Here is a 56574-nt window from a genome sequence, read left to right as displayed (position 1 = left end):
GAGCTGACAGACCCCTCCGACGACCGACTCGCCGACTATCGCGACCTCACCGATGTGGCGCTGCGGCGGCTGCTCGAGCCCGCCGGCGGCCTCTACATGGCCGAGTCGGCCAAAGTGATCGGGCGCGCTCTGGCGGCGGGGCATCAGCCGCGTTCGGTGCTCGTGCAGCAGCAGTGGGTCGCCGAGATCACGGCACTGCTGGATGCCGCGGGGGGCGCGGCATCCGTGCCCGTGTACGTCGTCGCACCCGACGTCGCCGAGACGCTGACCGGGTACGCCGTGCACCGCGGTGCACTGGCGGCGATGCACCGCCCGCCCGACCGCCCCCTCGCCGAGGTGCTCGCCGATGCCCGCACCGTGCTCGTGCTCGAGGATCTCGTCGACCACACGAACGTGGGTGCGGCGTTCCGTGCCGCCGCGGGGCTCGGCGCCGACGCGGTGCTCGTGAGCGAGCGGTGCGCCGACCCGCTCTACCGGCGCAGCGTGCGGGTGAGCATGGGCACGGTGTTCCAGGTGCCGTGGACCCGCCTGCCGGCTTGGCCGGAGGCGCGGGACGCCCTCCACGCTGCAGGCGTCACGATCGCCGCGCTCGCTCTCGCCGACGACGCCGTCGGCCTCGACGTGTTCGCCGCAACGCGCGCGGAGCGGGTCGCTCTCGTCATGGGTGCGGAGGGCGACGGCCTCTCGCGTCGGGCCCTGGCCGCCGCAGACACGGTGGTCACCATCCCGATGGCGGGTGGAGTCGACTCGCTGAATGTCGCGTCGGCCGCGGCCGTCGCCCTGTGGGCCCTGCGGCATCCGCCACGCTAGGGATCAGTGCTCGGATGCCGCGGCATCCGACTCGATGCGGTGCACGCGGCTCGGCTCCGGGCGCTTGGCGGTGACGTCGTCGCCCGACGACTGATGGCGCAGGCGCCGCAGCACCCACGGCACGAGGAACTCCCGAGCCCACACCAGATCGCCGGAGCGCGCCTCCCGCCACGTGCGGAAGGGGATCGGCGAGGGCTGCATCGGCTCGAGGTCGTTCGGCACGTTGAGCGCGCGCAGCACCATGCGGGCCACCTCGTGGTGGCCGAGCGCGTTCATGTGCAGCCGGTCGCCGTCGAAGAAGCGCGCATCCTGGATCTCCTTCAGCGCCCACTGGTCGGCGACGATGCAGTCGTATTTCTCGGCGATCGCGCGCAGGTTCTCGTTGTAGATGGCGACCTTGCCGCGGATCGGCCGGAACACCGGGGTGAAGTTGGTGTCGATGCCGGTGAAGACGACGATCGTGGCACCCTGGGACGACAGTCGGATGATGGCGTCCTCGAAGATCGTGGCGACCTCATCGGGATCGCTGCCCGGGCGGATGACGTCGTTGCCCCCGGCGCAGAAGGTGATGAGGTCGGGGGAGAGGGCGAGTGCGGGCTCGATCTGCTCGTCGACGATCTGCTGGATGAGCCGGCCACGCACGGCCAGGTTGGCGTAGGCGAAGTCGTCGACGGATGCCGCGAGCACCTCGGCCATGCGATCGGCCCAGCCGCGGTTGCCGCCGGGGCTCGCCGGGTCGGGGTCGCCGATCCCCTCGGTGAACGAGTCGCCGATGGCGACGAACCGACGCCACGGGTGCGTCTGCTCGTTGGACACGAAGGGGGAGCGGGTAGGGGATGACATCGCGGTGGCCTCCTCCGCCGAAGCCTACCCGCGGCACGACGGGGCCTGGCGTCCGTGGCGTCGTCTATCGTGGAACCTCGCCGCCCGCCCGCGGCGGAGGGAGCTGGGATGACGGAGGACGAGGGACTCGCTCCCGAGGCTCCGGCGCACCAGTTCGGCAGCTTCGCCGCCGAGCACCTGTCGCCTTCGTTCCCCCAGCGCGCCCCCTGGGGCACCGCGCAGCGGCTACGGGCCTGGCAGGCAGAGGCCCTCGACGCCTACTTCGCCCTCGACGGGCCGGACGGCGTCGGCAAGGGACCGCGCGACTATCTCGCCGCCGCGACGCCCGGCGCCGGCAAGACGACGTTCGCGCTGCGCCTCGCGAGCGAGCTCCTGCGTCGCGGAGTCGTGCGCCGCATCGTCGTCGTGGCACCGACGGAGCATCTGAAGACCCAGTGGGCGGATGCCGCCGCGCGCGTCGGCATCCGCCTCGACCCCGCCTTCAGCAACCGACACGCCCGGCCCGCCCGGCACTACCAGGGCGTCGCAGTGACGTACGCCCAGGTGGCCGTGAAGGCGAGCGTCCACGAGACCCTCATCCTCGACGCGCCCACCCTCGTCATCCTCGACGAGGTGCATCACGGCGGCGACGCGCTCAGCTGGGGCGACGCGCTGCGCACCGCGTACGGCCGCGCGACGCGGCGTCTCCTGCTGTCGGGGACGCCGTTCCGCAGCGACACGGCGCCCATCCCGTTCGTGGAGTACCACCCCGATGCGAAGGGCATCCGCGTCTCCCGCACCGACTTCGCCTACGGCTACCGCCGCGCGCTCGAGGACGGCGTCGTGCGGCCCGTGCTCTTCCTCGTCTACGCCGGTCACATGCGCTGGCGCACCAAGGCGGGCGAGGAGATGGAGGCCTACCTCGGGCAGGACAACACGAAGGATGTCACCGCGCAGGCCTGGCGCACCGCGCTGAACCCCGAGGGCGAGTGGATCCCGGCCGTGCTGCGTTCCGCCGATCGCCGTCTGAGCGAGGTGCGCGAACAGGTGCCCGATGCGGGCGGGCTCGTCATCGCGACCGACCAGACCGCGGCCCGCGCGTATGCGGCGATCCTCGAGGCCGTCAGCGGCGAGGCGCCGACCGTCGTGCTGTCGGACGAGGCCGAGGCATCCGCGCGCATCGAGCAGTTCGCCCAGTCCACGTCCCGCTGGCTCGTCGCGGTGCGCATGGTCTCCGAGGGCGTCGACGTGCCGCGCCTCAGCGTCGGTGTCTACGCGACGAGCGCGTCGACGCCGCTCTTCTTCGCGCAGGCGATCGGACGCTTCGTGCGGGCGCGACGCCGCGGCGAGACGGCGAGCGTGTTCCTGCCGAACGTGCCCCAGCTGCTCGCGCTCGCACAGGAGCTCGAGGCGCAGCGCGACCACGCGCTCGACCGCGAGGCGACCGGTGACGAATGGGACGCCGAAGAAGCGCTGATGGATGCCGCGGAGCGGCCGGATGCGGCATCCGACGCCCTCACCGAGGAGTTCGCGTTCCTGCCACTCGATGCACAGGCTCATTTCGACCGGGTGCTCTTCGACGGCAAGGAGTTCGGTCAGCTCGCCGTGCCGGGCACCCCGGAGGAGGAGGAGTTCCTGGGGCTGCCGGGCATCCTCGAGCCCGAGCACGTGCACGAGCTGCTGCAGCAGCGTCAGGCGCGGCAGACCCGCCACCGCAAGGCGCGCGAGGCCCGCGAGGCGAGCGCGGACGAGGACGCCCCGATCGACCCGCTCCTCCCCGGGGCGCTGCACCGCACGCTCAAGGAGCAGCGGCAGCTGCTCAACAGTCTCGTCGGTCTCTACGCGCGGCAGTCCGGGGAGCCTCACGCGATGGTGCACGCCGAACTGCGGCGCCTGTGCGGGGGGCCGGCGGTCTCGCACGCGACCGTCGCGCAGCTGCAGGCGCGCATCGACCTGCTGCGCCGCCGGGTGCACGCGTGAGCAGTCGCTACGACTTCGTCTCGGTCTGGCGCATCCCCGCCGACCCCGCCCGCTGCTGGCGCGCGATCGAGGGGATGCTGCGCCCCGCCGCCGGTGCCCCGTCGCCCTGGCCGGCGGTCGAGGTGACAGGCCCTCCCGTAGCGCTCGAACCGGGCGCGCACGTCGGCCTGACGGTGCGCAGCCCGTTCGGTTACCGCCTCGTGCTCGACGCCGTGCTCACCCGCGTCGAACCGGGAGTCGTGCTCGCCGCGCGCAGCGACGGCGATCTGTTGGGCGAAGGCGAGGTGGCGCTGTTCGCCGCGGCATCCGGCACCCTGGTGCGCGTGCGCTGGGTGGTGCGCACCGAACGGGCGTGGATGAACCGCACTGCCTGGCTCCTGCGCCCCGTGTTCGTGCTCGCGCACACCGCGGTCATGGCTTCGGGGCGCCGAATGATGCGGCGCGCCGTGCGCGGCTAGCCTGGTGGCCCCGCCCCCCCCTGATCGAGGAGCTGCCCGTGGCATCCGATTCCGCTCCGGCGACTGCCCGCGACCGCGCCCGCTGGGCGCACTACCTTGCAAACGAACGGGCCGAGGCGGCCGTCTACCGTCACCTCGCCGCGCGCCGCGAGGGGGAGGAGCGGGACATCCTGCTCGCACTCGCCGACGCCGAGGGACGCCATGAGGCGCACTGGCTGGCGCTGCTCGGCGGCGAGCCGGAGCGACTGCCGCGCGCATCGGCATCGACGCGGCTGCTCGGCTGGATGGCGCGACGGTTCGGGTCGATCTTCGTGCTCGCCCTTGCTCAGCAGGCCGAGACGCGCTCGCCCTACGACGACGACCCCCACGCGACCCCGGCGATGCGCGCCGACGAGAAGATCCACAGCGAGGTCGTGCGGGGGCTCGCCGCGGCGGGACGTCGCAGGCTGTCGGGAACCTTCCGTGCCGCGGTGTTCGGGGCGAACGACGGTCTCGTGTCGAACCTCGCGCTCGTCATGGGCATCGGGGCGACCGGCGTCGACGCGCGCATCGTGCTGTTCAGCGGCATCGCGGGCCTGCTCGCCGGAGCCCTGTCGATGGGCGCGGGGGAGTTCGTCTCGGTGCGCTCGCAGCGCGAGCTGCTCGAGGCCACCGAGCCCAACAACTTCGGCGACGACGTGCTGCCCGATCTCGACCTCGACCAGAACGAGCTCGCCCTGATCTACCGCGCGCGGGGACTCGGTGACGCCGAGGCGACCGCGCGGGCACGTCTGGTGATCGAGACGGCGCGCACGGCGGACCGTGCGGTGCCCTACCGCCGGCCGCCGGAGGGCGCGGACACGCACGAGGTCGTGGGCAGCGCGTTCAGCGCGGCGCTCTCGAGCTTCCTGTTCTTCGCGTCGGGGGCGATCATCCCGGTGCTGCCGTGGCTGTTCGGGCTGCAGGGTCTTGCGGCCGTGCTCGTCGCGCTCGCGCTCGTCGGGGTGGCGCTGCTCGGCACCGGCGCCGCGGTGGGTCTCCTCTCGGGGGCGCCGCCGCTGCGCCGCGGTCTCCGACAGCTGGGCATCGGCTTCGGGGCCGCCGCGGTCACGTACGTCCTCGGGCTCCTGTTCGGGGTGGCGGGAATCTGAACCTTCGTTACTTTCAGATATGCTGAAGGTAACGAAAGGGGAGAGATGTCTCGGATGTCTCAGCGCGCCGTCTTCATCGCGGCGAGCGTCTATCTGGTGCTCGGACTCGCAGGCGGTGTGTACTTCCGTGAGATGACCAAGGGAACGCCGTTCGAATCGGGGGAGGGCACCCAGCTCGCCGTGCTCCACACGCATCTGCTGACCCTCGGCTTCCTCGCCATGCTCATCGTGCTCGTGCTCGACAAGGTGTACCGCCTCGGCCACAGCCGCTTCTTCGCGTGGTTCTTCTGGGTCTACAACGCGGGGCTCGTGCTGACTGTCGCCATCATGACCGTGCACGGCACGATGCAGGTGCTCGGCGTCCCGGCGAGCGCGGCGATCTCCGGAATCGCGGGCCTCGGGCACATCACGCTCGGAGCCGGTCTCGTGCTGCTGCTGTTCGCGATCAACGACGGCCTGCGCGGCCGGACCGCGCCCGCCACCACGATCGACTGACCCGTGCGCCGCGCTACCGGTCGATGCGAGGAGTGCGCCCGACAGCGCACCACGCCACCGCGTCGATGACGCCGCTCGGACCCGGCAGGAGTGCTCCGCAGCGGACGCGCAGCTCTGCTCGGGCGGCCGCGTCGAGGGTCGCGACGAAAGCGCCCGCGGGCCCGACGCCGAGTTCGTAGGGTCCCCACCAGTCGTCGACGCCCGTGTACGGAACGTGCACCTCGAGCTCGTGCTCGACCACCTCGACGAGTCCGTTCGACCGGAAGAGGTCGGCGATCTGGCCCCGACCTGTGCCGACGCCGCCCGTCTCGTCGTCGACGGTCGGGTCCATCTCGCGCGCCGCGTGCCAGAACAGCGACAGGGGCGCCCGCCCGCCGCCGAAGTCCCAGACCGATGCCGCGATCACGCCGCCCGGACGGGTGACCCGTGCCATCTCCCGAATGGCGGCGTGCGGGTCGCGCAGGAAGTTGACCACCAGCTGCGCGATGACGAGATCGAAGGCGTCATCGGCGAACGGGAGCGATTCGGCGTCTGCGACACGTGCATCGCAGCCGGGAAGCCGTTCGCGCAGCGCCTCGACGAAGGACGGGGAGGGGTCGACCGCGGCCACCGGCGTGACCCCCGGAGTCGCGGTGAGTGCCGCAGCGATCGCCCCGGGACCCGCACCGACATCGAGCGCTCGCACACCATCGAGCTCGCCCACGACGTCCAGCGTGCGCTGGGCGAGCGGCTCCGAGTAGCGTCCCATGAACCGCTGATAAGCCTCGGCCGGCACATCGAACGTCATCGCCCTTCCCTCCGTCGCGGCCCCGTCGCAGCAGGCTCGATGGGGCTCATCCTGCCTCTCCGCGGTCGTGGGCGCGACCCCTGGCGAGATCCGCAGCAACGGATGCGCCAACGACGAAGGCCCCCGTCTCCGGGGGCCTTCGTCGTGATGATGCTGAGGCATCCTGTGTGCGCGAGGGGGGACTTGAACCCCCACGCCCTATACGGGCACTAGCACCTCAAGCTAGCGCGTCTACCTATTCCGCCACCCGCGCATTGGGTGATGTGTGGTCTTGCAACCGAGGGTCGAGCCTAGCATGCTCCACGCGGCGTCACGAACCGGGCGGGCCCTCGCCGAGCGGGTAGCCTGGGGCGCATGACTGCAGCCGAGCCGGGGGAGCTGCCGGAGGTCATCCGGCTCGCCCGCGATCTGATCCGCATCGACACCACCAACTGGGGTGGCGGACGCAGCGAAGGCGAGCGCGAGGCGGCCGAGTTCGTCGGCGCGTACCTCGAGGAACTCGGACTCGAGACCCGCTACTTCGAGCCGATCGCGCGCCGCACGAACGTGTCGGCGCGAGTACCGGGTCGTGATCGGTCGAAGCCTGCCCTCGTCGTGCACGGGCACCTCGATGTCGTCCCGGCGATGGTCGACGACTGGAGCGTCGACCCGTTCGCCGGTGAGATTCGCGACGGATACCTCTGGGGTCGCGGTGCCGTCGACATGAAGAACATGGACGCCATGATCCTCACGTCCGTCGCCGACATCCTGCGCGCCGGAGAACAGCCCGAGCGCGACCTGATCGTGACGTTCTTCGCCGACGAGGAGAACGGTGGCGTCGAGGGCTCGGCGCTCGTCGTGCGAGACCGCCCCGAGTGGTTCAGCGGTGCGACCGAGGCGATCAGCGAGGTCGGCGGGTTCTCCATCGATGTCGCCGGACGCCGGGCGTACCTGCTGCAGGTGGGGGAGAAGGCGCTGCTGTGGGTGCGGCTGGTGGCGCGCGGCGCCGCCGGACACGGCAGCCGGTGGCATCCGGACAACGCCGTCACCCGGCTCGCCGAGGCCGTCGCGGCGCTGGGGCGCGCCCCGTGGGAGGTGCGCCTCACCGAGACGACCGCGGCGCTTCTCGCGGCGGTCGCCGACCTCACCGGAGCAGACGTCGATGACCCGGATGCCGCGGCCGACCTGTTCGGTCCGGCCGCAGCGTTCATCCGGCCGAGCCTGCGCACAACGGCGAACCCGACAGGACTCGCCGGCGGTTACAAGCACAATGTGATCCCTGATCGTGCGGAGGCGACCGTCGACATCCGGGTCCTGCCCGGAACCGAGGACGAGGTGCTCGCCGAGGTGCAGCGGATCGTCGGGGATGACATCGCCATCGAGATCGTCGTGCGCGACATCGGTCTGGAGACCCCCTTCTCCGGCTCGCTCGTCGACGCGATGGTCGCGAGTCTTCAGGATGCCGATCCGGGTGTTCCCGTCGTCCCCTACCTGCTCGGCGCGGGCACCGACAACAAGGCGCTCTCCCGCCTCGGGATCGCCGGCTACGGCTTCGCGCCGCTGAGGTTGCCGAGCGGGTTCGATTTCACCGGTATGTTCCATGGTGTCGACGAACGCGTGCCGCTTGATGCGCTGACGTTCGGTCAGGATGTGCTGACCCGCCTGCTGCGCACCTACTGATCCACCGCGCCGCCTCCCGCCCCACCCCCAACGGAAGACGACCATGAGCCACTTGTTCGAAGCGATCATCCTCGGCCTCGTCCAGGGGCTCACCGAGTTCCTGCCGGTTTCCTCCAGTGCGCACCTGCGCATCCTGGGAGCGTTCCTCCCCGGCACCGAGGACCCGGGCGCCGCCTTCACCGCCATCACGCAGATCGGCACCGAGGCGGCCGTCGTGCTGTTCTTCTGGCGCGACATCGTAAGGATCGTCAGCCGGTGGGCGCTCTCCATCGTCGGGCGCGCGCCGCGCAACGATCCCGATGCGCGCATGGGCTGGCTCATCATCCTGGGGTCGATTCCGATCGTCGTGCTGGGCATCCTGTTCCAGAACCAGATCGAGACCGTGTTCCGCTCCCTCTGGCTGGTCGCCGGCATGCTCATCCTGTTCGGCGTGCTCCTCGGCATCGCGGACGCGATCGGCGCACGCCGGCGACGTCTGGATCAGCTCACCGTCGGCCACGGCGTGATCTACGGCCTGGCCCAGGCTCTCGCCCTCATCCCCGGTGTCTCCCGCTCGGGCGGGACGATCACGGCCGGTCTGCTGATGGGCTACGAGCGCGCCGCGGCGGCTCGCTACGCCTTCCTTCTCGCGATCCCGGCGGTGTTCGGCTCGGGCTTCTATCAGCTGTACAAGGTCGTGAAGGAGCCGGAGGTGAACCCGCCGTTCACCCTGCTCGAGACGGGCCTCGCGACGGTGATCGCGTTCGTCGTCGCCCTCGTGGTCATCAAGTACTTCATGGCGTTCATCTCGAAGCGCAGCTTCCTGCCCTTCGTCATCTACCGCGTGGCGCTCGGCGCCTTCGTGATGGTCATGCTCGCGACGGGCGTCATCGCCGCCTGAGCGGCATCGGGCGCTCTCAGCGCTGCGGCCCGCCGCGGCCGGGCCGGTCGTCGCCGCGCTTGCGCAGGTACTGCTCGAACTCACGGGCGATCGCATCGCCGGACGCCTCCGGGGAGTCCCACGCGTCGCGGGTGCGCTCGAGGCCGCGGATATACTCCGTCATCTCCTCGTCGTCGGCCGCGGCCGCGTCGATGGACGCCTCCCACGCGGCGGACTGCGTCGCCAGGTCACCGCGGTCGATCTTCGCCCCGGTGAGGTCCTCGAGGCGGTCGAGAAGTGCGAGGGTCGCCTTGGGCGACGGCGAGTGACCGGCGACGTAGTGCGGCACGCTCGCCCAGAGCGAGGCTGTCGGGATGCCGGCGGTGTCGGCGGCCTGACCGAGGACGCTGAGGATGCCGACCGGCCCCTCATAGGTCGTGCGGTCGAGGTCGAGAGTATGACGCAGCTGCTCGTTCTCGCTGCCCGCGAAGATCGAGATCGGACGGGAGTGGGGGACATCCGCCATCATCGAGCCGAGCGCGACCATGCCGGTGATGTCCTCACGCAGCGCGACGTCGATCAGCTCACCGGCGAACGCCTGCCAGGCCCGCGCCGGCTCGACGCCCGTGAGCAGCCAGAGCTGCGTGCCGCGCGTGGTCTGCGCGGGGCGCAGCAGCGTCGTCTCGGGCCAGGAGATGCGGCGCACACCGTCTTCGTCGGCGGCGATGCTCGGCCGGGTGTACTGGTAGTCGAAGTACAGCTCCGGGTCGACCGAGTAGACAGGTTCGTAGCCGCCGGTCTCGCGCAGACGGCTGACGGCCGCCGATGCCGCCTCGCCGGCGTCGTTCCATCCGTCGAAGGCGACGACCAGCACGCGTCGACCGAGTCCGTCCACCGGGCCCCTCTCGTTGCCTCCACGGCGCCAGGACGGCGCTCGCGGTCACACCAGGATAGGCGTCTCGGGCCCGTGACGGGCCGTGGCCGCGCGCGCCGCGCCGGTAGCATGGCCGGGTGAATCACCCCGCACCCGCCGCCGTGCTCTGGGACATGGACGGCACCCTCGTCGACACCGAGCCGTACTGGATGGCCGCAGAGACCCCGCTGGTCGAGAGCTACGGCGGCAGCTGGTCGCACGAGCAGGCGCTGCAGCTGGTCGGCCTCGGGCTCGACCAGTCGGCTCGGATCCTCCAGGACGCCGGGGTGCGCATGAACGAGGGCGCGATCATCGACCACCTGACCGAAACCGTGATGGGCGACCTGCGCACGACCGGTGTGCCGTTCCGTCCCGGTGCCCGTGAGCTCCTGTCGGAGCTGCGCGCGGCCGGGGTGAAGACGGGCCTCGTGACGATGTCGCTGCGGCGGATGGCGACTCACGTCGTCGAGTTGATCGACTTCGACGCATTCGACGTCATCGTCGCCGGCGACGATGCGACCCGCCCGAAGCCGCATCCCGACCCCTATCTGCAGGCGTGCGAGCTGCTCGATGTCGCCCCCGAGGACGTGGTGGCGATCGAGGACTCGCCGAACGGGCTGCGCTCCGCTATCGCCGCCCGCACGACGACGGTCGGCGTCCCGCTGATGGTCTCGCTCGCGGGCGTCGGCGCTCACGTCCTCTGGCCCTCCCTCGAGGGGCGGGGCCTCGCCGACCTGGCCGAGGTCCACGCCGCACGCCGCGCCCGCGAGGTGCGCGCGTGAGCCTCGGTCGCGGTCCGTTCGCGTACGGAGATCGCGTGCAGCTCACCGGCCCGAAGGGGCGCCTGTCGACGGTGACCCTCCGCGAGGGGGGCGAACTCCATTCCCATCACGGCGTGCTGCGCCACGCCGACATCGTCGGCCAGCCCGACGGTTCGGTGCTCGTCAACAGCCACGGCTCCGAATACCTGGCGCTGCGACCCTTGCTGCGGGACTTCGTGATGTCGATGCCGCGCGGTGCCGCGATCGTCTACCCGAAGGACGCCGCGCAGATCCTCGCTCAGGCCGACGTGTTCCCCGGATGCGTCGTGGTCGAGGCGGGCGTCGGCTCCGGCGCGCTCTCGCTGTGGCTGCTGCGGGCGATCGGTCCGACCGGGCGTCTCGTCTCTTTCGAGAGGCGTGGGGAGTTCGCCGACGTCGCGCGGGCGAACGTCGAGACCTTCCTCGGGGAGTCGCCGGCTTCATGGCAGATCGTCGAAGGCGACCTCGCCGAGGAGCTCCCGCGCGCGGTGGAGCAGGCATCTGTCGACCGTGTCGTGCTCGACATGCTCGCGCCGTGGGAGTGCATCGACGTCGCGGCCGACGCGCTCGTTCCCGGGGGCGTGCTCGTCTGCTACGTCGCCACGGCGACGCAGCTCAGCCGTGTGGCGGAGTACCTGCGCGCGACGGGTGCGTTCACCGACCCGGAGTCGAGCGAGACGATGGTGCGCGGCTGGCACGTCGAGGGTCTCGCGGTACGCCCCGACCACCGGATGGTGGCGCACACCGGATTCCTGATCTCCGCGCGGCGCCTCGCTCCGGGTGCGGTGCCGCCGGACGTGCGGCGGCGCGCCCTCAAGAAGCCCTCCTATGCGGACGAGGACGTCGAGGTCTGGACCCCGGGTGCGGTCGGCGACCGGGAGATCACGGACAAGAATCTGCGCAAGCGCGTGCGGGAGGCGCAGCGCGCCGCCGACGCCAAGCTGCGCGAGGCGGGCGCGTCGGAGAGCGACCAGTCGCCCGCATAGACTGATCCGGTGCGCAGAACCCTCGCCGCGGCCGCCGCTTTCGGCCTCGCCGCCCTCGCCCTGACCGGATGTGCGACCGCGTCCGCGCCGACGTGCGCCCGCACGACGAACCCGGGCAACCTCGCGTCCCTGGTGCAGGTCTCCGGTGACTTCGCGAAGAAGCCGACCGTCGACATCTCGTCGCCGCTCAGCCCCGGGGACGGCCAGTTCGTCGACCTCACGACGGGCACGGGAACCGAGATCGTGAGCGACGACCAGCTCGTCGGTCTCGCCGTCGACCTGTTCAGCGCGAAGACCGGCAAAGAGATCGTGACCGCGGGCTACGGGTCGACAGGTCCCACGATCACCCCGGTGTCCACATGGGTCCAGACCGTTCCCGGGTTCGAGGCGGCGCTGAAGTGCGCAGGCGAGGGAACGCGCATGATCGTGGGTCTGACCCCGACTGAGCTCGGTTCGTCGACGGCCTCGCTCGGCCTCGCCGCCGACGAGTCGGCGATCGCGGTCATCGACGTGCAGAAGGTGTATCTCTCGCGTGCCGACGGCACGCCCGTCTTCAACGACGGCCACAACCTCCCCGTCGTCGTGCTCGCCCCCTCCGGGCAGCCCGGCGTGACGATCCCCAAGACCGACCCGCCGACCTCGCTGGTCGTGCAGACGCTCCAGAAGGGCACCGGCGCGACCGTCGGCGACAAGGACACGGTGCGGGTCGCTTACACCGGACTCACCTGGGCCGACGGAAAGGTCTTCGACTCCTCGTGGGGATCGACCCCGGCCTCGCTCTCCATGACCGGAATCGTCCCGGGCCTGGCGACGGCGCTGAAGGGTGCGACCGTCGGCTCGCAGATCCTCGCGGTGATTCCGCCGTCCGACGGGTACGGATCGACCGCGACGGGCCAGATACCGGCGAACTCGACGCTCGTGTTCGTGGTCGACATCCTCGGGATCGACGCCACGCAGTGAGCCGCGGCCACGGGGACATCCTGCGACCATAGGATGTCCTCGTGCCGAACACAGGATCGAAAGTCGCGCCCGAGGAGCGGCTCGTGAACCTGGTCGTGGCGCTGCTTGCGACCGACCAGGGGCTCACGAAGGACACGATCCTGGGCTCGGTCTCGGGGTATCGCGAGCAGTCCGAGGCGGGAGCGTCGAAGGATGCGCTCGAGAAGATGTTCGAGCGTGACAAGGAGAGCCTGCGCTCGCTCGGCGTGCCGATCGAGACGCTCGGCGACTACGCCGATCCCGATGATCTCCGCGAGGCCCGGTACCGCATCGCCACCGACGACTACGCGCTGCCCGACGAGGTATCGCTGACGGCGGCGGAGGCGGCCCTCCTCGACCTCGCGGGCACGGTGTGGCACGAGACATCCCTCTCGGTCGACGCCCGCGCAGGCTTGCGCAAGATCCGCGCCCTCGGCATCCCCACGACGGAGCCGTTGGGGGCCTACGCGCCCCGGATCAGCGTTCGGGATGCCGCGTTCGCGCCGTTGCAGCGCGCGATCGAGACCGCGCGCGTCGTGGCGTTCGACTACCTCAAGCCCGGTGAGCATGCCCCCCGGGCTCGTCGCGCGCGCCCCCTGGCGCTGCTGGAGTACGAGGCGCGCTGGCATCTCCACGCCCATGACCTCGACGCGGATGCGCCTCGCACCTTTCTGCTCTCGCGCATCGTCGGCGAGGTCGCGGTGACGCGGGTCTCGTTCGATCCCGGTCTGCGCGCCGGTGCGGGGGAGCGGGCGCGCGCTCTGCTGGACGAGCTCGCCGCGTCGCAGAGCGCCCTCGTCGAGGTGCACCCGGGCACCGAGGCCGCGTTGCGGCTCGCCCGGCGCGCCTCGCCGGCGGCCCAGGGGCTGCGCATCCCGTTCGTCGATGCGCACGTGCTCGCGGACGAACTCGCCTCCTACGGTCCCGAGGTGCGCGTCGTCGAGCCCGCCGAACTGCGCCGCCTCGTGGTCTCGCGACTTCGCGCGGCGCTCGCCCGCAGCGGAGGTTCCGCATGACCGACGCCCGTCCGCCGCTCGTCGCCACCGACCGCGCCGCGCTCATCCTGCAGCTCGTGCCCTACTTGATCGAGCACGGCGAGGTGAGCGTCGCCGAGGCCGCCGCCGACTTCGACGTGTCCGAGACGCAGATGCGTCAGATCGTGGAGAAGCTCACCGTCATCGGCCGCCCGGGTGACGGCGGCTACTGGCAGCTGCCCCACGACCTGTTCGACATCGACTGGGATCTGCTCGACGAGCAGGACCGCATCGCGATCACCCACACCGTGGGACTCGAACGCGCCCCGAAGCTGACCGCGCGGGAAGCGGCGGCGCTCCTCGCCGGGCTCCAGGTCGTCGCCGCCGTCCCGGGAGTGGGGGAGGGCGACCTCATGCGGGGACTGCTCGCCAAGCTCGCGCGCGGGGCGGCGACCGCCCCCGCCGAGCTCGTGCTCACCCCGGCACCCGTCGACGCGGTGCGGCGCTCGATCGATGATGCGCTGACGCGGGGAGTCGCGGCATCCTTCACGTACAAGACCCCCGAGGGTGCACCGACGGTGCGCACGGTCGACCCCGTCAAGGTGCACATCACCGGCGGTGAGTGGTATCTGCAGGGCTGGTGTCACCTGCGCCGGGCGATGCGCACGTTCAATCTCGACCGGGTGAGCGATGTCGCGCTCACCGACATCCCGATCACCCACTCGGGCGAGCCGGTCCCCCCGCTGTTCGAGCCCGGCGGCGATGATGCGACCGCGACGATCCGCTTCGCGGAGCGACTCACGCCGCTGCTCGGCGAATACCTCTCGTACGCCGACGTCGCGTGCGTCGACGGTGTCTGCACCGCGACGATGCGCATCGGCGATCCGCGCAGCCTGCGTCGCCTGGTCACCCGCCGCGGCGGCGACGTCGAGATCCTTGCGCCCGAGAGCGCGCGTCGCGCGGCCCGCGACTGGGCGGCGGCGGCGCTCGCGCAATACGATCCCGCCTGAGTCGATCGTTCACAGGATTCGCAGAGACGAATCCGGGGCGTCACGGCGTCGCCGGGTGCACGCGAGGCTAGACTCGGGGAAACACGCCTGCGGTGAGGAGAATCATGGGCATCTTCGGTAACGCATTCGGGTGGCCCCACCTGCTGATCCTGGTGCTGATCATCGTCCTGCTGTTCGGCGCCGCCAAGCTTCCCGCTCTCGCGAAGAGCCTCGGCCAGTCGGCCCGCGTCTTCCGCGGCGAGATGAAGGCACTCAAGGACGACGAGAAGAAGGATGCCGCGGCATCCGCGACCTCGGAGTCCACCGAGGCGCCCGGTTCGACCCCGGCCTCGCCGTCGAGCACGAACTCGTCCTCGACGACCTCCTGAACCGGTGACCGCGGCCGACCTGCCGCGCATCGGCGAGCCCGGCGGCCCGAAGCGCGACAAGCGCATGTCGCTGGGTCAGCACTTGCGCGAGCTGCGCAAGCGCATCGTCTTCGCGCTGATCGGGCTCGTGGCCGGCATGGTGATCGCGGCGTTCCTCACCGATCCGATCATCGCGCTGCTGACCCACCCGATCGCCGTCGTGGCCGAGTCCCGCGGCAATGACCTCGCGGCCCTCAACTTCAACTCGATCACGGCGGGCTTCGATCTGCGACTGCGCATCGCCTTCGCCGTCGGCATCATCCTGTCGGCGCCGGTCTGGATCTGGCAGGTGTGGGCGTTCATCATGCCCGGCCTCACCCGCAAGGAGATGCAGTACACGATCGGCTTCATGCTGGCGGCGATCCCGCTCTTCTTCGGCGGATGCGCGGTCGGGTGGCTGATCATGCCGCACATCATCGAACTGATGTCGGGGCTCGTGCCCGAGCAGGGGGCGCTGTTCCTGCAGTACGACTACTACTACGACTTCGTGTTCAAGCTGCTGCTGGTCGTGGGCATCGCGTTCGTGCTGCCGGTGTTCCTCGTGGCGCTGAACCTGTCGGGCATCGTCAGCGGTCGCGCGATCTTCAAGGGCTGGCGCATCGCCGTGCTCGTGGCCGCCGTGTTCGCGGCGGTCGCGACCCCCGCCGCCGACATCACCTCGATGCTGCTGCTCGCGGGCATCCTCATCGTGCTGTACATCGCCGCCGCGTCGGTGTCGGTGCTGTTCGACTGGCGCAAGGCCCGGCGCGTCCGGCTCGATCTCGCCGGGCCGGAGGCGTGAGCGCCCCCGACGCGGGGCACGCGTCGCGCCGGGACGGCGAGTCGGGGCATCCGGTCACCGACGAGTTCGCGGCGATGCAGCGGTTCCGGCTCGATCCGTTCCAGCTCGAGGGATGCCGCGCCCTCGAAGAGGGTCGCAGCGTGCTGGTCGCCGCGCCGACCGGTGCTGGCAAGACGATCGTCGGCGAGTTCGCGGTGCACCTCGCGATGCGGGAGCCGTCGGACAAGGCGTTCTACACGACCCCGATGAAGGCGCTGTCGAACCAGAAGTTCCGAGAGCTGCAGGACGTCTACGGCCCCGAGAACGTCGGCCTGCTCACCGGTGACACGAACATCAACGGGAATGCCCGCGTCGTGGTGATGACGACCGAGGTGCTGCGCAACATGCTCTACGCCGACTCGCCCGCGCTGCGCGACCTGCGCTACGTCGTGATGGACGAGGTGCACTTCCTCGCCGACCGCTTCCGCGGCGCGGTGTGGGAGGAGGTCATCATCCACCTGCCGCGCCGAGTGCGGCTCGTGTCACTGTCGGCGACGGTCTCCAACGCGGAGGAGTTCGGCGATTGGCTCGACACTGTGCGCGGTGAGACGGACATCATCGTGTCGGAGAACCGGCCCGTGCCGCTCGAGCAGCACGTGCTCGTGCGCGGCGATCTGCTGCCGCTGTTCGACGATCGTGCGGGCGTCGCCGCCGCGCAGGTGAATCGCGAACTGCTGCGGATGCGGTCGGGCTCTGGCGTCGCGCAGGAGAACAATCGCCGCCTGCAGGCGCACCGACAGGGTGGGAACGGCGGCCGAGGCGCGCGCTTCGTGCACCACGGCAACCCGCGCCGCGCCGAGCGCATCGATCGCCCGCACGTCGTGGACCTGCTCGAGAGGGCCACGCTGCTGCCGGCGATCTTCTTCATCTTCAGCCGGGTGGGCTGCGACGCCGCCGTGCAGCAGGTGCGTCGCTCGGGGCTGCGGTTGACGACCGCCGAGGAGCGTGCGGAGATCCGCCGGGTCGTCGACGAGCGCACCCGCCTGCTCGCCGACGAGGATCTCGCCGTGCTCGGAGTGTGGGAATGGCGCGAGAACCTGGAACGCGGCATCGCCGCGCACCACGCCGGTCTCCTGCCGGCGTTCAAAGAGGTCGTCGAGGAGCTCTTCCAGCGCAAGCTCGTGAAGGTGGTGTTCGCGACCGAGACCCTCGCGCTCGGCATCAACATGCCGGCGCGCACCGTCGTGCTCGAGAAGCTCGAGAAGTTCAACGGCGAGGCGCGGGTGGCGATCACGTCGGGGGAGTACACACAGCTCACCGGGCGCGCCGGACGCCGGGGCATCGACGTCGAGGGGCACGCCGTCGTGCAGTGGACGGAAGGGATGGACCCGCAGGCCGTCGCGGCCCTGGCCTCCCGTCGCACCTACCCGTTGAACTCCAGCTTCCGCCCGACGTACAACATGGCGGTCAATCTCATCGACCAGTTCGGTCGTCCGCGTGCGAGGGAGATCCTCGAGTCGTCGTTCGCGCAGTTCCAGGCCGACCGATCCGTCGTCGGCGTCGCCCGGCAGGTCAAGGAGGCCGAGGCGTCGCTGGAGGGCTACCGCGAGGCGATGACCTGCGACCGCGGCGACTACGTCGCGTACTCGTCGATCCGTCGGGAGCTCAGCGACCTCGAGAAGATCAACCGACGGGATGCCACGGCTCCCCGCTCCCTGCGCGATCAGCGTCAGAAGCAGATCCAGCGGCTGCGCACGTCGATGCAGCGGCATCCGTGCCATTCGTGCCCCGAGCGCGAGGATCACGCCCGCTGGGCGGAGCGCTACTGGAAGCTGCGCCGCGACACGGACCGCCAGCGTCGCCAGATCGAGTCGCGCACGGGCACCGTCGCGCGGGTGTTCGACCGGGTCGTCGATGTGCTCGAGGCCCTCGACTACGTGCGGGCGGGCGAGGACGGCACCGCGACGCTGACCGACGCAGGTCGCACGATGAGGCGCATCTACGGTGAGCGCGACCTCCTGGTCGCGGAAGCGCTGCGCACCCGCATCTGGGAAGGTCTGGATGCCGCGGCCCTCGCGGCGCTCGTGTGCGCCTTGGTGTACGAGCCGCGGCGTGACGAACGCGGCGCGGGGGAGGCGGGCCTGCCCCGCGGACGCTTCCGCGAGGCGCTCAGTGCCACGGAGACGCTGTGGCAGCGTCTCGACGATCTGGAGCAGGATCACCATCTGCCGGGCTCGGAGCCGCCCGCCCTCGGCCTCAGTCAGGCGATGCACTCGTGGGCCCGGGGCGCCCTGCTCGATCGCGTGCTCACCGAGGCCGACATGGCGGCAGGCGACTTCGTGCGGTGGGCCAAGCAGACGATCGATCTGCTCGACCAGCTCTCCCTCGTCGCCGACGGCGAGCTCGCTCGCACCGCCCGCGCGGCGTTGGATGCGGTGCGTCGCGGAATCGTCGCCTACGCCTCGGTCTGACGATGGGGCTCAGCGTGCGCGCGGGGATCGCCGCCTACAGTGATCGAGTGCCCGCGTCCCCGCCTCGCCTGTTCCCGCTGTGGCTCGCATCGCTGCTCTCGGTGGTCGCCGGCCTCGCACTTACGACGGCGTTCCCGTCGCTCGCATGGTGGCCGATGGCATTTCCCGCCGTCGTGCTGGCTCTCGCGACGCTCGTCGGTCGCGGCGTGTGGGGGAGCGTGCTGTGCGGGCTCCTCTTCGGGCTCTCGTTCTTCCTCGTGAACGTGTCGTTCACGGGTCGATACCTCGGACCGATCCCGTGGATCGCCCTGTCGGTGCTGGAGGCGGCGCTCGTCGCGATCGCGTCGATCCCGATCTCGCTCGCGTATCGGTGGATGCCGCGGCTCCTTCCCGGCCCGTGGGGCCGTACCCTCGTGCTCGCCCTGGTCGTCGCCGGTCTCTGGACCGCTCGCGAGGTGCTCGTCGGCACCTTCCCCTACGGCGGGTTCCCGTGGGCCCGCCTCGGCATGACCCAGGCCGACAGCCCCCTCGCGCGCGTCGCCTCGTGGACGGGGATCAGCGGGCTGACCTTTCTGATGGTGTTCGTGTGCGCGGCCGCGCTCGAGGTGATCCGGCTGCGACGGCGCGCCGTGTGGGCAGCGATCCCGGCGGCCGTCGTCGCGGTCGTGCTGTTCGCGCTGCCCGCCTTCCCGACGACGGCGAACGGCACGCTGCGGGTGGGCTGGGTGCAGGGCAACGGTCCCGCCGGGTACTTCGACTCCCGCACCGCCGACGCCGTTCTCGACGCGCAGCTGAAGGCGACGGCTCCCATCGCCAACGAGCGCATGGATGTCCTCCTCTGGCCCGAAGGCGGCGTCGACTCCGACCCCACCCACAACTCCGCCACGGCCGCCGTGCTCGATGCGGTGTCCGCCCAGGTGCAGGCGCCGCTGCTCATGAACGCGGCGACCGAGCGGGGCGCCGACGTCTTCAACAGCTCCATGATGTGGCTGGACGGGGCGGGGGCCACACAGACGTACGACAAGCGGCATCCCGTGCCGTTCGGCGAGTACGTGCCCGATCGCGACTTCTTCTACGCGCTCGCACCCGATCTCGTCGGACTCATCCAGCGCGGCTACACGCCGGGAACCGCCGCGCCGGTCATGTCGGTGGCAGGCACCACCGTCGGGCTCGCGATCTGCTTCGACGTGATCTACGACGACGTCGTCCACGATGCGGCGCGGGACGGGGCATCCGTCTACCTGCTGCAGACGAACAACGCAGACTTCCGCGGCACCGACGAAAACCTGCAGCAGCTGGCCTTCGCCCGCATGCGCGCCATCGAGACCGGGCGCGCCGTCGTCAACCTGTCGACCGTCGGCACGAGCCAGGTCATCGCCCCGGACGGCTCGGTGATCGCGGGCCTCGCGGCCGACGAGCCCGGGGCGGCGGTGACGGATGTCCCGCTGCGCACCGGGCTGACACCCGCCGTCGTCATCGGCGACGGCGTACAGGTCGTGCTCGTCGCCGGGTCGCTCGTCGCCCTCGTGGGGGCCGGTGGCGCGCTGCTGTGGCGCCGACGGAGGTACGCCAAGACGCCGGCTCCCGCAGGGGGAACCGGCGTCGACGTGGAGCGCGGTTAGGCGCTCTTCTTCGCGGTGCTCTCCGAGCCGCGGCGCTCGCGCAGGTACGCCAGGCGCTCCTCGAGGATCTCCTCGAGCTCGGGGATGGTGCGGCGTTCCAGGAGCATGTCCCAGTGGGTGCGGGGCGCCTTGTCGTCGCTGTGATCGATCGTCACGGTGCCCTCGCCCACGCGAAGCACGGCCTCACCGCCGCATGAGCGGCACTCCCAGGTCTCGGGAGCTTCGGCATCGGCCGCGAACGTCAGGGTGGTGTCCTTGCCGCAGACGCTGCAGACGTAGGTACGCTGCATGCGCTCATGGAGAATGACGCCCTCTTCGCTCTGTAGGCTCTGGGCGCCGAGTCGGATTCCGCGGAGGCTGCGATCTGCCATTGTGTGGTCCTCTCGTCGCTGTCGCTTGACTGGTATAACGCCATGACCTGGACGGATCATCCACGGCGCCCCAGCGGGGCCTGAACTCCCAGTGGTTCTCCAGGCCCGGTCACGACCGGGCGCGTCGCAGCAGGTGCAGTGCGGCGTCGGCCCGATCGGTCACGATCCCGTCGACGCCCAGCGTGACGAGGCGCGTCATCTCGCCCGGGTCGTTGATCGTCCATACGTGCACCTCGACGCTGTGCGCGTGGGCATCGTCGATCAGTCGACGGGTGACGACGGGCACCGGTCCCTGACGCACGGGAACCTGCAGCGCGTCGACCCCCGCGACCGCACGCCCGAACGCCCGGCGGAGCCGCACGGCGCTCGCTCCGACGGCACGCGCGACGACAGAGCTTCCCGCGGAGGTCGCGGGCTCTCCGCCCGCCGCCTCCGCCGCGGCGAGCGCCCGCCGCCGACGGGCATCGTCGAAGCTGGTCACCAGCACTCGCGCCGCGTGCGGAGCGACGAGGCGGCCCACAGGCTCGGCCGCGGCATCCGCCTTCACATCGAGGTTGAACCGCACGGTGGGGAACGCGTCGAGCGTGTCGGCGAGCACCGCGAGACCGCCGCGCTCCCGCATGAGCGCCTCGAGCTCGACGGTGGTCACCTCGGAGAGGCGCCGCGGGTCGCCCGTGACCCGGGAGAGGTCGCTGTCGTGGAAGAGCACGACGGTGCCGTCGGCGGTGAGGTGACAATCGGACTCGACGATGTCGGCACCGACAGCGTGGGCCGCCGCAATCGCGGCGAGGCTGTTCTCGGCGATGCCGGATGCGGCCGCCTCTGCCGTCACCAGGCCGCGGTGGGCCAACACGCGGGGGAGCGGCCCCGCGAGGAAGGGGTGCGTCACGCGGTCGGCTCTCCGGGCTTCGGCGCGGATGCCGCGGCGCGCCCGGCGGCGCCCGAGAACCCGCCCGCGATCTGGGAGAGGGCGTCGGTCAGCTCGCTCGGGATGATCCAGAGCTTGCTCGACGGGCTCTCGCTGATCTTCGGGAGCGTCTGCAGGTACTGGTAGGCCAGCAGCTTCTCGTCGGGGTTGCCCGCGTGGATCGCGTCGAACACGGCCTGGATGGCCTGCGCCTCGCCCTCGGCGCGCAGGATCTGCGCCTGCTTGTCACCCTCGGCCTTGAGGATCTCGGCCTGCCGGCGCCCCTCGGCCTCGAGGATCTGCGACTGCTTCGACCCCTCCGCCGTGAGGATCGCGGCGCGGCGGTCGCGCTCCGCGCGCATCTGCTTCTCCATCGAGTCCTGGATGGACACGGGCGGGTCGATGGCCTTCAACTCGACGCGCGAGACGCGGATGCCCCACTTGCCCGTGGCTTCGTCGAGCACGACGCGCAGCTGGCCGTTGATCTCGTCTCGGCTGGTGAGCGCCTCCTCGAGGTTGAGCCCGCCGACGACGTTGCGCAGGGTGGTGGTCGTGAGCTGCTCGACGGCGCCGAGGTAGTTCGCGATCTCGTAGGTCGCGGCCCGGGCGTCGGTCACCTGGAAGTACACGACGGTGTCGATCGAGACGACCAGGTTGTCCTCGGTGATCACCGGCTGCGGCGGGAACGACACGACCTGCTCGCGCATGTCGATGAGGGGGCGCAGCCGGTCGATGAACGGCACCAGCAGGTTCAGACCCGGGGCGAGGGTCTTGTGGTAGCGCCCGAGCCTCTCGACGACGCCTGCGGTCGCCTGCGGGATGATGCGCACGGCGCGGGAGAGCACCACGAGCACGAAGATGACGATCGCGATCGCGAGTCCCCAGCCGATCGCGACGGGGATGATGGAGTCGGGGTTCATACCGGGAGCCCTTCGGTGCGGCGGATGACATGGACGTGCGCCCCGGCGACGCGGTCGACGCTGACCTCGGTGCCGGGTTCGAGAACGGATGCCGCGTCGGCCCGCGCGCTCCAGATCTCGCCGTTCGCGAGCCGCACCTGGCCGCCGGTGGCGTCGATCGTGGCGACGACGCGTCCGGACATCCCGATGAGGGCGGCGACGTTGGTCGGCGTGGGGTCCTCGCCGCGCCGCAGGCGTCGCAGCAGCGGCGGCCGGATCAGCAGCAGCAGGAGCACGGCGACAACCGCGACGATCACGACCTGGAGCCAGAGCGGCGCGCCGGTGAGGGCTGAGACAAGGCCCGCGAGCGAGGCGATGCCGAACATCAGGAAGAGGAAGTCGAGGGTGAGCATCTCGACGACGAGAAAGACGGCGGCGAGCGCGATCCAGACGATCCAGGCGAACTGCGTGATCGCGGTGACGATGTCCATACGGGCCTCCTCGCTGTCTCGAGCCTAACAGCGGGAGGGCGTGCGCGAGCCGTTATCACCAGGCCGGATGACGGGTGGTTGGTAGGGTCGAAGGCGGCCCGCGGCATCCTCATCCGCGGCATTCGACACGTCATCCCAGGAGTCCTCCGTGACCGAGCACCTCGTTCCCCTTGCCCCCGGCAGCCTCGCCGGAAAGACCGCCCTCGTCACCGGGTCGTCGCGGGGGATCGGCGCCGACACCGTGCGCTACTTCGCCCAGGCGGGCGCCAACGTCGTCATCAACTTCCGCAACAAGGCCCCGCGGGCCGAGAAGCTCGCCGCCGAGCTGCGCGAGCTGGGCGTCGGCGCGCTCGTCGTCGGCGCCGACCTCACCGACCCGGCGTCCGTCGCGGCCATGTTCGAGGCGGCCGCGGCGGAGTTCGGCGGGCTCGACATCCTCGTGCTCAACGCCTCCGGCGGCATGGAGTCGGGCATGGCGCCCGACTACGCGCTGCAGCTGAACCGCGACGCCCAGGTCAGCGTGCTCACCACGGCGCTCCCGCACCTGAACGCCGAGGCGCGGATCGTGTTCGTCACGAGCCACCAGGCGCACTTCATCCGTACGACGCCCACCATGGCCGAGTACGAGCCGGTGGCGCTCTCGAAGCGCGCGGGCGAGGATGCGCTGCGCGCCTTCATCCCGACACTCGACGAGAAGGGGATCGGCTTCACCGTCGTCTCCGGCGACATGATCGAGGGCACGATCACCGCGACCCTGCTCGAGCGCGCGAACCCCGGCGCGATCGCCGCACGGCGTGACGACGCCGGCAAGCTCTACAACGTCGCCGAGTTCGCCGCCGAGGTCGCCCTCGCCGCCGTCGACCCGGTTCCGGCCGACAACACCCGACTCGTCGGAGACACGAGCTCATTCCTGGGGGAGTGACCATGCGTGCCGCAGACATCGAGAAGCTCGTCTCCGTCTCCCGGCCAGCCGTCGCTCCCGACGGTTCGTTCGCGGTCTACGCGACCTCGCGACCCGACGTCGCGGCCAACCGTGCCGTCGGGCAGCTGTGGCGTATCGACCTGCCCGGTGGCGCGCCGCGACGTCTCACCCGGGGCATCGCCGACCGTGCGCCGCGGCTGTCGCCCGACGGCACCGTGGTCGCGTTCCTGCGCGGGGACGCGAAGGGCTCGGCGCAGATCCACGTCGTGCCCGCACTCGGCGGCGAGCCCGTGCAGGTCACCGACGCACCGCTCGGCGTCAGCTCGTTCGTCTTCTCACCCGACGGCGGCACGTTCGCCTACCTCGCGCTCGTGCCCGAGAAGGGGCGGTACGGCACGGTCGACGGGCTGGGTGCGGCATCCGAGTCGCCCCGGCGCGTGACGGGCCTGCGCTGGCACGCCAACGGACTCGGGTACACGCTCGACCGCCCGTCGCACGTCTTCGTCGTGCCGGTGCCGGATGCCGCGGGCGAGCCGTTCTACGCCCCGGCCCCGCGCGTCGTGGCGGAGGGGGAGGAGCCGCCGACACCGCGGGTCGTGCCCGCGGAGGCCACGGCGCTGACCTCGGGGGCGGTGTGGCACGACCTGCTCGCGTTCACCCCGGACGGCACCGAGGTGATCACCTCGCCGTCGCCGATCGTCGACGAGCGCATCGACCTGCGCTCGCGGCTCGTCGCTGTGCGGGTCGACGGGGGAGGGGAGCGCGAGGTGCTCGGCCTCGACGCCGGCTACGCGATCGACGAGGTCGTCGCGTCACCCGACGGCGCGCTGTTCGTGCTCGGCCACACGCTCGGCGACTCCCACGTCGACTTCATCGCGCCGGGCGTCGCGCTCGGACTCGTCGACGAGGGATCGGTGCGGCTGCTCACCGACCCCGACGCGCTCGACCTCGGAGAGCCGGGCAGCGCGATCACCCTCGCCGGCGACGACGTGCTGGTGCAGAACCGCACCCGCGGGCGCGTCGAGCTGGTACGCGTCACCCGCGCGGGCGTGACGAGCGTGCTGCTGGCGGACGCCGAGGTCACGGGCGTCGGGGCGGATGCCGCGGGCGCCCGCGTGATCGCCGCGATCGCCGCCCCCGACACCTTCGGCGCTCTGGTCGAGATCGACGGCGACGGCGACCCCCGGCGCATCGTCGACCTCGGCGGCGAGCTGCGGGCGAGCGGCGTTGTGACCCCGGTCGAGACGCAGATCGCCGCCCGCGACGGCTACCCGGTGCACGGGTGGGTGGCGGTTCCCGAGGGTGACGGACCCTTCCCGGTGATCCTGCAGATCCACGGCGGACCGTTCGCCCAGTACGGCGTGCACGTGTTCGACGAGACCCAGGTGCTGGTGGACTCGGGCTACGCCGTCGTCTACTGCAACCCGCGCGGGTCGGCCGGCTACGGACGGGCGCACGGGCGCAGCATCCGTCAGGCGATGGGCACCGTCGACTTCACCGACGTGATCGACTTCCTCGAGGCGGCACTGGCGGCCGACGCGCGCCTCGACGGCACCCGCCTCGGCGTGCAGGGCGGCTCGTACGGCGGCTACCTCACGGCGTGGGTCATCGCGCACGACCACCGGTTCGCCGGCGCGATCGTCGAGCGCGGCTTCCTCGACCCGGAGGCGTTCGTCGGCACGAGCGACATCGGATCGTTCTTCGGGCAGGAGTACGTCGGCACGGATCCGGCGCTCGTCGCCTCGCAGAGCCCTGCCGCCGTGGCGCATCAGGTGCGTACGCCGACGCTCGTGCTGCACTCCGAGCTGGACTTCCGCTGCCCGCTCGAGCAGGCGACGCGGTACTACCTGTCGCTGCGCACGGCCGGCGTCGACGCCGAGATGCTCATCTTCCCCGGAGAGAACCACGAGCTCACGCGCGCGGGCCAGCCGCGTCATCGCGTGGAGCGCTTCGACGCGGTGCTCGACTGGTGGCGCCGGGTGCTGCCGACCGACTGAGCGGTCGCCGCACCCGGCGCCTCAGATCACGCGGACTTGCCGAAGGTGAAGGCGCGGATGATCTGCACGATGCCGAGCACGAGCAGTGACGCGCCGACGAAGATCCAGAGGAACGCCGCCCCGATCGCGGGGGAGAAGAGCAGCGTGATGCCGGCCAGCAGGCTGACGATCGCGTAGAAGATCGTCCAGCCGCGGCCCGACGAGCCGTCGAGCGTGGTGAGCGCGACGACGCCCTCGACGATCCAGGTGATGCCGACGAACACGCCGACGAACACCGCGAGGAAGATGGTCGCGCTCGTGAGGTTCGAGAACGCGACGATGCCGGCGGCGATGAACACGATGCCGAGCAGGATGTGGCCGATGCGCGACCAGAGCCCGCGCACCTTCGAGAAGATGCCGAGTCCGAGGTAGACGAGACCGGAGACGATCGCGTAGATCGCGATGATGACGGTGCCCACCGAGGCGGTCTTCAACGGCCAGACGAGGATCAGGATGCCGACGATCAGGGCGACGACGCCGCCGATGCCGAGGGCGGTGCGAATGCCGTTGACGGCGGTGTCGGCCGGAGTGGGAGCAGTAGTCATGATGCGTGCTTTCTGTGAGAAACCTGGGGACCCGTGGGCTCACTGTATCGCTCGCGCCGAACGCGGGGGAGAACGTGAAGAGCGGATGTCGCGACGTGACGCCGCGGCATCCGCTCTACACGGTGCGACGGTCAGCGACGCGGGACGCGGTTCTCCGAGCTGACGAGCCACGCGAGCTGTTCGAGACGCTCGAGGATCGCGTGCAAGATGTCGGCGCTCGTCGGATCTTCACCGTCGACGTCGTCGTGCACGCCGCGCACTGTGGCGGTGACCGCATCGATGCGCTCGGTGATGAGGTCGACGACCTCCGAGGTGGACACCTCGCCCTGCGGGAACTCGGGGAGAGTCGTGGTCTCGGCGACGGTGTCGCTGCGGCCGTCGGGAAGGGCGTGGAGTGCGCGCAGCCGCTCAGCCACGGTGTCGGAGAACTCCCGGGCGGCGTCAATGATCTCGTCGAGCTGCAGGTGCGTATCGCGGAAGTTCGTGCCCACGACGTTCCAGTGCGCCTGCTTGCCCTGCAGCGAGAGCTCGATCAGGTCGACGAGCACACGCTGGAGGTTGTCGGCGAGCTGGGCGGACGCGGTGAACCCGGACTCCGCGTTCTGCTCATCGGTCAGCTCGGCGCCGCGCGCGGCTCGTCGGTTGTTCTTGGTGGGAGTGAGGGTGGTGGACATGCGTCCTCCTTCGTCGGGGCCGGATGCCCCCACGCTACGCGCGTGAGGTGACAGCGGGGCCGGAAGGCGGTGTGTTACGCCGCAGGCGCAGGGTCGGCCGTCCGCGGCCGGGAGGCCGGGGCATCCTCGCGGGTGAAGATCGAGGGCTCCGGTTCCGGATGCCGTCTGGTCTGCACGACGAACAGAACGAGACCTGCAACGACAGCGAGCATCGAGGTCCACGAGTTCGCCGGGATGCCGAACAGGCCGTCGCTGGTCGGATCGATGCGGATGAGCTCGAGGAACGTGCGCGCGAACCCGTACCACATGAGGTAGATCGCGAGGACGCGCCCCCATTGCAGGCGCACGCGACGCTCGAGCAGCAGGATCACGGCAACCCCGATGAGGTTCCACACCAGTTCGTACAGGAAGAGGGGCTGGAAGAGGGTTCCGGGTGGCAGGTTCGCCGGGAACTTCGGGTTGGTCGACTCGATCTGAAGCCCCCAGGGGAGGGTCGTCGGAAGGCCGAACAGTTCATGGTTGAACCAGTTGCCGAGACGGCCGATCGCCTGCGCGGCGAGGAGCCCCGGAGCCATGGCATCGGCGAACGAGAGGAAACGGATACCGGCGCGGCGGCAGCCGATCCACACACCGAGCGCGCCGCCGAGCAGCGAGCCGTAGATCGCGTTGCCGCCGTCCCAGATCGCGAACACGTTCCAGAGGTTCGCACCCGGGTAGAAGTAGTCACCCACGTGCGTGAACACGTGATAGAACCGCGCCGCGATGATCCCGAGCGGCACGGCCCACAGGGCGATGTCGATCACCGTCCACGGTGCGACGCCGCGGCGCCGCAGACGCCACTCGGTGAGGAGGACGGCCACCACGATGCCCGCGATGATGCAGAGCGCGTACGTGTGGATTGTCACGGGGCCGATCGAGAACTGCGCCCACGCGGGAGGCGGGCTGGGGATGCTGAGATGCGACATGTGCGAGGCGGCGGGGGTAGGACGCCGTCGGGAACTTTACACCGGCGGGATTTCGATCAGCGGCACGTGCACGCGCGATGGGTAGCCTGGACAGGCGGGCACGCGACGGCGATGCCCGAGATCGACGGGGGAACGTCATGGGGGAGCGGTACATGCGTGGGATGTCGCACGGTCGGGCCGTCGGTGGAGTCATCGCGGCGGTGGTCATCGGCGCACTGACCGGGTGCGCTGCGAACGGCGGCACGCTCGGGGCATCCGGATCGTCCGGGGCGACGGCGTCTCCGTCGGCGACGGATACCCCGGTGGTCACCTCTGTCGGGGCGCCGTTGAGCGGTGTCGGCACGAACCCGCCGACGCCGACCGACGATGCACGTCTCGCGGTGCCGGAGGGCGCACACACCGTCACGTTGTCGTTCTCGTGCGTCGGAACCGGCACCTACACCGTCGACATTCCCGACGCGACGCCCGATCGCCAGGCCGGGCTTGTCGGCGCCTGCGGGTCGACGGCGACGTGGACCTGGACGGTTCGTCCGACGTCATCGCCGAACGTGTCCGTGGTCGTTCCGGACGGCGCCACGTGGACGGCGACGCCGACCTATTCGAGCGCGGTGTTCACGAGCGACTCGTCGCTGTCGGCGGTGTGTGCGGGATTCGGTGCCGCGCAGAGCGCCGTCATGAACGCCATCGAGGGCTACAGCACCGCCCATGCCTTCGGGCTCGAGCAATGGAAGAGCCGTCTCGATGCCGCGGCCGCTCAGTTCACGCAGCTTGCAGCGACCGCGCCCGCGAACGACGCCACGGAGCTCAACGGCTATGCCGCGGCCGTCTCTGCACCGCAGCGCACGCCGGAGGCTCTGCGCCAGGCGTTCTTCACCAACCACCTGTTCCCGGCGTCGACCGGACTGCGCGATGCGTGCGCGGCGAATCAGACTCCGGTGCAGCTCACCGCCGAGTTCGGCGGCTGAGTCCCCGTATAAGCATTATCCGATAATGCGCATTATGTCAGAATAAAGGAGTAGGCCCCGTCCCCACTCCATGCCTGAGGAGCGCTGCGGCCCCCGGCTATGCGATGAAGCCGCGGCATCCGCTCACTTCGTCGGGATCGCGAGGCGGTGTTCGAATCGGCCGAGCCGCCACACGATGACCGCGATCAGCCAGGTCGCGAGCAACGTTCCCACGATCGCGAATCCGAGGACGTCGAGGTTGGTGAACCAGCCGATCGCCGGGATGTCCCAGCCGAGATTGGTGGCCAGCACCGAGGCGAGCTCGAATCCGCCGATCACGAGGGCGATGAACACGCTCATCGCGGTGATGACGACGTTGTAATACACCTTGCGCGCCGCGCCGAGGAACGCCCATCCGTAGGCGAAGTTCATCAGCACGCCGTCGACGGTGTCGAACAGGCACATACCCGCGGCGAACAGGATCGGGAGGGACAGGATCGCCCACCATGGCAGTCCCGCAGCCGCCGCGGTGCCGGAGATCACCAGAAGCGCCACCTCGGTCGCCGTGTCGAATCCGAGGCCGAACAGCACCCCGAGCGGGTAGATCTTCCACGACGCGTCGATGCGGTCGGCCATGCGGCCGAACACACGGTTGAGGAGGCCGCGCTTCGCGAGCTCCTCCTCGAACGCGGCTTCGTCGAACTCCCCCGTGCGCATCCTGCGGAACACGCGCACCATCCCGACTGTCACGAGGGTGTTGATGACGGCGATGATCACGAGGAACGAACCGGACACGGTGGGCCCGATGATCCCCGTGATCGTGTGCAGCAGTGACGCATCGTCGGTGACCTGCCCGGCGACCCAGCCCATTCCCGCGGCGAGCAGCACCGCGAGGGCGAACACGACCGATGAGTGCCCGAGCGAGAAGAAGAATCCGACAGCGAGTGGTCGCTTGCCGTCGGCGGCGAGCTTGCGCGTGGTGTTGTCGATTGCCGCGATGTGGTCGGCGTCGAACGCATGCCTCATGCCGAGGGTCAACGCGAGGATGCCGGTGGCCCAGCCGAAGACCGAGCCGCTCCCGCCCGCGCCCTCCCCCGTGATAGCGACATGCATTCCCGTCGCGGCGGCGACCAGCGCGATCCCCACCGCGAACAGTGTGAGGATGACCGCGCCCATCAGTGCGACCCGACGCCACCCACCCGCATCCAGCCGATAACTCGGTGCCGAGCCGGAGGCGGGGGCGTCGAGCAGCGACATGGCGGTCCTCCGGAGGGTCAGCGTCGGCGTCGTCGCCGCGTGGGGGCGACGCTACGCCCGCTCCCCCGCGTCCGCCCCCGGGCGGGCCGTGAGAAAGCGCCTCGTCAGGCGGATGCCCCGCCGGCGCCGTGGATCGCCGACCCCGCCTTCACCCGATCCGACGCCGTCGTGATGATGTCGATGAGCAGGTCAAGATCGATGTCGGCAAGGCTCTTGAGGTAGAGGCATCCCTTCCCCGCCCGGTACGCGCCGAGGCGCGCGAGCGCGTCCGCGTGCGCGTCGAGACCGTCGGGCACGTAGACGACGAGCGTCGACGCGCGGGCGGCGAAGCCTGCGGCCGGTGCATCCCCTTCGCGTCCGCTCGCGTAGCGGTAGTGGTAGCTGCCGAACGCGATGATGCTGCTCCCCCAGACCGTGGCGGGCTCCCCCGTCGCGCGGGCGAACCTCTCCAGGAGGAGGCGCGCATCGGCTCGGCGTGTCGCGACGGGGATCGCGGCGATGAGATCGTCGGGACTGAGGGCGCTCATGACGAGAGTCTGGCGCAGGGCGCGTGTGGCCGTCGAGCCAGGGTCGCGCTCACGACGACGGTGAGACCAGCACCCAGGTGCCGGCCTTCGCGACGCGGCCGTCGCCCGACGACGTGCCGGTGAGGCGGCGCTTCACCCATGGCACGACGTGGGCGCGGTAGTACGCCCAGCCGCCGGGGCCGGAGGGGGCCGCGGCATCCGGAAGCGACCACCACTCCCGCGGCGCCTCGAGCCCGACGCTCTCGATGACCCGCGCGGCGACACGGTGATGACCCCGCGCGTTCATGTGCAGGCGGTCGTCGGACCAGTAGTCGGGCCCGGCGAGTTCGCGGTCCGGCCAGTTGTAGGCCCGGATGATGTCCGGGCGGTCCGCGACGATCTCCTCGACCGCGCGCGACAGCTCGTCGCCGCGCCGTTGGATGAGACTCGACATCGGCAGCCTCGCCGACGGGTTCGCCCCCGACAGCAGGATCAGCTGCACGCCCTCCTCGTCGCACCGCCGGATGACGTGGCGGAACGCGTCGACGATCGAGGGGATGCCGGTGCGCGGTCTCAGCATGTCGTTGCCGCCGCCGTTGAACGACAGGTGCGTGGGGCGCAGAGCGAGCGCGGGCTCGAGCTGCTGCTCGACGATCGGCCAGACGAGCTTCCCGCGTATGGCGAGGTTGGCATATTCGATCGGCTCCCCCGCCGCATGCGCCCAGCCGGCGGCCGTGAGGTCCGCCCAGCCGCGCACCGACCCGTCGTCGAGCTCATCGCCCACGCCTTCGGTGAACGAGTCCCCGATCGCCACATATCGCACGGATGCCACGCGCTCACCCTACGCCGCCGCGGAAGGCGCGCGGACTACGCTGGGACGAGTGAACCCCCTCGCCCCCGTCGCCCCGAGCTGGCGGGCGTGGCTCATCTGGGGAGTCGGCGTCGCGGCCTATCTGCTGTCGGTCACCAACCGCACCTCGCTCGCCGCGGTCGGCGTCGACACGGCGGCGCGGTTCCACGCCGACGCGTCGACCCTCGCGATGTTCGCGGTGCTGCAATTGGGCGTCTACGGCGGCATGCAGGTGCCGATCGGCGTGCTGCTCGACCGCTTCGGCGCGCGCCCCATCATCGCGATCGGGATGCTCCTCATGGCCGCCGGGCAGCTGGTGATGGCGTTCTCCCCCAACGTCGGCATCGCAATCGCCGCCCGCATGCTCATCGGCGCCGGCGACGCGGCCATCTTCCCGAGCATCCTGCGCGTGGTCGCCGTATGGTTCCCGGCACAACGAGCCCCCGTGATGATGCAGCTCACCGGCATCGTCGGACAGGCCGGTCAGCTGCTGGCGATCCTCCCCCTCGCGGCGCTGCTGCACGCGACCTCCTGGACGATCGCGTTCTCGAGCCTCGCCTCCCTCTGCGTGCTCTTCGCGATCCTCACCTGGGTGATCATCCGCAATCGACCGCCGGGGCGTACCGCTGACGTCTCGGTCGACACCCGAACGGGCACGATCGCGGCGATCACCTCGACGATCGACAACCGTGTCGGCGTCCGGGCAGCGTGGTCGCACCCCGGCACACGTCTCGCGTTCTGGTCCCACTTCACGACCCCGTTCGCAGGAACCGCGTTCGTCATGCTGTGGGGAATCCCGTTCCTGACCTCAGGCGAGGGCCTCAGCACAGCGGGAGCCAGTGGCATCACGACGGTATATGTCGTGATCGGCATGGCGCTCGGGCCGATCATGGGGACACTCTCGGCCCGTCTGCCGATGCGCCGGTCCCACCTGCTCGTGCTGCCGAGCGTGGCCTTTCAGTTCGTGGCATGGATGGCGGTCATCCTGTGGCCGGGGACGGCCCCGGTCTGGCTTCTCGTCGTGCTCGCCATCGCGCTCGCGACCGGCGGACCCGCGTCGATGATCGCGTTCGACCACGCCCGCACGCACAACCCCCAGCACCGGCTCAGCACGGCGACCGGAATCACGAATGTCGGCGGATTCCTCGCCGCGCTGGTGGCCGTGTTCCTCATCGGTCTCGCGCTCGACCTGCAGGGGGCGGGAACTCCCGGCACCTACTCGTTGAACGCGTTCCGTGCCGCGTTCCTCGTACAGGTGCCCCTGTGGGCCCTGGGTGCCACCTTCATCGTGATCGAGCGGCGGCGCACTCGCGTGCACCTCGGTCTCGAGTCGCCCCGCACACCGCGCCGCTGACGCTCACTCACCAGAGAGCAGCTCCCGCACCCGCGGCACGACGACCGTGCCGTAGAGCTCGATCGAACGCAGCATCCGTGCGTGGGACAGCGTGCCGTTCGAGAACTTGAGATCGAATCGGTCGAGGTCGAGCGTGCGTACGGCGTCGGCGATCTTCTGAGCAACGCGCTCCGGTGATCCCGCGTAGATCGCACCCTCTGGCGAGACGTCGTGAGCGAACTGCGCACGGCTGTACGGGGGCCACCCGCGTTCGCGGCCGATCGCGTTGCGGTTGTACTCCATCGCCGGATACAGCTGCTCCCAGGCCTCCTCGTCCGTGTCGGCGATGTGGCCCGGCGAGTGCACACCGACGGGCAGCGCGCCGTGCCCGAACGACGCGGTCGCGCGATGGAACAGATCGACGTAGGGCCGGAAGCGGGCGGGCGACCCGCCGATGATCGCGAGCAGCAGGCCGAATCCATAGCGTGCCGTGCGCACCACCGACTCCGGACTGCCCCCGACGCCGATCCACGTCGGGATGGGGGTCTCCGTCTTGGGGAAGACGTCGGCGTCGGTGAGGGCGGCGCGGGTGCGACCCGACCACGTGACGGGCTGCTCGGCGCGAAGCTGGTGGAACAGGTCGAGCTTCTCCTCGAAGAGCACCTCGTAGTCGTGAAGGTCGTAGCCGAAGAGCGGGAACGACTCGGTGAACGAGCCGCGACCGAGGATGATCTCGGCCCGACCCGACGACACCGCCTGCAGGGTGGCGAACCGCTCGTACAGCCGCACCGGGTCATCGGAAGAGAGCACCGTCACCGCGGTGCCGAGGTGGATCTGCGACGTGCGCGCCGCGGCGGCGGCGAGCACGATCTCAGGGCTCGAGACGGCGAACTCGTGGCGATGGTGCTCCCCCACGCCGAAGAACGCGAGCCCGGTCTCATCCGCCACGACGGCCTGCTCGACGACGTCGCGGATCGTCTGGGCGTCAGTGAGCGTCGCCCCCGTCTCATCGGCCGTCACGTCGCCGAAGGTGTCGAGTCCGAACTCCACCGCAGCGGCTCGGGATGCGTCATCCGTCATGGGTCACCCTTTCATTCAGGGGAATGGAACAGGATGCCGCGGCCCGGCATTCCCGTTCAGGGAACGAGGGCGCTGCGCAGCGTGTCGAGACCGACGCCGCCGATGTCGAGCGCCTTCTTGTGGAACGCCTTGATGTCGAACGCGTCGCCCTGGGCGGCACGGTACGCGTCGCGGATCTGCTCCCAGATGCGTTGTCCGACCTTGTACGACGGCGCCTGGCCCGGCCACCCGAGGTAGCGGTTCACCTCGAACCGGATGAAGGCGTCGGACATGTTGACGTTCTGACGCATGATCTCCAGCGCATAGTCGGCATCCCACGTGCCCGAGCCGTCGAGGCGCGGCTTGCCCAGGTGCACCCCGATGTCGAGCACCACGCGCACCGCGCGCATCCGCTGCCCGTCGAGCATCCCGAGGCGGTCCGCCGGATCCTCGAGGTAGCCGAGCTGCTCCATGAGGCGCTCGGCGTAGAGTGCCCAGCCCTCGGCGTGACCCGACGACCCCGCGATGAGGCGACGCCAGGAGTTCAACTGGGCGCGGTTGTAGACCGACTGCGCGATCTGCAGGTGATGCCCCGGAACGCCCTCGTGATAGACCGTCGTCAGCTCGCGCCACGTGTCGAACTCGGTGACGCCTTCCGGCACAGACCACCACATGCGTCCCGGACGCGAGAAGTCGTCGGTCGGGCCGGTGTAGTAGATCCCGCCCTCTTGGGTGGGGGCGATCATGCACTCGAGGCGACGCACCGGCTCGGGGATGTCGAAGTGACTGCGGCCGAGCTCGGCGACCGCGCGATCGCTCGTCTCCTGCATCCAGCGCTGCAGCTCGGCGGTGCCGTGGAGCTTGCGCGAGGCGTCGGCTTCGAGATGCGCGACCGCCTCGGCCACGGATGCCCCGGGCAGGATCTCGTTCGCGATCGACTCCTGCTCGGCGACCATGCGCGCGAGCTCCTCGACTCCCCACTCGTAGGTCTCATCGAGATCGATCGTCGCCCCGAGGAACCGCCGGGAGTGCAGGGAGTAGAGCTCGCGACCGACGCCGTCGTGCTCGAGCGCGACGGGGGTGAGCTCGGTGCGCAGCACCTGCGCCAGGTCGTCGTAGGCGACGCGGGCCGCACCCGCGGCATCCGTGAGCTCCCGCGCGAGCGAGGCCGGCAGGGCGCCGTCGGAAAGGGTCGCGCCGCCGACGAAGTCCGCGAAGAAGCCGTCCTCCGCCGTGTAGCGGGCGATCTGACCGACGACCTCGTCGACCTGGCGACGGGCGGGCACCACGCCGGTGCGGATGCCTTCGCGCAGCGTCGACACGTAGCCGTTCAGGGCCGCGGGCAGTGCGCGCAGCCGCTCGGCGACCACCGTCCAGTCCTCGACCGAGTCCGTGGGCATGAGGTCGAACGCGTTGCGCAGCTCCTGCGCGGGTGAGGCGATCACGTTGAGGTCCCGCAGATGGGCGCCCGCGTCGTGGAGATCGACCTGCAGCTGCAGCTCGGAGCGGAGGTCGGCGAGGGTGACCGCGTCGATGTCGTCGACCGGCTGGGCATCGGACAGATCGCGCAGCACGGCGGTGATCGCGGCGTGCTTCTCCTGCTCCCCCTCGGGCGACAGGTCGTCGAAGCGGCCGTTGTGCTCGAAGCGTCCGATGTAGGTCGCGGCCATCGGCGACAGCTCGGCGAGCCTGTCGACCCAAGCCTCCGCGATCGCATCGATCCGGGTGGGGGTGCGTTCTGCGTCGGTCATGGCATCGAGCCTAGGCATGCCGCCTCACGCAGGCCAAACCTGTCGTGCAGTTCGCCGCTCTCCTGCGGGCGACCCCCCGCAGCGACACCGCTCCTGCTGTGGCTCACACGTCGCCGATCCGCACGCGGCGGCCGCGGCGTCGATCCGCGCGGCACGCGGGTGCGGGAGCGATCAGTGCGCGGCGCCGTTCCAGTCGCGGCCGTGACCGATCTGCACGTCGAGCGGCACCGACAGGTCGGCGGCATCGCCCATCCGCTCGCGCACGATCCGCTCCGCGGCATCCCACTCCCCCGGCGCGACCTCCACGACGAGTTCGTCGTGGATCTGCAGCAGCACGCGGGAGGCCAGCCCCTCGCTGCGCAGCTCGTCGTGGATGCGGAACAGCGCGAGCTTCATGATGTCGGCCGCACTCCCCTGGATCGGGGCGTTGAGCGCGGCGCGCTCGGCGTTCTCGCGCAGCACGCGGTTCGGGCTCGTGAGGTCGGGGAACGGCCGGCGCCGACCGAAGATCGTCTCGGTGAACCCGTCGATACGGGCCTGCTCGACCGACGAGCGCAGGTAGTCGCGAACCGCACCGAACCGCGCGAAGTATTCGGTCATCAGCTGCTTCGCCTCGGACTGCTCGATGCGCAGCTGCTTGGAGAGTCCGAAGGCGCTCAGCCCGTAGACGAGACCGTACGACATGGCCTTCACCTTCGTGCGCATCGCCGGGGAGACCTCGGCCGGGTCGACGCCGAACACGCGCGCACCCACGAACCGGTGCAGGTCCTCGCCGGACCGGAACGCCTCGATCAGCCCCGGATCGCCCGACAGATGCGCCATGATGCGCATCTCGATCTGCGAGTAGTCGGCTGTCAGCAGTGTCTCGAACCCGGCGCCCACCTCGAAGGCGGCTCGGATGCGGCGGCTCTCCTCGGTGCGCACCGGGATGTTCTGCAGGTTCGGGTCGGTGCTCGACAGGCGGCCGGTCTGGCTGCCCGTCTGCACGTAGGTCGTGTGGATGCGTCCGTCGTCCTGGATCCCCGCATCGAGGGATTCGATGATCTGCCGCAGCTTCGTCGCTTCGCGGTGCTGCAGCAGCAGGTCGAGGAAGGGGTGCGGGTTCGACTCCTGCAGATCGGCGAGCACCGCGGCATCCGTCGAATAGCCCGTCTTGGTCTTGCGGGTCTTCGGCAGCTGCAGGTCGTCGAACAGCACTTCCTGCAGCTGCTTCGGCGACCCGAGGTTCACTTCGCGTCCGATCGCCGCGAAGGCGTCGGCGGCGATCGCGTCGGCACGCGTGGCGAGCTCCGTCGAGAAGGCCGACAGGTGGTCGTGCGACACCGCGACGCCCGCGAGCTCCATGTCGGCGAGGGTGTCGAGAGTGGGCAGCTCGATCTCATCGAGCACGCGCGCGAGAGGAGACGGGATGTCGTCACGGATCGCGGTTCCGACACGCGCGACGAACCAGGCCAGCTGACCGGGGGTCGCTCCCTCCGTCTCGGGCACGAGCTGCGTCGGATCGGCCTCAGGGAGCTTCTCGCCGAGGTAGCGCTCGACCAGGTCGCCGAGCGTCTTGTCGGGGAAGCTGGGGCGGATGAGCCAGCCGGCGAGGGCGGCGTCGAAGACGATGCCGCGAAGATCTGCGCCGGCGCGGCGCAGCGCCTTGAGCTGCGGCTTCGCATCGTGCAGCACCTTCGGTGCGTCGGAGGCGAGCCACGGGCCGATCGCCGTGGCCGCGGCATCCGACCAGCTCAGCTCGATGGCTGCGGTCGCATCCGCGAACCCGAGGCGCGCCGGGGTGCCCTGTTCGACGGTGACGACCACGCCGACGTCCCCGGTGCGACCCGTGAGCCAGGTGGCGGCGTCGGCGGGCGTCGACTCGACGGCGACCGGGGCGACCGTGACCGGGGCGCTCTCGCCCTGGTCGTCGCCCGCATCGATCACCTCGAGCAGGCGCGGCATCAGCGTGCGGAACTCGAGCCGCGCGAAGATGTCGCGCACCTCCTGCAGGTCGGTGGCACCGATCTCGAGATCGGCCGGGGACACCGGGAGCTCGACGTCGCGCAGCAGGCGGTTGAGGGCGCGGTTGCGCTTCACATCGTCGAGATGCTCGCGCAGGTTGCCGCCGACCACGCCGCCGATCTTGTCGGCGTTCTCCAGCAGTGCCTCGAGCGTGCCCCACTGCGTGAGCCACTTCACCGCGGTCTTCTCGCCCACCTTCGGCACGCCCGGCAGGTTGTCGCTGGTCTCCCCCACGAGCGCCGCGATGTCGGGGTACTGCTCGGGACGGACGCCGTAGCGCTCCTCGACCGCGGCCGGGTCGTAGCGCTTCAGCTGCGAGACGCCCTGCACGCTCGGATAGAGGAGGGTGACATCGTCGGTCACCAGCTGGATCGTGTCGCGGTCGCCCGAGCAGACGAGCACCTTGTAGCCGGCCTCCGCGCCGCGGGTAGCCAGCGTCGCGAGGATGTCGTCTGCCTCGATGTCCTCCTTGGTGAGAACGGTCACACCGATGGCCCGCAGGCAGTCCTGCAACAGCGGGATCTGGCCGGCGAACTCGGGCGGCGTCTCCGATCGGTTCGCCTTGTACTCGGCGTACTCGCGGGTGCGGAACGACACGCGCGAGGTGTCGAACGCGACCGCGAGATGCGTAGGCTTCTCGGCCTTCAGCAGGTTGACGAACATCGACAGGAACCCGTAGATGCCGTTGGTGTGCTGGCCGTCCTTCGTCGTGAAGTTGTCGACCGGCAGCGCGTAGAAGGCGCGGAACGCGAGCGAGTGGCCGTCGACGACCAGAAGGGTAGGCTGAGCGGAATCGGTCACCGTGCCAGCCTAACGACGCGCGCCGACACCCGCCGGGTCCGATCGGGCGCCGCGCCGTGACATCCCGAAGGAGTGCGATGAGCCCCGACCTGCCCGCCGGAGCCGACGGACTCGCCTGGGCGCAGTCGCGCGGCATGGGAGCCCTCGCCGAGAAGATGGGGCTCGAGTGGATCGAGTTCGGCCCCGACCGCGCGATCGCCCGCATGCCCGTCGAGGGGAACACGCAGCCGGTCGGCCTCATGCACGGCGGCGCCTACGTCGTGCTCGGCGAGTCCATGGGCTCGATGCACGCGAACTTCCACGCCGGGGCGGGCCGGCTCGCCGTCGGCATCGACATCAACGCCACCCACACCCGGTCGGCCACGAGCGGCTACGTCACGGGCGTGTGCACGCCGATCCACCTCGGACGGTCGCTGACCGTGCACGAGATCGCCATCTCGGATGACGCGGGTCGCCGGTGCTCGACGGTGCGCATCACCAACATGGTGCGCGACGCTCCCGGCGTCTGAGGCGGCGCTCAGGCCTTCTTCGGAGCCAGCTGCTCGATGATCGCCTTCGCGACATCCTGCATCGTCAGACGGCGGTCCATCGACGCCTTCTGGATCCACCGGAACGCCTCGGGCTCGCTCAGGCCCATCTTCTCGTTCAGCAGACCCTTCGCGCGGTCGACGAGCTTGCGGGTCTCGAAGCGCTCGACCATGTCGGCGACCTCGGCCTCGAGCGTGATGATCTGCTCGTGGCGGGCGAGGGCGATCTCGATCGCCGGCAGCAGGTCGTTCGGGGTGAACGGCTTCACGACGTAGGCGAGCGCGCCCGCCTCGCTCGCCCGCTCGACGAGCTCCTTCTGGCTGAAGGCGGTGAGGAGCACGACCGGGGCGATGTGGTTCTTGTTGAGCTTCTCGGCGGCGGAGATGCCATCGAGCTGCGGCATCTTCACGTCCATGATCACCAGGTCGGGGCGCAGCTCGGTCGCGAGGGCGACAGCCGTCTCGCCATCGCCGGCCTCGCCGACCACGTCGTACCCGTTGTCGCGCAGGATCTCGACGATGTCGAGTCGGATGAGCGACTCGTCCTCGGCGACGACGACGCGGCGCGGGGCCGCGGGCTGGGCGGGTACGTCTAGATCAGTCACCTTTGAATCCTAAGGTATGGTCAAACCCGATGCGCGGCGCAGGCCGCACGCCGGTGTGGCGGAATGGCAGACGCGACCGACTCAAAATCGGTTGTCCGTGAGGGCATGTGGGTTCGAGTCCCACCACCGGTACCGACGACGAAGAGGGATGTCCCGCGGGACATCCCTCTTCGTCGTACCGGTGCTACTCGGCTTCCGCCTGGTAGATCGGGGCCTTGCCGTGCACGGCGTCGCCGATCTTGTGGATGCGGATGTCGTTGGTGGAGCCGATGATGCCGGGAGGGGATCCCGAGATCACGACGACCTTGTCGCCGACCTTCGCGAGGCCGTGCGAGAGGAAGAAGTCGTCCACCTGGATGAACATGCGGTCGGTGTGCGGCACGTGCTCGACGATGGTCGACTGCACACCCCAGCTGACCGCCATACGACGACGGATCGCCGGGTCGGCGGCGAACGCCATCATGGGGATGCGCGGGCGCAGGCGAGCCATGCGGCGGGCAGTGTCACCGGACTCCGTGAAGATGCACAGCCACTTCGCGTCGACGAACTCGGCGACCTCGAGGGCCGCGAGCGTGATCGCTCCGGGCTGCGTGCGCGGCTTCGTGGTCAGCGGCGCGATGCGCTCGAGACCGTGCTCCTCGGTCGACTCGACGATGCGGGCCATGGTCTCCACGACCACGACCGGGTACGCGCCGACGCTCGTCTCGCCCGAGAGCATGACCGCGTCGGCACCGTCGAGCACCGCGTTGGCGACGTCGCTGGTCTCGGCGCGGGTCGGCACCGGGTTCTGGATCATCGACTCGAGCATCTGCGTCGCGACGATGACCGGCTTCGCCATGCGGCGGCAGAGCTCGACCGCGCGCTTCTGCACGATCGGCACCGCCTCGAGCGGCAGCTCGACGCCGAGGTCGCCACGGGCGACCATGATGCCGTCGAACGCGTCGATGATCTCCTCGAGGTTGTCGACGGCCTGGGGCTTCTCGATCTTCGCGATGACCGGGATGTGGCGCCCCTCCTCCGCCATGATCACGTGCACGCGCTGCACGTCCTTCGCAGAGCGCACGAACGACAGGGCGATGATGTCCGCGCCGATGCGCAGCGCCCAGCGGAGGTCCGCCTCGTCCTTCTCGCTCAGCGCCGGCACGTTCACGGCGACGCCGGGCAGGTTGATGCCCTTGTTGTTCGAGACGGGACCGCCGACGATCACCTCGGTCGTGACGGTGACGCCGTCGGTCTCGAGGACCTTCACGCGCACCTTGCCGTCGTCGATGAGGAGGAAGTCGCCGGCCTTGACGTCCTGCGGCAGGCCCTTGAAGGTCGTCGAGACGATCTCCTTGGTGCCGGGGATGTCCTCGACCGTGATCTTGAAGATGTCGCCGGGGGCGAGATCGTGAGGTCCGTCGGCGAACTTGCCGAGGCGGATCTTGGGACCTTGGAGGTCCACGAGCACCGCGACCGGGCGCTCAGCGTCGTCGGCTGCCCGGCGCACGTTCGCGAAGTTCGCGTCGTGCACGGAGTAGTCGCCATGGGAAAGGTTCAGGCGCGCGACATCCACACCTGCGTCGATGATCGCGCGGACCATCTCGTAGGTGGAGGTTGCCGGGCCGAGGGTTGCGACGATTTTCGCGCGTCTCATCCTGTGTTCGGCTCCAGTGTGTGGCTGTGGGGTTGGATTCGAGCCTACGCGGGCTGGAGGCCGATCGCGACATCGCTGGCACGAACCGGTGACGGCAGCGAGGTCTCGCCCATGAGGTAACGGTCGACGGATGCCGCGGCGGCCCGTCCTTCGGCGATCGCCCAGACGATCAGCGACTGGCCGCGACCGGCGTCGCCGGCGACGAAGACGCCCGACACGGTGGTCTCGTAGTCGTCGGCGCGCTCGACGTTGCCGCGGTCGGTGAACCGCGTGTTGAGCTGGTCCTCGAGCAGAGCGCGCTCCGGGCCGGTGAAGCCCATCGCGATGAGCACGAGGTCGGCCGGGATCTCCCGCTCGGTACCGCTCTTGGGCACGCGACGGCCGTCGACGTACTCGGTCTCGGCGACGCGGAGGGCCCGCACCTCGCCCGCCTCGTTCGCGAGGAACTCGACGGTCGATGCCAGGAACATCCGCTCGCCGCCCTCCTCGTGCGCCGAGGAGACCTCGAACACGGTGGGAGTCATCGGCCACGGCTGGTGCGCGGGGCGCTCGGTCGGAGGCTGCGTGCCGATGGCGAGGTTGGTCACGCTGAGCGCGCCCTGGCGGTGGGCGGTGCCGATGCAGTCGGCGCCGGTGTCACCGCCTCCGATCACGATGACGTGCTTGCCCTCGGCGGAGATCTGGTGGGGAACCTGGTCGCCCGCGACCGCCTTGTTGGACTCGACGAGGTACTCCATGGCGAAGTGCACCCCGTCGAGGTCGCGGCCCGGGATGGCGAGGTCGCGCGGGATCGTCGACCCGGTCGCGATCACGACCGCGTCGTAGCGCGAACGCAGGTCGGACCAGGAGATGTCGGTGCCGATGGTCACGCCCGCGCGGAAGCGGGTGCCCTCGTCCTGCATCTGACGCAGCCGGGCCTCGAGGTGGCGCTTCTCCATCTTGAAGTCGGGGATGCCGTAGCGCAGCAGACCGCCGATGCGGTCGTCGCGCTCGAAGACCGCGACCGTGTGACCCGCACGGGTGAGCTGCTGGGCGGCGGCAAGACCGGCGGGGCCGGACCCCACCACGGCGACCGTCTTGCCCGTGAGGCGTGCCGGCGGCTTGGAGTCGACCCATCCGTTCGCGAAGGCCTGGTCGATGATCGACACCTCGACCTGCTTGATCGTGACGGCCGGCTGGTTGATGCCGAGCACGCACGCGCTCTCGCAGGGGGCCGGGCACAGGCGACCGGTGAACTCCGGGAAGTTGTTGGTCGCATGCAGACGATCGATGGCCGCGCGGCCCTCGCCGCGCCAGGTGAGGTCGTTCCACTCCGGGATGAGGTTACCCAAGGGGCATCCGGTGTGACAGAACGGCACGCCGCAGTCCATGCAGCGGCCCGCCTGACGACGCAGCACCGCGGAGTCGCCCGGTTCGTACACCTCGCGCCAGTCGAGGATGCGCACGGGAACCGGTCGACGCGACGGGGTCTCGCGCTGGGTCGTCTTCAGAAAGCCCTTCGGGTCAGCCACCCGTCACCTCCAGGATGCGGTTCCACACGACGTCGCCGTCGGGGTCGAGGCCCTGCGCGAGCGCCTCCTGGCGCGTCTGCAGCACCGCTGCGTAGTCGCGCGGAACGACCCGCACGAAGTTGCCGATCTCCTCGTCGAAGCGCTCGAGGAGGCTCGCGGCGAGCACGGACTCGGTCTCGGCGACGTGGCGCTCGAGCAGGTCCTTGAGGATCTCCGCGTCGCCCGAGCCGAGCTCGTCGAGCACGAGCTCGCCGGCGGCCAGCGCCTCGCGGTTCACGAGGGCGGAGTCGAGCCTGTACACGTAGGCCGTGCCGCCCGACATGCCCGCACCGAGGTTGCGTCCGGTCTCACCGAGGATGACCGCGAGCCCGCCCGTCATGTACTCGAGCGCGTGGTCGCCCACGCCCTCCACGACGGCGGTCGCGCCGGAGTTGCGCACCAGGAACCGCTCCCCCACGGTGCCGCGCAGGAACAGCGTTCCCTGCGTTGCGCCGTAGCCGATGACGTTGCCGGCGATCACGTTCTTCGAGGCGGGGAATGTCGCGCCGCGCGGCGGTCGCACGACGATCTGTCCGCCCGACAGACCCTTGCCGACGTAGTCGTTCGAGTCGCCCTCGAGGGTGAGGGTGATGCCGGCCGGCATGAACGCGCCGAACGACTGCCCGGCGGAGCCGTGCAGATTCACGACGATCGAGTCGGTCGGCAGACCGTTCTCGCCGTGCGCGAGCGTGACGTGGTGGCCGAGCATCGTGCCGACAGCGCGCGCGGTGTTGCGCACGGGCAGGTCGATCTCGAGGTGGCCGCCGTGTGCGATGACGTCCTGCGCGCGCTCGATGAGCTGCACGTCGAAGTGGTCGTCGAGCTCGTGCTTCTGGGCGCGCTGGTTGCGCCGCGGCTCGTCGTCGGCGAAGTCGGGACCCTGGAGCACGGGGGCGAGGTTCAGACCATCCGCCTTCCAGTGCTCGATCGCGCCGTTCAGGTCGAGCGCGTCGACACGGCCCACGGCCTCGTCGAGCGTGCGGAACCCGAGCTCGGCGAGGATCTCGCGCACCTCCTGGGCGATGAACTCCATGAAGTTGACGACGAACTCGGGCTTGCCCGAGAAGCGCTCTCGCAGCACCGGGTTCTGCGTCGCCACGCCCACCGGGCAGGTGTCGAGATGACACACGCGCATCATGATGCAGCCGCTGACGACGAGGGGCGCGGTCGCGAAACCGAACTCCTCGGCACCGAGCAGCGCGCCGATGACGACGTCGCGCCCGGTCTTGAGCTGGCCGTCGACCTGCACCACCACGCGGTCGCGCATGCCGTTCAGCATGAGCGTCTGCTGGGTCTCGGCGAGGCCCAGCTCCCACGGGGTGCCGGCGTGCTTGAGCGAGTTGAGGGGGCTCGCGCCGGTGCCGCCGTCGTGACCCGAGACGAGGATGACGTCGGCGAGGGCCTTCGCGGTGCCGGCGGCGACCGCCCCGATGCCGGACTGGCTCACGAGCTTCACGTGCACCCGGGCGCGCGGGTTCGCGCGCTTGAGGTCGAAGATCAGCTGCTTGAGGTCCTCGATCGAGTAGATGTCGTGGTGCGGCGGCGGCGAGATGAGGCCGACGCCGGGGGTGCCGCCGCGGGTGCGGGCGATCCACGGGTACACCTTGCCGGGAGGCAGCTGACCGCCCTCGCCGGGCTTCGCGCCCTGGGCGAGCTTGATCTGGATGTCGTCGGCCTCGGTCAGGTACAGGCTCGTCACGCCGAAGCGGCCCGACGCGACCTGCTTGATCGAGCTGCGACGCTCCGGGTCGAGCAGGCGGTCGACGTCTTCGCCGCCCTCGCCCGTGTTGGACTTCGCGCCGAGGCGGTTCATCGCGATCGCGAGCGTCTCGTGCGCCTCCTTCGAGATGGAGCCGTAGCTCATCGCGCCGGTGGAGAATCGCTTCACGATGGCGGAGACGGGCTCCACCTCATCGATCGGCACGCGCGGACGCTGGTTCTTCTTGAACCCGAACAGGCCGCGGAGGGTCTTCAGCTCGGCCGCCTGGTCGTCGACGAGCTTGGTGTACTCGCGGAAGATGTCGTACCGGCGCTCGCGCGTCGCGTGCTGCAGACGGAAGATCGTCTGCGGGTTGAACAGGTGCGGCGAGCCGTCGCGGCGCCACTGGTACTCGCCGCCGGTCCACAGCCGCTCGTGGGTGCGGGCGGCCTCGTCCTCGGGGTAGGCGAACGCGTGGCGTGCGGCGTTCTCGGCCGCGATCACGTCGAGGCCGATGCCGCCGAGCTTGGACTCGGTGCCGGTGAAGTAGGCGTCGATGAGCTCGCTCGACAGCCCCACGGCCTCGAACGCCTGCGCGCCCGCGTAGGACGACACGGTCGAGATGCCCATCTTCGACATGATCTTCAGCACGCCCTTGCCGAGCGCGTAGATCAGGTTGCGGACGGCCTTCTCGGGCGTGATGTTGGTGATGAAGCCGGCGCGTACGAGGTACTCGACGGTCTCCATCGCGAGGTAGGGGTTCACGGCGGATGCCCCATAGCCGATGAGGGTGGCGACGTGGTGCACCTCGCGCACATCTCCGGCCTCGACGACGAGCCCGACCTTCATGCGGGTCTCGTTGCGGATGAGGTGGTGATGCACGGCGGCGAGCGAGAGCAGCGAGGGGATCGGTGCGAGGTCCTTGTTGGAGTCACGGTCGCTGAGCACGATGAACTCGGCGCCGTCCTCGATGGCCTGGTCGACCTCGCTGCACATCTGCTCGAGGCGCTTCTTCATGCCCTTCGCGCCCGCCTCGACCCGGTAGAGGCCGCGGATGGTCACCGAGGTGCGGCCCGGGAGGGCCGTGTCGATGTGCTGGATCTTCGCGAGCTCGTCGTTGTCGATGACGGGGAAGTCGAGCGTGACCGTGCGCGTGTGCTCCGGACCCCAGGCCAGCAGGTTCGGCTCCGGGCCGAGACCGAGTGCGAGGGAGGTGACGATCTCCTCCCGCAGCGAGTCGAGCGGCGGGTTCGTGACCTGGGCGAACTGCTGGGTGAAGTAGTCGAACAGCAGGCGCGGACGCTCGCTGAGCACCGCGACCGGGGTGTCGCTTCCCATCGCGCCGAGGGGCTCGGCGCCGTTCTGTCCCATCGGGGTCAGGAGGATGCGCACCTCCTCCTCGGTGTACCCGAACGTGCGCTGGCGGCGCGTGATCGAGGCGATCGGATGCACGATGTGCTCGCGCTCGGGAAGGTCGGCGAGACGCACCCGACCCGCGTCCAGCCATTCCTGCCACGGGTGCAGGGTGGAGAGCTGCTGCTTGATCTCGTCGTCCTCGATGATGCGGCGCTCGGCCGTGTCGACGAGGAACATGCGCCCCGGGCGCAGACGGCCGCGGCGCTTGATGCGCTCGGGCTCGAAGTCGAGCACGCCGGTCTCGGAGCCGATGACGACGAGGCCGTCGGTCGTCTCCGTCCAGCGACCCGGGCGCAGGCCGTTACGGTCGAGGGTCGCGCCGACGAGCGTGCCGTCGGTGAAGATGAGCGCGGCGGGGCCGTCCCACGGCTCCATCTGCATGGAGTGGTAGTCGTAGAACGCCCGCAGTTGCGGGTCGATGTCGGCCTGCTTCTCGTACGCCTCCGGCACCATCATCATGATCGCGTGCGGGAGGCTGCGTCCCGTGAGCGTGAGCAGCTCGAGCACCTCGTCGAACGAGGCCGAGTCGCTGGCGCCGTCGGTGCAGATGGGCAGCAGCGGGCGGATGTCTCCGACCAGCGCCGACTCGAGCTGCGACTGACGCGCCCGCATCCAGTTGCGGTTGCCGCTGACCGTGTTGATCTCGCCGTTGTGCGCGAGCATGCGCAGCGGCTGCGCGAGCGGCCACGACGGGAACGTGTTTGTCGAGTACCGGGAGTGCACGACGGCGAGCTCCGAGGTGAACCGCTCGTCCTGCAGGTCGGGGTAGAACGGCTCGAGCTGCAGGGTCGTGACCATGCCCTTGTAGCCGAGGGTGCGGCTGGAGAGCGACACGAAGTAGGCGCCGTGCTCGCGGCGCGCCCGCTTGCGCAGCCGGTAGACGCGGCGGTCGAGCGCGATGCCCGACAGCGCCGACGCGTCGCCGACCGCGGGACGTGAGACGAAGATCTGCTCGAACGCGGGACGAGCCTCGAACGCGAGCTTGCCGAGGTGGGCGTCGTCGGTCGGCACCTCGCGCCAGCCGAGCACGATGAGGTTCTCGGATGCCGCGACCTGCTCGATCCCGTCCTTGACCCGCTGGCGCTCCGCCGCGTCGAGCGGCAGGAAGGCGAGCCCGGCGGCGTACTCGCCGACCGGGGGCAACTCGAAGCCGACGACCGCGCGCAGGAAGGCATCGGGCATCTGGGTGAGGATGCCGGCGCCGTCGCCCGTGCCCGCGTCGGAGCCGATCGCGCCGCGGTGCTCGAGGTTGCGCAGGGCGGTGAGCGCCAGGCTGACGATGTCGTGGCCGGGCGTGCCGCGAAGGGTCGCGACCATCGCCAGGCCGCAGGCGTCCTTCTCGAACGCGGGGTTGTACATCCCCTGGGCGGCCGGGAACGTCCCGCCGGGGATGCTGTGACGGAGGCTGGGGGCCATGCGTACCGTCCTCACTTGGTGCTGTGCTGGGACGACGTCGGCCCGAAGGAGTTACTGTGCGGCAGCGGAGCTTGTGGCGGTGCCCTGACCGAGTGCGTCCGCGGGCGGCTCGCTCACGTCGACGTACTGGTCGGTATCCAGCGATTGTACAGGCGATGAACCGGGTGCTCCGCGTCCGGGCCGATAGGGCGACGGCTCGAGGCCGAGGTGGCGCGTCGTCTGCACGATGTAGATCACGAGGCCGGCGATGACCCCGAGGATCGCCGCCCAGACGTTGACGCGGAGCCCGAGGTAGATCTCGCTCGGGTCGATGCGGATGCTCTCCCAGACGATGCGGCCGGCGGAGTACCAGATCAGGTAGATCGCGAACAGACGACCCCACTGGAGGCGGAACCGGCGGGCGATGACGAGCAGCACGATCGCGCCGAGCGTGTTCCAGATGACCTCGTAGAGGAAGGTCGGCTGGAACAGCGTGCCTGCGGGCAGGCCCTGCGGGATCGCCGGGTTCGACGAGTCGATCTCGAGGCCCCACGGGGCGTCGGTGGGGAGGCCGAAGAGCTCCTGGTTGAAGTAGTTGCCGAAACGGCCGATGGCCTGGGCGAGGATCAGGCCCGGTGCGAGGGCGTCGGCGAAGGTCCAGAAGCGGATGCCCGTCCAGCGGCATCCGATGATCGCTCCGATCGCCCCGCCGATGAGCGCGCCGTAGATGGCGATTCCGCCCTCCCAGATGTAGAACACCGAGAGCACGTCCTTGCCCGCGCCGAAGTAGTCGGCCGGGTGGGTGAGCACGTGGTACGCGCGGGCCCCGATGATCGCCAGCGGCACCGCGAACAGGGCGATGTCGATGACGACCCAGCGCTCCGCTCCGCGCTTGGTGAGGAAGTGGTTCGTCATCAGCACCGCGACCACGATCCCCGCGATGATGCACAGCGCGTAGAAGTAGATGCGCACGGGACCGAGCTGGAAGTAGCTGATCGACGGGCTCGGGATGCTGGCGAACACGCTGGTCAGCGCGCTCGTGGGGGCGAACGTCATGGTGCGAGTCTACGGGCGCGGACGAGCCGTGCCGGACGCGAGCGCCCCCGCCACCCGGCGCAGTCCGTCGACCCCGCCGTCGCGCAGCGCGCGCACGAGCGCGGTGCCCACGATCGCGCCGTCGGCGTAGCCGACCACACCCGCGACCTGCTCGGGCGTGGAGATGCCGATGCCCACGCACGCGTGCGCCGCGCCGTGCGCGCGGAGACGCTCGGTGAGGCGGCGGGCCGCGGCATCCAGCTCTGCCCGCTCCCCCGTGATGCCCATCGTCGAGACCGTGTACACGAAGCCGGTCGAGGCCTTCACGACCAGGTCGAGGCGCTCGTCGGTGGAGGTGGGCGCCGCGAGGAACACGCGGTCGAGGCCGGTGCGCTCGCTGGCGGCGATCCACTCCGCGGCCGACTCGGGCGTGACGTCGGGGGTGATGAGACCTGCGCCGCCGGCGGCGAGGAGGTCGTCCGCGTACCGGTCGACGCCGTACTGCAGCACCGGGTTCCAGTAGGTCATCACCAGCACCGGGACATCCACGCGGCGGGTGATCTCCGCGATCGCCGGGAACAGGTCGCGCAGCCGGAAGCCGTTCGCGAGCGCCTGCTGGGTCGCCTGCTGGATGACCTCGCCGTCCATGACCGGGTCGGAGTACGGCGGACCGAGCTCGAGGATGTCGGCCCCCGCCTCGGCGAGGGCGACGGCCGCCTCGATGCTCGTGGCCGTGTCGGGGAACCCGACGGGCAGGTAGCCGACGAACGCACCACGCCCCTCGGCGTGGGCCTTCTCGATCGCGGCGGCGACGCGGCTCATGCGCCGGCCTCCTCGTCGTAGAGGCCGAAGTAGCGGGCGGCGGTGTCCATGTCCTTGTCGCCGCGGCCCGACAGGCTCACGGCGAGCACGGCGTCGGGGCCGAGCTCGCGGCCGACGCGGATCGCGCCGGCCAGGGCGTGCGCCGACTCGATGGCCGGGATGATGCCCTCGGTGCGGCTGAGGAGCCTCAGCGCCTGCATCGCCTCGTCGTCGGTCGCGGGGATGTACTGCGCACGACCGATCGCGGCGAGCCACGCGTGCTCGGGACCGACGCCCGGGTAGTCGAGGCCGGCGGAGATCGAGTGGGATTCGATGGTCTGGCCGTCCTCGTCCTGCAGGACGTAGGTCTTCGCGCCGTGCAGGACGCCCGGACGTCCCCGTTCGATGGATGCCGCGTGCCGCTCCGTGTCGACGCCGTCACCGGCCGCCTCGACGCCGTAGAGGGCGACGCCCTCGTCGTCGAGGAACGCATCGAACATGCCGATCGCGTTCGACCCGCCGCCGACGCACGCCAGCACGGCATCGGGGAGGCGCCCGATCTCGTCGAGGAGCTGCGCGCGCGCCTCTTCGGAGATGACCTTCTGGAAGTCGCGCACCATGGCCGGGAACGGGTGGGGACCCGCCGCCGTGCCGAAGATGTAGTTCGTCGTCTCGACGCTCGCGACCCAGTCGCGGTACGCCTCGTTGATGGCGTCCTTCAGGGTGCGGCTGCCGGTCGTGACCGGCACGACCTCGGCACCGAGAAGACGCATGCGGGCGACGTTCAGCGCCTGGCGCTCGGTGTCGACCTCGCCCATGTAGATCGTGCAGTCGAAGCCGAAGAGGGCGGCCGCGGTGGCTGTCGCCACGCCGTGCTGGCCGGCGCCCGTCTCGGCGATCACCCGCGTCTTGCCGAGCCGCTTCGTGAGCAGCGCCTGCCCGATGACGTTGTTGATCTTGTGGGAGCCGGTGTGGTTGAGGTCCTCGCGCTTGAGGAAGATGCGCGCGCCGCCCGCGTGCGCGGCGAAGCGCGGCACCTCGGTGATCGGCGAGGGCCGGCCGGCGTACGAGCGCAGGAGTTCGGCGAACTCGGCATGGAACGCGGGGTCGACCTTCGCCGACTCGTAGCAGGCGGTGAGCTCGTCGATCGCGGCGATGAGCGACTCCGGCATGAACCGGCCGCCGAACTCGCCGAAGAACGGCCCCTGGGCGTCGCGCAGCGCGCTCATACGGTCTCTCCTCGGAACGCGCGGAGGGTGGCGACGGGGTCGCCGGTGACGAGCGCCTCGCCGACCAGCACGGCATCGGCTCCGGCCGCGCGGTAGTGGGCGACATCCGCCGGCGTCAGCACGGCAGACTCCGCCACCTTGATCGCCCCGACCGGGAAGCGGTCGACGAGGCTTCCGAACAGGTCGCGGTCGAGGTCGAAGGTGGTGAGGTCGCGGGCGTTCACGCCCACGAGCCGCGCACCGATCTCGCCGGCCGCGTCGAGCTCGCTCGCCGAATGGGCCTCGACGAGCGGAGTCATGCCGAGCTCGGTGACGAGCGCGTGCAGCCGCGTGAGGGTCGGCAGGTCGAGGGCGGCGACGATCAGCAGCACGAGGTCGGCGCCGGCGGCGCGGGCCTCGAGCACCTGGTACTCGGTGGCGATGAAGTCCTTTCGGAGAACCGGCAGGGTCACCGCCTGCTTCACGGCGCGCAGGTCCTCGAGCGACCCCTTGAAGCGACGCTGCTCGGTGAGCACCGAGATCGCGCTCGCGCCGCCGGTCTCGTAGAGAACCGCCTGGTGCGCCGGATCGGGGATGGCCGCCAGGTCGCCGCGCGACGGGCTCGCGCGCTTGACCTCGGCGATGATCTTCACCCGGTCGGACGGCGCGAGGAAGGCGAGGGCGTCACGGGCTGCGGGCGCGGCGAGAGCCGAGCGCTCGACCTCGTGCAGCGGGCTGCGGGCGGCGCGCGCCTCACTGTCGGCGACGGAGCCGGCGGTCAGCTCCTCGAGCAGGTTCAATGCTGCTTGGGGACGTACTTCGGCCCGTTGGCGCCCCAACCGAGGCGCGACAGCACGAGACCGACGAGAGCGCCCACGACGACGAGCACCACGGAGGCCCAGACGAGCCAGACCACCTCGAGGTAGAACGCGACCGTGCCGATCGACAGCGCGACCAGCATGATCACGACGGCCGTCCATGCGGCGGGCGAGTGTCCGTGGCCAGGGTCGCCAATCGAGTCGGTCATGATCCTCCTTCGGGAGCGTGCGAACGCCCGTCCAGTCTAGTGGTCTCGTCTTCGTCCTCCGGTGCGGCGCGGCCCGCGTCGGTCGGGTCGTCGCCGCGCGAGAGGGAGTCCCACGAGTCGACCGCGTCGAGTGGCCCGGTGGCCGCGACGACCGCGGTGGATGTCTCGTACCGCCGACCACCCGTGCGCCACCGGTGGGCGGTGGCGAGGGTGAACGCGCCGCTGACGGCGAGCAGCACCCAGCCGAACAGCGCGCCCCACGCCCAGCCTGAGACCACGGCATGGTCGATGAGCGCGGCGATCGCGGCCGACCCGGCGATGCCGGTGGCCTTGGTGATGGGCGCGGCGACCGCGGCCACCGGCGGACCCGTCACGACCTGCAGCGTCAGGATGAACAGCCACACGGCGCCCGCGAGGGCGAGGGCGCCGAAGACATACCGCAGGATGCGCCAGACGATCGACAGCGCGAGGCCGAGTGCGAGCGCGGCGAGGCTGAGCGGCGCGAGCACCGGCACGGCATCGTTTCCGGCGACCGCGATATCGGGAGCAGAGCCGGCCGTGAGGATGACGTCGACCCACGTCTGCGTCGAGGAGATGATGCCGATCGCCCCGGCGACGAGCGCGGCGAGCACGGCGATCAGACGCGCACGGGCGATCACGGGCGCTCCTCCCCCGCCACGCCGTCGACCGCGTCGAGGTCGGCGGTGTCGAAGCAGCTGCGCAGGCCCGTGTGGCACGCGGGCCCCACCTGGTCGACCTCGATCAGCAGTGCGTCGCCGTCGCAGTCGAGGTGTGCCGACTTCACGAGCTGGATGTGGCCCGACGTGTCACCCTTACGCCAGTACTCCTGGCGGGACCGCGACCAGTAGGTGACGCGACCGGTGGTCAACGTGCGACGGAGCGCCTCGGCATCCATCCACCCCAGCATGAGCACCTCGTGGGTGTCCCACTGCTGCACGATCGCGGGGGCGAGACCGTCGGCGTTGAACGCGACGGCGGCGATGCGCTCGTCGAGCGAGCCCGTCATCGGCGTACCTCCACTCCGTCGGCGACGAGGGCGGATTTCACATCGCCCACCGTCAGCTGGCCCGAGTGGAACACGCTCGCCGCCAGCACCGCATCGGCGCCCGCGCGCACAGCGGGGGCGAAGTCGGCCGCACGGCCGGCGCCGCCCGAGGCGATCACGGGCACGCTCGAGATCTCGCGCATGAGGGCGACGAGCTCGAGGTCGAAGCCGTCCTTCGTGCCGTCGGCGTCGATGGAGTTCACCAGCAGCTCGCCGGCGCCGCGCTCGATGGCCTCCTGCGCCCAGGCGAGGGCGTCGAGGGATGTCTCGGTGCGTCCGCCGTGGGTGGTGACGACGAATCCGCTGGGCGTCGCCGCCGAGCGCTTCACGTCGAGGGAGAGCACGAGCACCTGAGCGCCGAAGCGATCGGCGATCTCACCGAGCAGCTCGGGGCGTGCGATGGCGGCTGAGTTGACGCCCACTTTGTCGGCGCCGCAGGCGAGCAGGCGCGCCACGTCGTCGGTCGCCCGCACGCCGCCGCCCACGGTCAACGGGATGAAGACCTCCTCGGCCGTGCGCTGCACGACCTCGTAGGTGGTCGCCCGCTCGTCGACGGTCGCGGTGACGTCGAGGAAGGTGATCTCGTCGGCCCCCTGCGCGAAGTAGAGCCGGGCGAGCTCGACCGGGTCGCCCATGTCGCGGAGGTTCTCGAAGTTCACGCCCTTCACGACGCGGCCGGCCGCGACATCCAGGCACGGGATCACCCGCGTGACGACGCTCATCAGAGCCTCGCGGCGGCGATCTCGGTGACGAGGATGGCTCGGGCGCCGAGCGCGTAGAGGTCGTCCATGACGCGGTTGACGCCCTTGCGGGGGCTCATCACCCGCACGGCGACCCACTCGGGGTCGCGCAGCGGCGACACGGTCGGCGACTCGATGCCGGGGGCGACGGCGACGGCCTGGTCGAGCAGCACCAGCGGCAGGTCGTAGTCGACCATCACGTACTGGCGCGCCACGAGCACGCCGCGCAGGCGTCGCAGCAGGGTGTCGAGACCGTCGGGCTCGGTGCTGCCGCTGATGAGCACGGCCTCGGACTGCAGCAGCACGGGACCGAAGATCTCGAGGCCCGCCTGGCGCAGCGTGGTGCCCGTCGACACGACGTCGGCGACCGCATCGGCCACACCGAGCTGCACGGCCGACTCGACCGCGCCATCGAGGGGAACGAGGTCGACGGCGACGCCCTGCTCGTCGAGGTAGCCGTCGACGAGGCCGGGGTAGGCCGTGGCGACGCGCAGCCCGTGCAGGTCGCTCAGCTCGCGGAAGCGGCCGGGAGGGCCCGCGAACCGGAACGTCGAATCGGCGAAGCCGAGCGTCTCGATCTCGCGTGCACCGGGCATGCGGGCGTCCAGCAGCAGGTCGCGGCCGGTGATGCCGACATCGAGCGCGCCCGAGCCGACGTAGGTCGCGATGTCGCGAGGGCGGAGGTAGAAGAACTCGACGTCGTTGGCGGCGTCGAGCACGTAGAGGTCTTTGGGATCGCGTCGGCCGGTGTACCCGGCCTCCTGCAGCATCTCGGCTGCGGTCTCGGCGAGCGAGCCCTTGTTGGGCACGGCGATTCTGAGCATGGTCTTCTCTGCGGTCGTGTGATGAGCGGATGCCTCGTGCCGGCGGGGCCGGCGCGGGTCACAGATGTCGGTAGACGTCCTGCAGGGTCAGACCCTTCGCGAGCATCAGCACCTGGAGGTGGTAGAGCAGCTGGGAGATCTCCTCCGCCGCCTCGGCGTCGGACTGGAACTCCGCGGCCATCCACACCTCGGCGGCCTCTTCGACGATCTTCTTGCCGATCGCGTGCACACCCGCATCGAGCTCGGCGACCGTGCCGGAACCGGCGGGACGCTCCTGGGCTTTGACGGTGAGCTCAGCGAACAGCTCGTCGAACGACTTCACCCTGCAAGGGTAGCGAACCGCGCGGCCCCCTCGGGCCCAGGCCCGCCTCAGTGCGCGTGGGCGTGACGGGCGGCGCCGCTGCGCAGCGCCTCGATCGCGCGGGCCGGGTCGTCGGCGCCGAACACCGCGGAGCCGGCGACGAAGGTGTCGGCGCCCGCCTCGGCGGCCTGGGCGATCGTCGACTCGCCGATGCCGCCGTCGACCTGCAGCCACACCGACGATCCTCGGCGACGCGCCTCGGCGGCCAGCGCCGACAGCTTCGGCATCGTGGAAGTCATGAACGACTGTCCGCCGAAGCCCGGCTCGACGGTCATCACCAGAATCTGGTCGAACTCGTCGAGCACGTCGTACAGGCCCTCGCCGGGGGTTCCGGGCTTGATGGCGACGCCGGCGCGCGCGCCGATGCCGCGCAGGGTGCGGGCCAGGGCGATCGGATCGGTCGCGGCCTCGAGATGGAAGGTGACGGATGCCGCGCCGAGCTCGGCGTAACCGGGGGCCCAGCGGTCGGCGTCGTCGATCATCAGGTGCACATCGAGCGGCACCGGGCTCGTCTCCTGGATGCGCTGCACCATCTGCGGCCCGAACGTGAGGTTCGGCACGAAGTGGTTGTCCATGACGTCGACGTGCACGAAGTCTGCGGTCGCGATGCGGTCGAGGTCCGCCTGCATGTTCACGAAGTCGGCGGAGAGGATGGAGGGATTGATGCGGATGTCGCTCACTCCCCCATTATCCCGGGCCGGACCTCGCCACCCGGGACGTCAGCGACGTCGGAGCAGCGCGAGGAACATCCCGTCGGTGCCGTGGCGGTGGGGCCAGAGCTGGGCGTGTCCGTCGTCGGACGCCGGCTCGGGGAGATCGAGCGGGCGCCGGGCGACCCGCTGCAGCACCTCGCGGGCGTCGACCGGCTCGAGGGCGTCGCCCCACTCGCGGCGCACGTCGGCCACGACGCCCTGCGTCTCGGCGAGATGCGGGGAGCAGGTGACGTACGCGACCACGCCGCCCGGGGCCAGCGCGCCCACAGCCGAGGACAGCAGCTCCCGCTGCAGCGGGGTGAGGTCCGCGACATCCGATGACTGCTTGCGCCACCGCGCCTCGGGACGCCGGCGCAGCGCGCCGAGACCCGTGCACGGCGCGTCGACGAGGATGCGGTCGTACGCACCCGCGGCGCTCGCCGCCCGCTCGCGCCCGTCGAGCTCGGAGACGTCGACCGGGAGCGGCACGGCGGCCACCGAACGGCGCACCAGTCCCGCGCGGGCCGGAACCGGCTCGTTCGCATCGAGGACGGCTCCGTGCGCGAGGGCCTCGGCCGCGAGCAGTGCGGTCTTGCCGCCCGGCCCCGCGCACAGGTCGAGCCACCGCTCCCCCGCGCGCACGGGGGCGTGGCGGCTGAGCGCCAGGGCGACGAGCTGGGATCCCTCGTCCTGTACGCGCACCCGGCCGCCCGCCGCGGTGATGACGGGCTCCGGGTCGCCGCCGGCGAGTCGGAAGCCGACGGGCGAGTACGGGGTGCGGGCGCTGTCCGCGTCAGGATCGACGAGCCCCGGGAGCGCCGCCATCGTGACGCCCGGTGCCGCGTTGTCGGCGGTCAGCAGCGCTTCGAGCTCGTCGGCGCGGCCCTCGGCGGCGAGGGCGCGACGGAAGGCGCGGACCACCCAGACCGGGTGCGAGAACCGCAGCGCGAGGCGCTCGTCGTCGGAGCGCGCCTCGTCGGCGATGCGGGAGAACCAGTCGCCGGGGTTGTCGCGGGAGATCCGGCGCAGCACCGCGTTCGCGAAGCCGGTCACGGCGGGGCCGATCTCGCGCCGCACCAGATCGACGGTGTCGTGCACGGCGGCATGCGACGCGATGCGCGTCGCGAGGATCTGGTGGGCGCCGAGCCGCAGCGCGTCGAGCACGGGCGGGTCGATCAGCGCGATGTCGCGGCCCGCGGCGAGCGAGATGACCGCGTCATAGGTGCCTTCGCGGCGCAGGGTGCCGTAGGTGAGCTCGGTCGCGAGCGCCGCATCGGCGCTGCTCAGCCCGGCGCGGGTGATGGCGGCGGGCAGCAGCAGGTTCGCGTACGCGTCGTCGGCGTGCACGGCCCGGATGACCTCGAACGCGACACGGCGAGCGGGGGCGGTCATTTCTCGACCCGCAGCTCGTCGACCCGCAGGCCGCGCCACCAGTCGCCGGCGACCATCGCCGCCTTGCCCGCCGGCTGCACCCGCTCGAGCGCGATCGCGTCGTCGGCCGTGCCGACCACCACCTCGCGGCCCTGCAGGGCGAGCTGACCCGGGGCAGGGCGGGCGGTGGACTCGGCGCGGTGGGCGGCGAGCACCTTCAGGCGCTGACCGTCGACGACGAGGTGGGCGCCCGGCTCCGGGGTGACCCCGCGGAACCGCCCGAGCACGACGTCGGCGGTCTGTGTCACGTCGAGCCGTCCGTCGGCGGCGTCGAGCTTCGGCGCGAGGGTCGGCGTGCCCGCCTGGGGCGTCGCGACGGCCGTTC

Annotated in this window: 53 protein-coding genes, 2 tRNA genes and 1 pseudogene (1 of these 56 cut by a window edge); 22 read left to right on the top strand and 34 right to left on the bottom strand. The window is 70.6% G+C overall.

Going from position 1 to position 56574, the window contains the following annotated elements:
* On the top strand, positions 1–810 hold the 3' portion of the coding sequence (locus tag BGO15_RS09125) for a TrmH family RNA methyltransferase (protein ID WP_056209097.1). 12 nt of this gene lie to the left of the window's left edge; 810 of the gene's 822 nt are visible here — the last part of the coding sequence; its start codon lies off the left edge, out of view; its stop codon occupies positions 808–810.
* Positions 811–813: 3 nt separating this feature from the next.
* Here the strand turns inward: BGO15_RS09125 and BGO15_RS09120 are convergent, their stop codons facing one another.
* On the bottom strand, positions 814–1653 hold the full coding sequence (locus BGO15_RS09120; protein ID WP_045248146.1) for an SGNH/GDSL hydrolase family protein: 840 nt from the start codon (positions 1651–1653) through the stop codon (positions 814–816).
* 108 nt (positions 1654–1761) lie between these two features.
* On the opposite strand from BGO15_RS09120, the gene BGO15_RS09115 reads away from it, so the two are divergent.
* The 4 genes from BGO15_RS09115 to BGO15_RS09100 are packed head-to-tail and all read left to right on the top strand — an operon-like array spanning position 1762 to position 5695.
* Positions 1762–3612, top strand: coding sequence for a DEAD/DEAH box helicase (locus BGO15_RS09115; protein WP_056209094.1), 1851 nt, complete (start codon positions 1762–1764; stop codon positions 3610–3612).
* Positions 3609–4070 carry an SRPBCC family protein gene (locus BGO15_RS09110; RefSeq protein WP_056518557.1) on the top strand — a complete coding sequence of 154 codons (462 nt, stop codon included), beginning with the start codon at positions 3609–3611 and terminating at the stop codon, positions 4068–4070. The genes BGO15_RS09115 and BGO15_RS09110 overlap by 4 nt, the downstream gene beginning before the upstream one ends.
* A 32-nt stretch (positions 4071–4102) precedes the next feature.
* Positions 4103–5200, top strand: a complete 1098-nt coding sequence (locus BGO15_RS09105) for a VIT1/CCC1 transporter family protein (RefSeq protein WP_169815903.1) — start codon at positions 4103–4105, stop codon at positions 5198–5200.
* A gap of 54 nt (positions 5201–5254) precedes the next feature.
* Complete coding sequence (locus BGO15_RS09100) at positions 5255–5695, top strand: DUF2871 domain-containing protein (protein ID WP_056209091.1); 441 nt, start codon at positions 5255–5257, stop codon at positions 5693–5695.
* 13 nt (positions 5696–5708) lie between these two features.
* Here BGO15_RS09100 and BGO15_RS09095 read toward each other — a convergent pair whose 3' ends face one another.
* Positions 5709–6482 carry a class I SAM-dependent methyltransferase gene (locus BGO15_RS09095; RefSeq protein ID WP_056209087.1) on the bottom strand — a complete coding sequence of 258 codons (774 nt, stop codon included), beginning with the start codon at positions 6480–6482 and terminating at the stop codon, positions 5709–5711.
* A 168-nt stretch (positions 6483–6650) separates the two neighbouring features.
* A tRNA-Leu gene (locus BGO15_RS09090) sits at positions 6651–6735 on the bottom strand.
* A gap of 101 nt (positions 6736–6836) precedes the next feature.
* Between BGO15_RS09090 and BGO15_RS09085 the strand changes: the two genes are divergently transcribed.
* Complete coding sequence (locus BGO15_RS09085) at positions 6837–8141, top strand: M20/M25/M40 family metallo-hydrolase (protein WP_056518560.1); 1305 nt, start codon at positions 6837–6839, stop codon at positions 8139–8141.
* 43 nt (positions 8142–8184) lie between these two features.
* The gene (locus BGO15_RS09080; RefSeq protein ID WP_056518562.1) at positions 8185–9021 is read left to right on the top strand and encodes an undecaprenyl-diphosphate phosphatase; all 837 of its coding nucleotides are present in this window, start codon (positions 8185–8187) and stop codon (positions 9019–9021) included.
* A 16-nt stretch (positions 9022–9037) separates the two neighbouring features.
* On the opposite strand, the gene BGO15_RS09075 is transcribed toward BGO15_RS09080, so the two are convergent.
* On the bottom strand, positions 9038–9895 hold the full coding sequence (locus BGO15_RS09075; protein ID WP_056209081.1) for a PAC2 family protein: 858 nt from the start codon (positions 9893–9895) through the stop codon (positions 9038–9040).
* Positions 9896–10011: 116 nt separating this feature from the next.
* Between BGO15_RS09075 and BGO15_RS09070 the strand changes: the two genes are divergently transcribed.
* From BGO15_RS09070 to lnt, 9 genes are all read left to right on the top strand, one after another.
* Positions 10012–10695 (top strand): HAD family hydrolase, encoded by a 684-nt coding sequence (locus BGO15_RS09070; RefSeq protein WP_235557344.1) that lies wholly within the window; start codon positions 10012–10014, stop codon positions 10693–10695.
* On the top strand, positions 10692–11699 hold the full coding sequence (locus tag BGO15_RS09065; protein ID WP_056209076.1) for a tRNA (adenine-N1)-methyltransferase: 1008 nt from the start codon (positions 10692–10694) through the stop codon (positions 11697–11699). The genes BGO15_RS09070 and BGO15_RS09065 overlap by 4 nt, the downstream gene beginning before the upstream one ends.
* 9 nt (positions 11700–11708) lie before the next feature.
* Entirely contained in the window at positions 11709–12659 is a 951-nt protein-coding gene (locus BGO15_RS09060) for an FKBP-type peptidyl-prolyl cis-trans isomerase (RefSeq protein ID WP_056209075.1), read from the top strand.
* 41 nt (positions 12660–12700) lie between these two features.
* Positions 12701–13693, top strand: coding sequence for a helix-turn-helix transcriptional regulator (locus BGO15_RS09055; RefSeq protein ID WP_056209072.1), 993 nt, complete (start codon positions 12701–12703; stop codon positions 13691–13693).
* Positions 13690–14661: a helix-turn-helix transcriptional regulator gene (locus tag BGO15_RS09050; RefSeq protein WP_056518563.1), complete on the top strand. Its 972-nt coding sequence runs from the start codon at positions 13690–13692 to the stop codon at positions 14659–14661. Before BGO15_RS09055 ends, BGO15_RS09050 begins: the two co-directional genes overlap by 4 nt.
* Before the next feature lie 104 nt (positions 14662–14765).
* Entirely contained in the window at positions 14766–15029 is a 264-nt protein-coding gene (tatA, locus tag BGO15_RS09045) for a twin-arginine translocase TatA/TatE family subunit (protein ID WP_045248132.1), read from the top strand.
* 64 nt (positions 15030–15093) lie between these two features.
* Complete coding sequence (tatC, locus tag BGO15_RS09040) at positions 15094–15849, top strand: twin-arginine translocase subunit TatC (RefSeq protein WP_056209249.1); 756 nt, start codon at positions 15094–15096, stop codon at positions 15847–15849.
* Positions 15850–15923: 74 nt separating this feature from the next.
* Positions 15924–18299 carry a DEAD/DEAH box helicase gene (locus BGO15_RS09035; protein ID WP_082483197.1) on the top strand — a complete coding sequence of 792 codons (2376 nt, stop codon included), beginning with the start codon at positions 15924–15926 and terminating at the stop codon, positions 18297–18299.
* Between the two features lie 2 nt (positions 18300–18301).
* Entirely contained in the window at positions 18302–19921 is a 1620-nt protein-coding gene (gene lnt, locus BGO15_RS09030; protein ID WP_156454693.1) for an apolipoprotein N-acyltransferase, read from the top strand.
* Here the strand turns inward: lnt and BGO15_RS09025 are convergent.
* The 4 genes from BGO15_RS09025 to BGO15_RS09010 form a co-directional block, all read right to left on the bottom strand.
* A complete protein-coding gene (locus BGO15_RS09025; protein ID WP_045248130.1) occupies positions 19918–20292 on the bottom strand; it encodes an RNA polymerase-binding protein RbpA in 375 nt (124 codons plus the stop codon). The genes lnt and BGO15_RS09025 overlap by 4 nt on opposite strands.
* Before the next feature lie 109 nt (positions 20293–20401).
* A complete protein-coding gene (locus BGO15_RS09020) occupies positions 20402–21181 on the bottom strand; it encodes a glycerophosphodiester phosphodiesterase family protein (RefSeq protein WP_056209069.1) in 780 nt (259 codons plus the stop codon).
* Positions 21178–22119, bottom strand: a complete 942-nt coding sequence (locus tag BGO15_RS09015) for an SPFH domain-containing protein (protein ID WP_045248128.1) — start codon at positions 22117–22119, stop codon at positions 21178–21180. The genes BGO15_RS09020 and BGO15_RS09015 overlap by 4 nt, the downstream gene beginning before the upstream one ends.
* Entirely contained in the window at positions 22116–22589 is a 474-nt protein-coding gene (locus BGO15_RS09010) for an NfeD family protein (protein WP_056209066.1), read from the bottom strand. The genes BGO15_RS09015 and BGO15_RS09010 overlap by 4 nt, the downstream gene beginning before the upstream one ends.
* Positions 22590–22737: 148 nt before the next feature.
* Between BGO15_RS09010 and BGO15_RS09005 the strand changes: the two genes are divergently transcribed.
* Together BGO15_RS09005 and BGO15_RS09000 are read left to right on the top strand one after the other, a co-directional pair.
* Positions 22738–23511, top strand: coding sequence for an SDR family oxidoreductase (locus BGO15_RS09005; RefSeq protein WP_056209061.1), 774 nt, complete (start codon positions 22738–22740; stop codon positions 23509–23511).
* Between the two features lie 2 nt (positions 23512–23513).
* The gene (locus BGO15_RS09000) at positions 23514–25508 is read left to right on the top strand and encodes a S9 family peptidase (protein ID WP_056209058.1); all 1995 of its coding nucleotides are present in this window, start codon (positions 23514–23516) and stop codon (positions 25506–25508) included.
* A 26-nt stretch (positions 25509–25534) separates the two neighbouring features.
* Here BGO15_RS09000 and BGO15_RS08995 read toward each other — a convergent pair whose 3' ends face one another.
* From BGO15_RS08995 to lgt (BGO15_RS08985), 3 genes are all read right to left on the bottom strand, one after another.
* Positions 25535–26092, bottom strand: coding sequence for an HdeD family acid-resistance protein (locus tag BGO15_RS08995; protein ID WP_056209055.1), 558 nt, complete (start codon positions 26090–26092; stop codon positions 25535–25537).
* Between the two features lie 131 nt (positions 26093–26223).
* Positions 26224–26766: a Dps family protein gene (locus BGO15_RS08990; protein WP_056209052.1), complete on the bottom strand. Its 543-nt coding sequence runs from the start codon at positions 26764–26766 to the stop codon at positions 26224–26226.
* A gap of 74 nt (positions 26767–26840) precedes the next feature.
* Complete coding sequence (gene lgt / locus BGO15_RS08985; protein WP_056209049.1) at positions 26841–27731, bottom strand: prolipoprotein diacylglyceryl transferase; 891 nt, start codon at positions 27729–27731, stop codon at positions 26841–26843.
* 161 nt (positions 27732–27892) lie between these two features.
* Between lgt (BGO15_RS08985) and BGO15_RS08980 the strand changes: the two genes are divergently transcribed.
* The gene (locus tag BGO15_RS08980; protein WP_056518565.1) at positions 27893–28696 is read left to right on the top strand and encodes a hypothetical protein; all 804 of its coding nucleotides are present in this window, start codon (positions 27893–27895) and stop codon (positions 28694–28696) included.
* A 123-nt stretch (positions 28697–28819) separates the two neighbouring features.
* On the opposite strand, the gene nicT is transcribed toward BGO15_RS08980, so the two are convergent.
* The 3 genes from nicT to BGO15_RS08965 all read right to left on the bottom strand — a co-directional run bounded on the left by nicT (position 28820) and on the right by BGO15_RS08965 (position 31270).
* Positions 28820–29932: a Nickel transporter NicT gene (nicT, locus tag BGO15_RS08975; RefSeq protein ID WP_082486225.1), complete on the bottom strand. Its 1113-nt coding sequence runs from the start codon at positions 29930–29932 to the stop codon at positions 28820–28822.
* Positions 29933–30036: 104 nt separating this feature from the next.
* Complete coding sequence (locus BGO15_RS08970) at positions 30037–30459, bottom strand: DUF1801 domain-containing protein (RefSeq protein WP_056209043.1); 423 nt, start codon at positions 30457–30459, stop codon at positions 30037–30039.
* Positions 30460–30508: 49 nt separating this feature from the next.
* A complete protein-coding gene (locus tag BGO15_RS08965) occupies positions 30509–31270 on the bottom strand; it encodes an SGNH/GDSL hydrolase family protein (protein ID WP_200930902.1) in 762 nt (253 codons plus the stop codon).
* Between the two features lie 40 nt (positions 31271–31310).
* Here BGO15_RS08965 and BGO15_RS08960 point away from each other — a divergent pair, with 40 nt between their 5' ends.
* A complete protein-coding gene (locus BGO15_RS08960) occupies positions 31311–32642 on the top strand; it encodes an MFS transporter (protein ID WP_045248188.1) in 1332 nt (443 codons plus the stop codon).
* A gap of 3 nt (positions 32643–32645) precedes the next feature.
* Here the strand turns inward: BGO15_RS08960 and BGO15_RS08955 are convergent, their stop codons facing one another.
* The 3 genes from BGO15_RS08955 to polA all read right to left on the bottom strand — a co-directional run bounded on the left by BGO15_RS08955 (position 32646) and on the right by polA (position 38236).
* The gene (locus BGO15_RS08955; RefSeq protein ID WP_056209039.1) at positions 32646–33701 is read right to left on the bottom strand and encodes an LLM class flavin-dependent oxidoreductase; all 1056 of its coding nucleotides are present in this window, start codon (positions 33699–33701) and stop codon (positions 32646–32648) included.
* A 56-nt stretch (positions 33702–33757) separates the two neighbouring features.
* Entirely contained in the window at positions 33758–35431 is a 1674-nt protein-coding gene (locus BGO15_RS08950) for a DUF885 domain-containing protein (RefSeq protein WP_056209035.1), read from the bottom strand.
* Positions 35432–35602: 171 nt separating this feature from the next.
* Positions 35603–38236, bottom strand: coding sequence for a DNA polymerase I (gene polA, locus BGO15_RS08945; RefSeq protein ID WP_056209031.1), 2634 nt, complete (start codon positions 38234–38236; stop codon positions 35603–35605).
* A gap of 77 nt (positions 38237–38313) precedes the next feature.
* On the opposite strand from polA, the gene BGO15_RS08940 reads away from it, so the two are divergent.
* The gene (locus BGO15_RS08940; protein ID WP_045248114.1) at positions 38314–38745 is read left to right on the top strand and encodes a PaaI family thioesterase; all 432 of its coding nucleotides are present in this window, start codon (positions 38314–38316) and stop codon (positions 38743–38745) included.
* A gap of 8 nt (positions 38746–38753) precedes the next feature.
* On the opposite strand, the gene BGO15_RS08935 is transcribed toward BGO15_RS08940, so the two are convergent.
* Positions 38754–39368 carry an ANTAR domain-containing response regulator gene (locus tag BGO15_RS08935; RefSeq protein WP_045248113.1) on the bottom strand — a complete coding sequence of 205 codons (615 nt, stop codon included), beginning with the start codon at positions 39366–39368 and terminating at the stop codon, positions 38754–38756.
* A gap of 49 nt (positions 39369–39417) precedes the next feature.
* Between BGO15_RS08935 and BGO15_RS08930 the strand changes: the two genes are divergently transcribed.
* Positions 39418–39500 (top strand) — tRNA-Leu (locus tag BGO15_RS08930).
* Positions 39501–39552: 52 nt separating this feature from the next.
* Here BGO15_RS08930 and pyk read toward each other — a convergent pair.
* The 16 genes and pseudogenes from pyk to BGO15_RS08850 all read right to left on the bottom strand — a co-directional run.
* A complete protein-coding gene (gene pyk / locus BGO15_RS08925) occupies positions 39553–41004 on the bottom strand; it encodes a pyruvate kinase (RefSeq protein WP_045248112.1) in 1452 nt (483 codons plus the stop codon).
* Positions 41005–41048: 44 nt separating this feature from the next.
* Complete coding sequence (locus tag BGO15_RS08920; RefSeq protein WP_056209027.1) at positions 41049–42515, bottom strand: glutamate synthase subunit beta; 1467 nt, start codon at positions 42513–42515, stop codon at positions 41049–41051.
* On the bottom strand, positions 42508–47085 hold the full coding sequence (gene gltB, locus BGO15_RS08915; RefSeq protein ID WP_056209024.1) for a glutamate synthase large subunit: 4578 nt from the start codon (positions 47083–47085) through the stop codon (positions 42508–42510). Before gltB ends, BGO15_RS08920 begins: the two co-directional genes overlap by 8 nt.
* A gap of 51 nt (positions 47086–47136) precedes the next feature.
* Positions 47137–48120 (bottom strand): prolipoprotein diacylglyceryl transferase, encoded by a 984-nt coding sequence (gene lgt / locus BGO15_RS08910; RefSeq protein WP_056209022.1) that lies wholly within the window; start codon positions 48118–48120, stop codon positions 47137–47139.
* Between the two features lie 9 nt (positions 48121–48129).
* The gene (gene trpA / locus BGO15_RS08905; RefSeq protein ID WP_056209019.1) at positions 48130–48921 is read right to left on the bottom strand and encodes a tryptophan synthase subunit alpha; all 792 of its coding nucleotides are present in this window, start codon (positions 48919–48921) and stop codon (positions 48130–48132) included.
* The gene (trpB, locus tag BGO15_RS08900; RefSeq protein ID WP_056209016.1) at positions 48918–50129 is read right to left on the bottom strand and encodes a tryptophan synthase subunit beta; all 1212 of its coding nucleotides are present in this window, start codon (positions 50127–50129) and stop codon (positions 48918–48920) included. The genes trpA and trpB overlap by 4 nt, the downstream gene beginning before the upstream one ends.
* Positions 50126–50902: an indole-3-glycerol phosphate synthase TrpC gene (trpC, locus tag BGO15_RS08895; protein WP_056209241.1), complete on the bottom strand. Its 777-nt coding sequence runs from the start codon at positions 50900–50902 to the stop codon at positions 50126–50128. Before trpC ends, trpB begins: the two co-directional genes overlap by 4 nt.
* Before the next feature lie 2 nt (positions 50903–50904).
* Entirely contained in the window at positions 50905–51135 is a 231-nt protein-coding gene (locus tag BGO15_RS08890) for a DUF6704 family protein (protein ID WP_045248107.1), read from the bottom strand.
* A complete protein-coding gene (locus BGO15_RS08885; RefSeq protein WP_082483185.1) occupies positions 51132–51794 on the bottom strand; it encodes a Trp biosynthesis-associated membrane protein in 663 nt (220 codons plus the stop codon). The genes BGO15_RS08890 and BGO15_RS08885 overlap by 4 nt, the downstream gene beginning before the upstream one ends.
* The gene (hisI, locus tag BGO15_RS08880) at positions 51791–52162 is read right to left on the bottom strand and encodes a phosphoribosyl-AMP cyclohydrolase (protein WP_056209013.1); all 372 of its coding nucleotides are present in this window, start codon (positions 52160–52162) and stop codon (positions 51791–51793) included. Before hisI ends, BGO15_RS08885 begins: the two co-directional genes overlap by 4 nt.
* Positions 52159–52923 carry an imidazole glycerol phosphate synthase subunit HisF gene (gene hisF / locus BGO15_RS08875; protein ID WP_045248105.1) on the bottom strand — a complete coding sequence of 255 codons (765 nt, stop codon included), beginning with the start codon at positions 52921–52923 and terminating at the stop codon, positions 52159–52161. Before hisF ends, hisI begins: the two co-directional genes overlap by 4 nt.
* Positions 52923–53765 carry an ATP phosphoribosyltransferase gene (hisG, locus tag BGO15_RS08870; RefSeq protein WP_045248104.1) on the bottom strand — a complete coding sequence of 281 codons (843 nt, stop codon included), beginning with the start codon at positions 53763–53765 and terminating at the stop codon, positions 52923–52925. Before hisG ends, hisF begins: the two co-directional genes overlap by 1 nt.
* Before the next feature lie 58 nt (positions 53766–53823).
* Complete coding sequence (locus BGO15_RS08865) at positions 53824–54087, bottom strand: phosphoribosyl-ATP diphosphatase (protein ID WP_045248103.1); 264 nt, start codon at positions 54085–54087, stop codon at positions 53824–53826.
* 47 nt (positions 54088–54134) lie between these two features.
* Positions 54135–54806: a ribulose-phosphate 3-epimerase gene (gene rpe, locus BGO15_RS08860; RefSeq protein WP_056209010.1), complete on the bottom strand. Its 672-nt coding sequence runs from the start codon at positions 54804–54806 to the stop codon at positions 54135–54137.
* Positions 54807–54845: 39 nt separating this feature from the next.
* Complete coding sequence (locus BGO15_RS08855; RefSeq protein WP_056209005.1) at positions 54846–56210, bottom strand: RsmB/NOP family class I SAM-dependent RNA methyltransferase; 1365 nt, start codon at positions 56208–56210, stop codon at positions 54846–54848.
* Positions 56207–56574 (bottom strand): annotated as a pseudogene (locus BGO15_RS08850) (methionyl-tRNA formyltransferase); the annotation flags it as partial. The gene BGO15_RS08855 and the pseudogene BGO15_RS08850, both read right to left, overlap by 4 nt.

It is taken from the genome of Microbacterium sp. 71-23 (assembly GCF_001897265.1).
In the GTDB taxonomy this organism is placed as follows: domain Bacteria; phylum Actinomycetota; class Actinomycetes; order Actinomycetales; family Microbacteriaceae; genus Microbacterium; species Microbacterium ginsengisoli.
This window is presented reverse-complemented; position numbering and strand designations above follow the sequence as displayed.

Coding starts and splice junctions, on each gene's coding strand:
- BGO15_RS08980 (WP_056518565.1), top strand. CDS start 27,893: ATGTCGCACGGTCGGGCCGTCGGTGGAGTCATCGCGGCGGTGGTCATC.
- BGO15_RS09085 (WP_056518560.1), top strand. CDS start 6,837: ATGACTGCAGCCGAGCCGGGGGAGCTGCCGGAGGTCATCCGGCTCGCC.
- tatA (WP_045248132.1), top strand. CDS start 14,766: ATGGGCATCTTCGGTAACGCATTCGGGTGGCCCCACCTGCTGATCCTG.
- BGO15_RS08950 (WP_056209035.1), bottom strand. CDS start 35,431: ATGACCGACGCAGAACGCACCCCCACCCGGATCGATGCGATCGCGGAG.
- lgt (WP_056209049.1), bottom strand. CDS start 27,731: ATGTCGCATCTCAGCATCCCCAGCCCGCCTCCCGCGTGGGCGCAGTTC.
- hisF (WP_045248105.1), bottom strand. CDS start 52,923: ATGAGCGTCGTCACGCGGGTGATCCCGTGCCTGGATGTCGCGGCCGGC.
- pyk (WP_045248112.1), bottom strand. CDS start 41,004: ATGAGACGCGCGAAAATCGTCGCAACCCTCGGCCCGGCAACCTCCACC.
- lgt (WP_056209022.1), bottom strand. CDS start 48,120: ATGACGTTCGCCCCCACGAGCGCGCTGACCAGCGTGTTCGCCAGCATC.
- BGO15_RS09015 (WP_045248128.1), bottom strand. CDS start 22,119: ATGAACCCCGACTCCATCATCCCCGTCGCGATCGGCTGGGGACTCGCG.
- BGO15_RS08990 (WP_056209052.1), bottom strand. CDS start 26,766: ATGTCCACCACCCTCACTCCCACCAAGAACAACCGACGAGCCGCGCGC.
- BGO15_RS08890 (WP_045248107.1), bottom strand. CDS start 51,135: ATGACCGACTCGATTGGCGACCCTGGCCACGGACACTCGCCCGCCGCA.
- BGO15_RS08995 (WP_056209055.1), bottom strand. CDS start 26,092: ATGACTACTGCTCCCACTCCGGCCGACACCGCCGTCAACGGCATTCGC.
- BGO15_RS09115 (WP_056209094.1), top strand. CDS start 1,762: ATGACGGAGGACGAGGGACTCGCTCCCGAGGCTCCGGCGCACCAGTTC.
- hisG (WP_045248104.1), bottom strand. CDS start 53,765: ATGCTCAGAATCGCCGTGCCCAACAAGGGCTCGCTCGCCGAGACCGCA.
- BGO15_RS09000 (WP_056209058.1), top strand. CDS start 23,514: ATGCGTGCCGCAGACATCGAGAAGCTCGTCTCCGTCTCCCGGCCAGCC.
- BGO15_RS09080 (WP_056518562.1), top strand. CDS start 8,185: ATGAGCCACTTGTTCGAAGCGATCATCCTCGGCCTCGTCCAGGGGCTC.
- BGO15_RS09120 (WP_045248146.1), bottom strand. CDS start 1,653: ATGTCATCCCCTACCCGCTCCCCCTTCGTGTCCAACGAGCAGACGCAC.
- trpB (WP_056209016.1), bottom strand. CDS start 50,129: ATGAGCGCGCTGCGCGACGCCCAGGGGCCGTTCTTCGGCGAGTTCGGC.
- BGO15_RS08970 (WP_056209043.1), bottom strand. CDS start 30,459: ATGAGCGCCCTCAGTCCCGACGATCTCATCGCCGCGATCCCCGTCGCG.
- gltB (WP_056209024.1), bottom strand. CDS start 47,085: ATGGCCCCCAGCCTCCGTCACAGCATCCCCGGCGGGACGTTCCCGGCC.
- BGO15_RS09010 (WP_056209066.1), bottom strand. CDS start 22,589: ATGGACATCGTCACCGCGATCACGCAGTTCGCCTGGATCGTCTGGATC.
- BGO15_RS09100 (WP_056209091.1), top strand. CDS start 5,255: ATGTCTCAGCGCGCCGTCTTCATCGCGGCGAGCGTCTATCTGGTGCTC.
- hisI (WP_056209013.1), bottom strand. CDS start 52,162: ATGACGGGCTCGCTCGACGAGCGCATCGCCGCCGTCGCGTTCAACGCC.
- BGO15_RS09025 (WP_045248130.1), bottom strand. CDS start 20,292: ATGGCAGATCGCAGCCTCCGCGGAATCCGACTCGGCGCCCAGAGCCTA.
- trpA (WP_056209019.1), bottom strand. CDS start 48,921: ATGAGCCGCGTCGCCGCCGCGATCGAGAAGGCCCACGCCGAGGGGCGT.
- BGO15_RS08855 (WP_056209005.1), bottom strand. CDS start 56,210: ATGACCGCCCCCGCTCGCCGTGTCGCGTTCGAGGTCATCCGGGCCGTG.
- BGO15_RS08940 (WP_045248114.1), top strand. CDS start 38,314: ATGAGCCCCGACCTGCCCGCCGGAGCCGACGGACTCGCCTGGGCGCAG.
- BGO15_RS09035 (WP_082483197.1), top strand. CDS start 15,924: ATGCAGCGGTTCCGGCTCGATCCGTTCCAGCTCGAGGGATGCCGCGCC.
- BGO15_RS08955 (WP_056209039.1), bottom strand. CDS start 33,701: ATGACGGATGACGCATCCCGAGCCGCTGCGGTGGAGTTCGGACTCGAC.
- tatC (WP_056209249.1), top strand. CDS start 15,094: ATGTCGCTGGGTCAGCACTTGCGCGAGCTGCGCAAGCGCATCGTCTTC.
- BGO15_RS09095 (WP_056209087.1), bottom strand. CDS start 6,482: ATGACGTTCGATGTGCCGGCCGAGGCTTATCAGCGGTTCATGGGACGC.
- BGO15_RS09050 (WP_056518563.1), top strand. CDS start 13,690: ATGACCGACGCCCGTCCGCCGCTCGTCGCCACCGACCGCGCCGCGCTC.
- lnt (WP_156454693.1), top strand. CDS start 18,302: ATGGGGCTCAGCGTGCGCGCGGGGATCGCCGCCTACAGTGATCGAGTG.
- nicT (WP_082486225.1), bottom strand. CDS start 29,932: ATGTCGCTGCTCGACGCCCCCGCCTCCGGCTCGGCACCGAGTTATCGG.